Source organism: Roseibium sp. Sym1, from assembly GCF_027359675.1.
Lineage (GTDB): Bacteria > Pseudomonadota > Alphaproteobacteria > Rhizobiales > Stappiaceae > Roseibium.
Genome location: NZ_CP114786.1, coordinates 5364355 through 5422025, shown reverse-complemented (window position 1 = coordinate 5422025; position 57671 = coordinate 5364355). Strand labels below are relative to the sequence as shown.

The 57671-nt window shown below is 59.9% G+C and carries 47 protein-coding genes (2 of these 47 only partly in view); 28 read left to right on the top strand and 19 right to left on the bottom strand.

All coding sequences use genetic code 11. The features are described 5' to 3' along the window. The 5 genes from O6760_RS25165 to O6760_RS25145 form a co-directional block, all read left to right on the top strand. Nucleotides 1–67, top strand: the final stretch of a protein-coding gene (locus tag O6760_RS25165; RefSeq protein ID WP_269582396.1) for a polysaccharide biosynthesis/export family protein. Its footprint begins 1064 nt before the window's first position; only the last 67 of its 1131 coding nucleotides appear in the window; its start codon lies beyond the left edge, outside the window; the stop codon is at nucleotides 65–67. A gap of 76 nt (nucleotides 68–143) precedes the next feature. Further along, nucleotides 144–1493 carry a capsule biosynthesis protein gene (locus O6760_RS25160; protein WP_269582395.1) on the top strand — a complete coding sequence of 450 codons (1350 nt, stop codon included), beginning with the start codon at nucleotides 144–146 and terminating at the stop codon, nucleotides 1491–1493. Continuing rightward, a complete protein-coding gene (locus tag O6760_RS25155; RefSeq protein WP_269582394.1) occupies nucleotides 1477–2799 on the top strand; it encodes a capsule biosynthesis protein in 1323 nt (440 codons plus the stop codon). Before O6760_RS25160 ends, O6760_RS25155 begins: the two co-directional genes overlap by 17 nt. Beyond that, nucleotides 2796–4535 carry a capsular polysaccharide export protein, LipB/KpsS family gene (locus O6760_RS25150; protein ID WP_269582393.1) on the top strand — a complete coding sequence of 580 codons (1740 nt, stop codon included), beginning with the start codon at nucleotides 2796–2798 and terminating at the stop codon, nucleotides 4533–4535. Before O6760_RS25155 ends, O6760_RS25150 begins: the two co-directional genes overlap by 4 nt. A gap of 19 nt (nucleotides 4536–4554) precedes the next feature. Continuing rightward, nucleotides 4555–5379, top strand: a complete 825-nt coding sequence (locus O6760_RS25145; protein ID WP_269582392.1) for an SDR family NAD(P)-dependent oxidoreductase — start codon at nucleotides 4555–4557, stop codon at nucleotides 5377–5379. Between the two features lie 31 nt (nucleotides 5380–5410). On the opposite strand, the gene O6760_RS25140 is transcribed toward O6760_RS25145, so the two are convergent. From O6760_RS25140 to O6760_RS25130, 3 genes are all read right to left on the bottom strand, one after another. Continuing rightward, a complete protein-coding gene (locus O6760_RS25140; RefSeq protein WP_269582391.1) occupies nucleotides 5411–6769 on the bottom strand; it encodes an aminotransferase class I/II-fold pyridoxal phosphate-dependent enzyme in 1359 nt (452 codons plus the stop codon). Between the two features lie 26 nt (nucleotides 6770–6795). Next, nucleotides 6796–14418 (bottom strand): type I polyketide synthase, encoded by a 7623-nt coding sequence (locus tag O6760_RS25135; RefSeq protein ID WP_269582390.1) that lies wholly within the window; start codon nucleotides 14416–14418, stop codon nucleotides 6796–6798. Nucleotides 14419–14778: 360 nt separating this feature from the next. Continuing rightward, nucleotides 14779–16317: a trimethylamine methyltransferase family protein gene (locus tag O6760_RS25130; protein WP_269582389.1), complete on the bottom strand. Its 1539-nt coding sequence runs from the start codon at nucleotides 16315–16317 to the stop codon at nucleotides 14779–14781. A gap of 312 nt (nucleotides 16318–16629) precedes the next feature. Between O6760_RS25130 and bmt the strand changes: the two genes are divergently transcribed. After that, a complete protein-coding gene (gene bmt / locus O6760_RS25125) occupies nucleotides 16630–17688 on the top strand; it encodes a betaine--homocysteine S-methyltransferase (RefSeq protein WP_442969830.1) in 1059 nt (352 codons plus the stop codon). Between the two features lie 46 nt (nucleotides 17689–17734). On the opposite strand, the gene O6760_RS25120 is transcribed toward bmt, so the two are convergent. Further along, a complete protein-coding gene (locus O6760_RS25120; protein ID WP_269582388.1) occupies nucleotides 17735–18235 on the bottom strand; it encodes a hypothetical protein in 501 nt (166 codons plus the stop codon). A 64-nt stretch (nucleotides 18236–18299) separates the two neighbouring features. Continuing rightward, nucleotides 18300–18596 carry a putative quinol monooxygenase gene (locus O6760_RS25115; RefSeq protein ID WP_269582387.1) on the bottom strand — a complete coding sequence of 99 codons (297 nt, stop codon included), beginning with the start codon at nucleotides 18594–18596 and terminating at the stop codon, nucleotides 18300–18302. Between the two features lie 197 nt (nucleotides 18597–18793). Between O6760_RS25115 and O6760_RS25110 the strand changes: the two genes are divergently transcribed. Further along, nucleotides 18794–20122, top strand: coding sequence for a ferredoxin reductase family protein (locus O6760_RS25110; RefSeq protein ID WP_269582386.1), 1329 nt, complete (start codon nucleotides 18794–18796; stop codon nucleotides 20120–20122). 101 nt (nucleotides 20123–20223) lie between these two features. Further along, entirely contained in the window at nucleotides 20224–20664 is a 441-nt protein-coding gene (locus O6760_RS25105; protein ID WP_269582385.1) for a PaaI family thioesterase, read from the top strand. A gap of 140 nt (nucleotides 20665–20804) precedes the next feature. On the opposite strand, the gene O6760_RS25100 is transcribed toward O6760_RS25105, so the two are convergent. After that, nucleotides 20805–22013 carry a GGDEF domain-containing protein gene (locus O6760_RS25100; protein ID WP_269582384.1) on the bottom strand — a complete coding sequence of 403 codons (1209 nt, stop codon included), beginning with the start codon at nucleotides 22011–22013 and terminating at the stop codon, nucleotides 20805–20807. 327 nt (nucleotides 22014–22340) lie between these two features. Between O6760_RS25100 and rplM the strand changes: the two genes are divergently transcribed. The 3 genes from rplM to O6760_RS25085 all read left to right on the top strand — a co-directional run bounded on the left by rplM (nucleotide 22341) and on the right by O6760_RS25085 (nucleotide 24837). Continuing rightward, entirely contained in the window at nucleotides 22341–22808 is a 468-nt protein-coding gene (gene rplM / locus O6760_RS25095; protein WP_269582383.1) for a 50S ribosomal protein L13, read from the top strand. Between the two features lie 2 nt (nucleotides 22809–22810). Continuing rightward, nucleotides 22811–23287, top strand: coding sequence for a 30S ribosomal protein S9 (rpsI, locus tag O6760_RS25090; protein ID WP_269582382.1), 477 nt, complete (start codon nucleotides 22811–22813; stop codon nucleotides 23285–23287). 152 nt (nucleotides 23288–23439) lie between these two features. Continuing rightward, nucleotides 23440–24837 carry an MATE family efflux transporter gene (locus tag O6760_RS25085; protein WP_269582381.1) on the top strand — a complete coding sequence of 466 codons (1398 nt, stop codon included), beginning with the start codon at nucleotides 23440–23442 and terminating at the stop codon, nucleotides 24835–24837. Nucleotides 24838–24850: 13 nt separating this feature from the next. Here O6760_RS25085 and O6760_RS25080 read toward each other — a convergent pair whose 3' ends face one another. The 4 genes from O6760_RS25080 to O6760_RS25065 form a co-directional block, all read right to left on the bottom strand. After that, entirely contained in the window at nucleotides 24851–25765 is a 915-nt protein-coding gene (locus O6760_RS25080) for a hypothetical protein (RefSeq protein WP_269582380.1), read from the bottom strand. Between the two features lie 100 nt (nucleotides 25766–25865). Next, the gene (locus tag O6760_RS25075) at nucleotides 25866–26531 is read right to left on the bottom strand and encodes a hypothetical protein (RefSeq protein ID WP_269582379.1); all 666 of its coding nucleotides are present in this window, start codon (nucleotides 26529–26531) and stop codon (nucleotides 25866–25868) included. Between the two features lie 2 nt (nucleotides 26532–26533). After that, nucleotides 26534–27055: a hypothetical protein gene (locus O6760_RS25070; RefSeq protein ID WP_269582378.1), complete on the bottom strand. Its 522-nt coding sequence runs from the start codon at nucleotides 27053–27055 to the stop codon at nucleotides 26534–26536. Between the two features lie 49 nt (nucleotides 27056–27104). After that, complete coding sequence (locus O6760_RS25065; RefSeq protein ID WP_269582377.1) at nucleotides 27105–27542, bottom strand: helix-turn-helix domain-containing protein; 438 nt, start codon at nucleotides 27540–27542, stop codon at nucleotides 27105–27107. Nucleotides 27543–27610: 68 nt separating this feature from the next. On the opposite strand from O6760_RS25065, the gene O6760_RS25060 reads away from it, so the two are divergent. Together O6760_RS25060 and O6760_RS25055 are read left to right on the top strand one after the other, a co-directional pair. Beyond that, on the top strand, nucleotides 27611–28831 hold the full coding sequence (locus tag O6760_RS25060) for an MFS transporter (RefSeq protein ID WP_269582376.1): 1221 nt from the start codon (nucleotides 27611–27613) through the stop codon (nucleotides 28829–28831). A 171-nt stretch (nucleotides 28832–29002) separates the two neighbouring features. After that, a complete protein-coding gene (locus O6760_RS25055; RefSeq protein ID WP_269582375.1) occupies nucleotides 29003–29458 on the top strand; it encodes a hypothetical protein in 456 nt (151 codons plus the stop codon). 62 nt (nucleotides 29459–29520) lie between these two features. Here O6760_RS25055 and guaD read toward each other — a convergent pair whose 3' ends face one another. The 3 genes from guaD to O6760_RS25040 form a co-directional block, all read right to left on the bottom strand. After that, nucleotides 29521–30828, bottom strand: coding sequence for a guanine deaminase (gene guaD / locus O6760_RS25050; protein ID WP_269582374.1), 1308 nt, complete (start codon nucleotides 30826–30828; stop codon nucleotides 29521–29523). A gap of 169 nt (nucleotides 30829–30997) precedes the next feature. Then, nucleotides 30998–31924 carry a hypothetical protein gene (locus O6760_RS25045; RefSeq protein ID WP_269582373.1) on the bottom strand — a complete coding sequence of 309 codons (927 nt, stop codon included), beginning with the start codon at nucleotides 31922–31924 and terminating at the stop codon, nucleotides 30998–31000. Between the two features lie 124 nt (nucleotides 31925–32048). Continuing rightward, the gene (locus O6760_RS25040) at nucleotides 32049–33008 is read right to left on the bottom strand and encodes a cation diffusion facilitator family transporter (protein ID WP_269582372.1); all 960 of its coding nucleotides are present in this window, start codon (nucleotides 33006–33008) and stop codon (nucleotides 32049–32051) included. Between the two features lie 243 nt (nucleotides 33009–33251). Here O6760_RS25040 and speB point away from each other — a divergent pair, with 243 nt between their 5' ends. Beyond that, nucleotides 33252–34214: an agmatinase gene (gene speB, locus O6760_RS25035; protein ID WP_269582371.1), complete on the top strand. Its 963-nt coding sequence runs from the start codon at nucleotides 33252–33254 to the stop codon at nucleotides 34212–34214. 17 nt (nucleotides 34215–34231) lie between these two features. Continuing rightward, nucleotides 34232–34867, top strand: a complete 636-nt coding sequence (locus O6760_RS25030) for a hypothetical protein (protein ID WP_269582370.1) — start codon at nucleotides 34232–34234, stop codon at nucleotides 34865–34867. 31 nt (nucleotides 34868–34898) lie between these two features. On the opposite strand, the gene O6760_RS25025 is transcribed toward O6760_RS25030, so the two are convergent. Continuing rightward, a complete protein-coding gene (locus O6760_RS25025) occupies nucleotides 34899–35516 on the bottom strand; it encodes a DUF6653 family protein (protein ID WP_269582369.1) in 618 nt (205 codons plus the stop codon). 321 nt (nucleotides 35517–35837) lie between these two features. On the opposite strand from O6760_RS25025, the gene O6760_RS25020 reads away from it, so the two are divergent. Next, complete coding sequence (locus O6760_RS25020; protein ID WP_269582368.1) at nucleotides 35838–38159, top strand: putative bifunctional diguanylate cyclase/phosphodiesterase; 2322 nt, start codon at nucleotides 35838–35840, stop codon at nucleotides 38157–38159. A 73-nt stretch (nucleotides 38160–38232) separates the two neighbouring features. Here O6760_RS25020 and O6760_RS25015 read toward each other — a convergent pair whose 3' ends face one another. Further along, the gene (locus tag O6760_RS25015; protein WP_269582367.1) at nucleotides 38233–40038 is read right to left on the bottom strand and encodes a PHA/PHB synthase family protein; all 1806 of its coding nucleotides are present in this window, start codon (nucleotides 40036–40038) and stop codon (nucleotides 38233–38235) included. 148 nt (nucleotides 40039–40186) lie between these two features. On the opposite strand from O6760_RS25015, the gene O6760_RS25010 reads away from it, so the two are divergent. From O6760_RS25010 to O6760_RS24955, 12 genes are all read left to right on the top strand, one after another. After that, nucleotides 40187–40525, top strand: a complete 339-nt coding sequence (locus O6760_RS25010) for a hypothetical protein (protein WP_269582366.1) — start codon at nucleotides 40187–40189, stop codon at nucleotides 40523–40525. Nucleotides 40526–40684: 159 nt separating this feature from the next. Then, a complete protein-coding gene (locus tag O6760_RS25005) occupies nucleotides 40685–41920 on the top strand; it encodes a GGDEF domain-containing protein (RefSeq protein WP_269582365.1) in 1236 nt (411 codons plus the stop codon). 266 nt (nucleotides 41921–42186) lie between these two features. Further along, the gene (locus tag O6760_RS25000; RefSeq protein ID WP_269582364.1) at nucleotides 42187–43395 is read left to right on the top strand and encodes an LL-diaminopimelate aminotransferase; all 1209 of its coding nucleotides are present in this window, start codon (nucleotides 42187–42189) and stop codon (nucleotides 43393–43395) included. 207 nt (nucleotides 43396–43602) lie between these two features. After that, the gene (locus O6760_RS24995) at nucleotides 43603–44925 is read left to right on the top strand and encodes a homoserine dehydrogenase (protein ID WP_269582363.1); all 1323 of its coding nucleotides are present in this window, start codon (nucleotides 43603–43605) and stop codon (nucleotides 44923–44925) included. 49 nt (nucleotides 44926–44974) lie between these two features. Then, nucleotides 44975–45970: a class II fructose-bisphosphatase gene (glpX, locus tag O6760_RS24990; protein ID WP_269582362.1), complete on the top strand. Its 996-nt coding sequence runs from the start codon at nucleotides 44975–44977 to the stop codon at nucleotides 45968–45970. A gap of 11 nt (nucleotides 45971–45981) precedes the next feature. Continuing rightward, complete coding sequence (recJ, locus tag O6760_RS24985) at nucleotides 45982–47799, top strand: single-stranded-DNA-specific exonuclease RecJ (protein ID WP_269582361.1); 1818 nt, start codon at nucleotides 45982–45984, stop codon at nucleotides 47797–47799. 99 nt (nucleotides 47800–47898) lie between these two features. Then, on the top strand, nucleotides 47899–48090 hold the full coding sequence (locus O6760_RS24980) for a hypothetical protein (protein ID WP_269582360.1): 192 nt from the start codon (nucleotides 47899–47901) through the stop codon (nucleotides 48088–48090). 85 nt (nucleotides 48091–48175) lie between these two features. Next, nucleotides 48176–49066 carry a nitrilase-related carbon-nitrogen hydrolase gene (locus tag O6760_RS24975; RefSeq protein WP_269582359.1) on the top strand — a complete coding sequence of 297 codons (891 nt, stop codon included), beginning with the start codon at nucleotides 48176–48178 and terminating at the stop codon, nucleotides 49064–49066. Between the two features lie 114 nt (nucleotides 49067–49180). Continuing rightward, complete coding sequence (locus O6760_RS24970) at nucleotides 49181–49666, top strand: NUDIX hydrolase (protein ID WP_269582358.1); 486 nt, start codon at nucleotides 49181–49183, stop codon at nucleotides 49664–49666. A gap of 144 nt (nucleotides 49667–49810) precedes the next feature. Then, a complete protein-coding gene (locus O6760_RS24965; protein WP_269582357.1) occupies nucleotides 49811–51319 on the top strand; it encodes an inorganic phosphate transporter in 1509 nt (502 codons plus the stop codon). 186 nt (nucleotides 51320–51505) lie between these two features. Beyond that, on the top strand, nucleotides 51506–51931 hold the full coding sequence (locus O6760_RS24960) for an NUDIX hydrolase (protein WP_269582356.1): 426 nt from the start codon (nucleotides 51506–51508) through the stop codon (nucleotides 51929–51931). Nucleotides 51932–52051: 120 nt separating this feature from the next. Beyond that, a complete protein-coding gene (locus O6760_RS24955) occupies nucleotides 52052–53545 on the top strand; it encodes an inorganic phosphate transporter (protein WP_269582355.1) in 1494 nt (497 codons plus the stop codon). A gap of 10 nt (nucleotides 53546–53555) precedes the next feature. Here the strand turns inward: O6760_RS24955 and O6760_RS24950 are convergent, their stop codons facing one another. From O6760_RS24950 to O6760_RS24935, 4 genes are all read right to left on the bottom strand, one after another. Then, the gene (locus tag O6760_RS24950) at nucleotides 53556–54281 is read right to left on the bottom strand and encodes an endonuclease/exonuclease/phosphatase family protein (protein ID WP_269582354.1); all 726 of its coding nucleotides are present in this window, start codon (nucleotides 54279–54281) and stop codon (nucleotides 53556–53558) included. Between the two features lie 72 nt (nucleotides 54282–54353). Beyond that, nucleotides 54354–55715 (bottom strand): HD-GYP domain-containing protein, encoded by a 1362-nt coding sequence (locus O6760_RS24945; protein ID WP_269582353.1) that lies wholly within the window; start codon nucleotides 55713–55715, stop codon nucleotides 54354–54356. 89 nt (nucleotides 55716–55804) lie between these two features. Beyond that, nucleotides 55805–56380 (bottom strand): sarcosine oxidase subunit gamma, encoded by a 576-nt coding sequence (locus O6760_RS24940; RefSeq protein WP_269582352.1) that lies wholly within the window; start codon nucleotides 56378–56380, stop codon nucleotides 55805–55807. Next, nucleotides 56373–57671, bottom strand: the end of a protein-coding gene (locus O6760_RS24935) for a sarcosine oxidase subunit alpha family protein (RefSeq protein ID WP_269582351.1). Its footprint extends 1704 nt past the window's final position; the window shows 1299 of its 3003 coding nt (coding positions 1705–3003); its start codon lies beyond the right edge, outside the window; it ends in the stop codon at nucleotides 56373–56375. The genes O6760_RS24940 and O6760_RS24935 overlap by 8 nt, the downstream gene beginning before the upstream one ends.

The window sequence follows — 57671 nt, the reverse complement described above, 5'->3', positions numbered from 1 at the left end:
CAAATTCCTGCAGATTATCGCTCCGCTCATCAGCAACTACTCGACTGTTCAAAGAATTACCGATTAATAGTTGATGGATGGAATGCATTGCGCCGAGCCCTGCGAAGGCCTGGGCGCCCAGGCCGACGGATTGGCAATTTGGCATGAGTTCAGTCAGCTCCATGGTGGTGCTCTTTTTACAAGGCCCACCCGGTGTGTTTGCGCGTACAATCGCGGACAGCCTTGAGAAGGCGGGCGCGAAAACCTGTCGTGTGAATCTGTGCGCCGGAGACTGGCTTGGCTGGCACGACCGCCGCTGCACCTCATATCGAGGCAGTCTGGAAGACTGGCCTGACTGGCTTCGCTCCTTTTGTGTGCAACGCAAGGTCACGCATATCGTCTATTATGCGGATCGGGTTCCTTACCACGTTGCCGCTGCTGAAGTCGGCGCGGAGCTGGGGCTGACCTGCCTGACCTACGAAAATGGCTACCTTCGCCCGGACTGGATCACGCTGGAACACTGCGGCATGTCGGCGCATTCGCGCTTTCCGGACGATCCCGACCTGATCCGTCGCCTGGGCAGTGCGCTTCCGGACATCGACCGCCGGCCGCGCTACAGGTACCCGTTCATCAACGAGGCCGTGAACGAAGTCAGCTGGAATGTCGCCAACGTGTTTTTTGCCTTGGCTTATCCGCGATACGTGCGGGACAAGCTCTATCACCCGATCATCGACTATCTGAGCAATATTCCTCGATTTGCCCTGGCCAGGCGCCGCAACCGGCACGCCAATCACGTGATCGACGACATCATTTCGACGGATCTTCCCTACTACGTGTTTCCGCTTCAGCTGCAGAGTGACTATCAGCTGCGGTTCAACTCGCAATATGATCACATCGCCGAGGCTGCCGAAGAGGTGATCCACTCCTTCGCGCAACATGCTCCGAGTGCCGCCCGGCTCGTGTTCAAGATCCATCCGCTGGACAACGGCATGGAACCCTGGGTCCGTATCCTGCGCACGATCGCCAAGAAACACGGCGTAAAGAAACGGGTCCTGCTTGTCGACGGCGGCAAACTCAACCTGTTGTTGGAACATGCCGCCGGGTCCTTGACCATCAACAGCACGACCGGCCTTCACTCTTTGCGCGCCCGGTGCCCAACCAAGGTTCTCGGAATCGCCCTGTACGATCTTCCGGGGTTGACGTGCCAGAAGTCGCTGGACGAGTTCTGGCGCCACGGGTCGGCCCCGGACGCCGAGCTTCTCGATGCGCTTGAACGATTGCTGGCTGCCTCCATTCAAGTGAAAGGCTGCTTCTACACGCGGGAGGGCAGGGAAGCCGCCGCGGACTTGATGGCCGAAAGGATTGTCAATGACACGGTCAACCAGCCCGACGCATTGTGTGACCGGCCACCGCGCCTGGAAAAGGCCGTGTCACGCGGAATTGCCACGACCTTCGCGCAACAGTTGAAGACAAGAGGCAAGACTGAACGGTGGTCTCATGCCTGGCGCCGCTGACCTCAAGGCGTCCACGAACACCGGAAACGAGGCGGGGCGGCGTGTCCTGTTCCTGCAAGGTCCGTTGTCTCCCCTGTTCAGACTGGTCGGAGATCTTTTGAAGACCCGGGGAATGACCGTCTTCCGTATCAATTTCTGCGCCGGCGACTGGCTGCATTGGCATGGCGAGGGATGTGCCAACTTCAAGGAAACCTCTTCGGAATGGCCGGGCTACATCGAGCGTTTCCTGGTCCGGAACAAGATAACCGACCTTGTCCTCCACGGTGACCAGCGGATCTACCATCGCGTGGCCGTCAAAAAGGCGCTTGAGCTCGACATACATGTCGCGGTGACCGAACTCGGTGCGCTGCGGCCCGGCTGGATGACGCTGGAGCGGAATGGCCTGTCCACCCTGAGCCATTTTCCGACCGATCCGGACGCAATCCGGGACATTGCCCGGCGCGCCGGCAATGTCGACTTGAAACCCATGTATCCGTCTTCCTTCTGGCTCCAGACGGCTCCGGATGTCATCTACAACCTCGTCAACGTGTTCCTTTCTCCGCTGTTTCCCGGGTACGAGCGGCACACGATCTATCCGCCGGTGGAAGAATACCTGCGCGGTGCCGTGCGCCTGCTCAAGGAAGGGCAACGCACGCATCTTGCGGAAACGTCCCTCAGGCAGGTGCAGGATTCCGGAAAACCGTATTTTGTTCTGCCGATACAGCTGGAGGGCGACTTCCAGCTTCGACGCCATTCGCCTTACGACAGTTTCGTCGAGGTCCTGCAAACCGTCTTCAGTTCCTTCGCTTCAACGGCGCCGGCTGAAACCCGGTTGATCCTGAAAAGCCACCCGCTGGACGTCGGGTTCGAGAACTGGGCGCAGGTCTCGAAGGAATTGGCGGCCAAATACGATCTGGGCACGAGAGTGCATTATCTGGACGGAGGCGGCCTGGCAAAGCCCTTCGAAAAGGCATCAGGCGTGGTCACGTTGAATTCCACCGCGGGCCTGGAAGCCCTCCAGGCGTGCCTTCCCGTCAAAACCCTGGTGCCGGCGCATTATGATATCGATGGGCTGACGCACCAGGGCAGTCTCGAAACCTTCTGGAGCGAGCCGGAAGGACCCGATCCGGAGCTGTTGACGGCTTATGTCATCGCTCTGGCGGCGAGCACCCAGGTCAGAGGGTCGATTCACAATCGGGAAGGTGTCGTGGTAGCGGCGCGGAACATTGCGGAGCGGATCGAGGCGCATTCGATCAATGCGTTCGGTGCATTCGTGGATCCTCCGCCAAGGCTGGCACGGGCCCGTGCACTCGGGGTGCCGCTATGACGGATCTGGAAAGACTGGGGTCCAGAATTCTGCGGCTTGGAGACCCGGCGCTGAAACCGCTCAGGTCACGTGTTGCCATGGCGCTCGGAACAGGTGTCCTCCCACCGCCGCATACCGGGCGGCGATACCACGCGGTTGGCGAGGACATGATCCTGCGATCCGGATTTGCCGTGAATCCGTCTGCCACAGAAGTGCTGGCGGTTTTGGACGGACCGACCTCACATGAGGCACAGCGTCTCCCGGCCAGCCTTGTGCTGTTGTCGGGCAGCGGTGCTGCGGAGAAAGCCGGGCAGGGACCGCAGAAACTTGCCCATGCGCTGGTGCGCTCGGTCCGTCAGGCACAGCCGGTGAGTGTTTTCAAATTTTCCGATTTCTGGCGCTCGCATGCCTTCAGCTGTGAAGCCGCCGGCGAGCAAGTGAAGGCCGGACGATTGGGCCGAGCTTTGGACCGTTTGCTGCGGCAGGTGGATGAGCGGTACGCGGAAGACCCGCTGGACGCAGGCATCTTGCAGGCTTGCGAGGCTGAAGGCATTGCCCTGAACGAGTTCCTCGATCGCCTTCTGACCTGGCGCACCGTCTGGTTCTCTCCCTATACGGGACGCCCGGTTTTGCCGGAAGTGGCTGCGGAAATCTGCAAGACCATGCACGCGCATTGGCAGGAAAATTCGGTTCCAGGTCATTGTTACGGCGCCCAGTATTGGAACCATCCCTCGATCCGCGCGACTTTTTCCGGAAAGGGGGGAGATGTCAGCTTTCATGAAACCCAGTCCGAAACGGTTGCTGCCGCCCGGGCCAGTGGAGGGCGCATTCTGTCCTGGGCCGGAAGAACGGATCCCGGTTTCGAAGCCGAATGTGCAAGCAGGAACATTCCGCTTCTCCGGATAGAGGACGGCTTTCTGCGCTCGGTCGGCCTTGGGGCGGGCCTCGCGCGCGGAGCGATGCTGGCAGTGGACGATCTCGGTATCTATTACGATCCCTCCCGGCCAAGCCGGCTTGAGGTTCTGCTGCAGAACCACGAATTGTCGGAACAGGAATACCGGCGCGGTGAAACCCTGATTGACCTCATCAGGCAGGCCAGGGTGTCGAAATATAATTTCGGAAGGTCCCGGGCATTCGAATTTCCTGCGGGCAAGACCAGGATACTGGTGCCTGGACAGGTGGCCGATGATGCGGCGATCCGCAAATCCCGGTCCGCGACCATCGATTGCGCCAACACGCCGAACGTGAATGTCGACCTGCTGCGGCTCGCGCGGGCGCGCAATCCGGACGCGTTTCTTGTGTTCAAGCCCCATCCGGACGTGGAGACCGGATTGCGCAAGGGCAAGGTGCCTCCGGATCAGGCGCTGGAATATGCCGACCTGATTGCACGGGACGCCAACATCATCGACCTTATCGAAGCCGTTGACGCGCTGGAGACCTTTTCGTCGCTCTCCGGCTTTGAAGCGCTGTTCCGCGGAAAGAAGGTCGCCGTTCACGGCGCACCCTTTTATGCTGGCTGGGGCCTGTGTGAAGATCTGACGCCGATCGAAGGCAGGACACGGCACCGTAGCCTGCCGGAGCTGGTCTATCTTGCTCTTGTGCAATACGCACGGACGATCGATCCGGTCACCCTGCTGCCGTGCACACCGGAATTTCTGGTATCCAGACTGGCGGCGCAGCGGACGGACCGGAAACATCTATTGATAACCGCCGCGAAGCGGCATGCTTCGTGGCTCGGCCGGAAGCTCGGATTGTGACAGGAACGAGGTAGGGTCAATGTCGGGCAGGCAGGACAGGGTCATCGTATTGACCGGGGCCAGCGGTGGAATCGGCCAGGCGCTTGCGCGGGAATTCGCCGGACCTGGAACATATTTCGCCCTGATTGCGCGTGACGAAAGCCGCTTGCAGCCGCTCCTGGAGGAATTGCGCGCAGCGGGCAGCCAGGGGGAAGTGCGTGCCATCGACATTCGAGACCGGGAGACGCTTCACGCCTACCTGAAGGATCTGGACGGTCGCCGCCCGGTCGACCTCGTGATTGCCAATGCCGGCGTAACCGCGGGGCTCGGACCGAACCGAACGCGTGAGCTGGATGCCGACAGCGACAGGCAGATCGACGTGAATTACCGCGGTGTCGTCAACACGATAACGGGCGCAATCGACGCCATGCAGCAGCGGCGGCGCGGCCAGGTCGTACTGATTTCTTCCCTTGCCGGCATGAGGGCGTTGCCGGACATGCCCAGTTACAGCGCGACCAAGGCCGCGCTGATCAGCTACGGCCACTCCCTGCGCGGCTGGCTGAAGCCGTTCGGTGTCTCCGTAACGATCATTTGTCCGGGTTTCGTCACGTCTCCGATGTCGGCGCGTCACAAGGGGGCAAAACCCTTTGAAATGCCGGCCGACCGGGCAGCCAGGCTGATGCACCGGGCCATCTTGAAGCGGAAAGCCTTCTACGCCTTCCCGTTCCTTCTGGCCTTGGGAATTCGCTTGCAGAACCTGCTGCCACCGAAACTCGGTGATGTCTTCATGGGGGGGTTCGACGTGGAGATCGAGCAGGATCCCAGGTACGACGATCCGGATAGACATCATCGCGACGCCGGCTGAAGAGCCGGCCTTCAGGACATGGGAAAAACCGCTACCGGGCGGCCTTGATCAGCCGATCAACCGCGGTGCCGTCGGCGCGCATGGCCTCAAGTTCCGCCGCCGTTGTCTCGACCGCGCGGGCAATCTGCTCTTCGGTGTGCTCGCTGGTGATGAAGAACCGGATACGCGCGGATTTTTCAGGCACAGCGGGGAAAATGATCGGCAGCGCGTTGATGCCCTTTGCGAGCAACCTGTTGGAAAGCGTTGCCGCACCCGCGGAATCGCCGACAATGACCGGCACGACGGCATAGCCCGCACTTGGTCCCGTGTTCAAACCCGCTTCCCTGGCGAGCTTCAGGAACAGGGCGCCGTTCTTCTGCAGTCGCTCGACACGTTCCGGTTCGTTTTCGAGCATTTCCGCGGACGCGATGGCCGCGCCGGCCAGGGCCGCGGACAGGCCTACGGAAAACACGAAACCGGGCGCTGTCACCTTCAGATAATCGCAAAGGACCTTGGAACCGGCGATGTAGCCGCCGCAGGACGAGAACGTCTTGCTGAGCGTGCCCATCCATATCTCGACTTCGTTCGGGTCGATATCAAAATGCTCCGCAATGCCCTTACCGGTCTTGCCGAGCACACCGATGGAATGGGCCTCGTCGACCATCAGCCAGGCGTCGTAGGCCTGCTTGAGTTTGACGATCCGCCTGAGGTCCGGAAAATCGCCGTCCATTGAATAAAGGCCTTCGACGATGATCAGGACCTTGTCGAACTTGTGCCTGTGATCGGACAGCAACTTTTCCAGGCCGTCCAGGTCGTCATGGGGGAAATTCATCCGGGTCGCGCCGGACAACCTGACACCTTCGGCAATCGAATTGTGCACGAACGCGTCGGTCAGAACCAGGTCGCCCTTGTGCATCAGATGACCGATCGTTGTCACGTTGGTGGCATGACCGGAGACCATGACGATCGACGATTCCACCCCGTGTATCCGCGCCAGCGCTGCTTCCAGCTGCGCATGAAAGGGACGTTCTCCGGCCACGATCCGGCTTGCCGAGACGCTGGTGCCGAAGCGGTCGATATAGGACTTGGCTGCCGCGCTGACACTCGGATGCCCATTCAGTCCCAGATAATTGTAGGACGCGAAATTGTCGTAGTTGCCGCCGTCAATGACACTTGTGCCTGCGGCCAGTCCGTCATGGGCGCGGAAAAAGGGGTTTTCGATGCCCATCATGTCCGCGGCCGCACGATGCATCTGAAGCTGCTTGACCTGCGGCAGCTCCTTGAAATCGTATACCTTGCGCTTCGGTGCAACCGCGGCCGGGCGGTCTCCGGCTGATGTGGTCCGCCCACGGGCGGACCGGCGATTGGCTTTCAAGCTGTCCATCAGCTTGGCGCGATCATCTGCGCCCATTCCCGATATTCCTTAAATGATGCCGGTTACAGGAAGGACCCAAGCTCCCGGCTCTTGTTTTCAACTTCGGCGGCGACGTCGGACAGGTCCTCCGTCTCCGGACGATTGTCATCCATATGCAGGCTGGCAAGCTGCTGCGTCTCGTCGGAAATGCCGGTCGCATTTTCCTCTCCAAGGACGCGATTTGCAACACGCCCGGACAGGTCGATCAGCGTGGCGCCGTTTGCCAGCGACATCAGCGGAATGTCGATCCCCAGCTGACGTTCCGCGCTCATTCGGAGTTCCAGCGCCATCAGGGAATCCATGCCGATGTCGGAAAGCGGTTTGTGCGGATCGATTTCCTCAGGCGATATGCGCAGGATCTTTCCGATTTCCGCAGCCAGAAGCTTGGCGACGGTCTGGGCGGCGGTTACCTGGTCCATGCCTTCCAGCATGGCGGCAAGGTCGATCATGCCGTCCGCGCCGGCGTCGTCTTCGTCGCCGAGCCCGAGCAGGCTGACAAGCGGCGTGCCGACAAGCGCCAGGTCCTTGCGGGCGGCCTGCCAGTCGATCCGTGCATAGCCGAGGGCAGCGCGCTGAACATCGGTGTCGTCCGGCAGCGCCATCAGGGCCATCAGACCGTCCAGGGCTTCCTTGGCGGTCAGGGCATGACGGCCAAGCTTGCGCGAGAGCATCTCGTTGACGTCCTCGTTGCGGGCCAGGTAACCGGCATCGGAAATGGCGCCCCAGGCAACGGCAAGAGCCGGACGGCCGTCGGAGCGGCGTTTGCGCGCTAGCCCTTCGAGGTAGCCGTTCGCGGCGACATAGTTCGCCTGGCCCGGGTTTCCGACAAGAGTGGTCGCGGAGGAATACAAGACGAAGTGATCGAGCGGATCGTCGCCTGTCAGGCGGTCAAGCAGCTCCGCACCGCGGATCTTGGGCGCGAGCACGCTGGTCAGGCCGTCATGATCCATGTTCGCGATCAGAACGTCGTTCAAGACCATGGCGGTATGGAACACACCCTTGAGCGGTTTGCCCTCGGCCCGGATCTCCGCGAGTGCCTTCTTCAGGGCGCTTTCATCTGTGATGTCGCAGGCGTATCCCTTGACCGAGGCGCCGCGTTCGGAAAGCTGCGCGATAACATCCTGTGCATCGGGATTGGCGTCGCCGCGCCGGCTGAGGACTGCGAGCGTTCTGGCGCCATGATCGACGAGCCGATGCAGAAGCGCTGCGCCGAAACCGCCGAAACCGCCCGCAACCAGGTACACCGCGTCACCGTCGAAGGCGACTTCGCGTGCGGCCGGCACGCTTTCGGGAACTTCCGGTGGACGGATGACGATCTTGCCGATATGGCCGGCCTGCTGCATCAGGCGGAAGGCATCGACCACATCCTCCGCCTCGAACACCCGGTGCGGAAGCGCACGCAGCGTGCCATTCTCGAACAGCTCGACCAGTTTGACGAAAAGGTCCTCGGCGAGTTTGGGCTGGCGGGTCAGCAACTGGTCGGCATCGATCCCGAAATAGGTCAGGTTCTGCCGGAAGGGCCGCAGGCCGATGCGCGTGTTGCCGTAGTAGTCCCGTTTTCCGAGCTCCAGAAAACGTCCGAAGGGCTTGAGGACTTCGATACTGCGTTCCATGGCGTCGCCGAACAGCGAATTCAGCACCACGTCGACCCCTTCGCCGCCAGTCTCCGACATGACGGAGTCGACAAAGGCCAGACTTCTTGAATCCAGGACGACATCGGCGCCCAGAAGCTTCAGGGTGTTCCGCTTGTCTTCCGAACCGGCTGTGGCAATGATCCTCGCGCCGCGCCATTTGGCGATCTGGAGCGCGGCAAGCCCGACACCTCCGGCACCGCCGTGGATTAACACGGTCTCGCCTTCAGAGAGTTCCGCGAGATGGACAAGGGCGTAATAGGCGGTCAGGAATGTCACCGGGATTGTCGCGGCTTCCTCTGCCGAGACGGTGCTCGGCATCGGTGCGCAGCCGCTTTCATCGACCGTGACATGCGTGGCGAAACAGGCAGGTGCGAAGGTAATCACCTTGTCGCCGGGACGGAACCGCGTAACGTCCGGCCCGACGGCAACAACGTGTCCGCAGCATTCCATGCCAAGTGTCGGTCCCGCGAAGCCGTCTTCCAGCGCTTCTTCCGGCAAAAGGCCGAGGGCCCACATGACATCCCGGAAATTCAGTCCGCTGGCTTCAACCGCGATCTCGACATCCCGGCCATCCAGTGGTTTGCGCTCGACGGCGCGCCAGACCAGCTGATCGAGAGAGCCCTGCCGTGCAATGTCCAGCCGCATCGCAGGGGTGGCGCCTGCAGGCAATTCCGTTTCGGACAGGACGCCGCCGTTCAGCAGGCGAATTCCCGACCGCGTCTTGCTGTCCAGAACGATCTCCCGCTCGCCATTCGCTGTCAGGATTTCGTCTGCAACGCGGGCGGCGGCTATTCCTGGCTCGAGATCCGGCGAAACATCGATCAGTTTCAGGTGGGCGTCAGGGTATTCGTTCATCACGACCCGGCCAAAGGCCCAGATGCCGGCTTGGTTCGGCGCCGCCGCCTTGCCCCCGGCAATATCCTGGGCACCGGCGGGTGCGAGCAGAGTGACCTGGCCGCTGTCTGGGCCGAGGGCCTTGAGGATCGTCATGAGGCTGAAGGCGCGAGAATCCACGGACGCCAGAGCATCACCGGTTTTGTCATACGCACCGAGAAGATGGACCACCCGGCCGTCGTGGTCGGCCAGGAGTTTGGAGAGGGCTTTGTGATCCTCATCGGCCAACTGGTCAGTGTCCAGAGCGGCACTCCAGATGTTTTCACCCAGTTGTTCGGTCACGTCACCAGGGACCAGCAAGGTCGCCCCATGGCCGGTTCGTTCCAGACACGCCTTGAGACCTTCGGCCAGCCGGTGTGCAGGGCCATCGGAATCCGTCAGCAGAAGATAGGACCGAGGCGCCTGTTCCGGTTGCTCTTCACCTTCCGTTGCCGTCTCTGCCGGGACATCTTCGTCGCCCGGATCGTCGACGGCGCGCGCGCTGATCAGGTCGGCTTCGATCAGGTTGCTGTCGAGCGGCAACGTTTCAACGGAACGCAGGCCGGCGGCCTCGAGTGTCCTGGTCCAGTCGGATTTCTGTCTGGAAACGGGGAATTCAGCGCTGGCGCTTTCGTCCCACCAGTCCGATCCGACGCCCATAATCAGATCCGTCAGGGGATGCGGCAGCGCCTCTGCGCCCAGCAGAACAGCGCCTGGTGCCAGCGAGCGCGAGAAGCGACCAAGAGTATCTGGATCGAACTCTGCAAGAGACGTGTCGAACAGAACAAGGTCGAAATGTGTTTCGAAGGAAAATTCGGTCTCGGTCGGCTCGACGAACTGGGTGGCGGAACTGCCCTGCCACAGGCGTTCGCCGCGGCTGACCGCAGCCGATGTGGCATCGCTCACCACCAGGCCCATGTAGGTGGGATCCAGAGTGGCATCGATCGACGAAGCCAGTCCACTGTTGGCGCCGACCAGAAGGATGCGCAGCGCCTGATCCGCCGGCCAGTCCGCGATGATGCTCTGCACGGCGGTGTTGAGAGCTGCTGACAGTGCCTTTTTGCCCGGGCCGGAGGTCCGGTAGGCGTCGAACAGACTGGAGGCATATTCTTGCCCGGCGGTGTCAAGAAGTCCGTTCCTGAAGATGTCGGACAGCCCCGTCCAAAGCCGTGCGAGCAGGGCAGCCTCGGCAATATGCGCCCCGCCGCCTTCCGTCAGGGCCTGCAGCAACGCAGAAGCGGAGGGAGAGTCGGAAGGATCCGACAGCCGGTAACCTTCATCGCTTTCGTCGCACAAGCCGCTTTCAACAAGCCAGGCAAGCATGCTGGCTGCGAGCGGAACAGACGTGGCGTGCAATTCTCCGGCATCTACCAGATCCTGGAGCGCAAAGTTGCGGCCACCGCAAAGATCATACAGGTTCTGATGAACCACGGCCCGGCCAAGGGCTTCGATCAGCAGGCGGCTGTCTTCCAGTTCCTGGTCTTCCGAGCCAGCAAGCCCGAGTTTTCGAGCAAGCTCACCAAGACCCTGATAGGCGCCAAGCAACGGGGATACCCGGTTGCGTTCAGGCAGAATGGTCGCGATTTGACGGTAGACGAGATCATCCGGGCGCGTGTCCTGGCCGAGCGTGACAGCCTTGAAACGGGATTTGGTCAGCCGTGCGACCACCTGACCGTCATTGTCCAGGAATTCGAAACTTGCCTCGATCGAGCGGGGAGACGCCTTCGTGACGTCGATGCGGACCGTTGCCGGATGGACTTCCGGCGCCAACAGGCGCAGGGCCCCCATGCGGATCGGCAGAAACGAGGTGTTCTGCGGTACGTTTTCGACGCCGTCCAGCAAGGCGAACAGGCCGTGGAAACCGGCATCGACAAGCGTGGGGCAGAGCGCGAAGGCATGCTCTTTCAGGGCCTCGTCCTGGGCCAGAAGCGTGACCGTGGCACTGGTCTGGGAGTGCTTGACCACCTTGTGCGCGCGGCGGAACGCCGGACCGTAATTGAGGCCGAAGCTCCTGGTGAGTTCGTAAAGTCCCTCGTGATCCAGTTCCGCGAGTGTTTCCGTGCCGGCCGCCAGCCAGGGCGACCTTGTCACCGTGGAAGGAGCAAGAAACGTTCCGCGAGCATTCAGCGAAAAGTCATTGTCGGACAGGCGTGGCCGGGACAGAACCTCGACAACGTGGTCGTCCGGTGAAATCCGTACCAGCGTTTCCCAGACTTCGTCGCCTTCGATCACCAGCGGGCGAAGGATGTCGAAATCACGCAGTTCTATCTGGTCGCCGCGCGTCCAGCGCAAGGCGGCGCGCAGACTCATTTCGATGAAGCCGGCCGCGGGGAACACGACACTCTCTTCAACCTTGTGGTCGTTCAGGAAGCCGAGCGAACTGCTGTCGATATGGTTGAACCATTCAGCCGCGTCCTGACGCAGCCTGTATCCCAGCAATGGCCAGGTCTGTCCGAACATGAAATCGACCCGTTCCGGGCTGTTTTCCGGACGGTAGTCTGCATTTTGCCAGGGATAGGAAGGCAACGGCACGAGCCGGTCCGGCCTCGGGCCGACATATTTTTCAAGGTCGGTCCTGCCGCCATTGGCAAGGATCGCAGCGGAAATCCGTTCAAGCGGATTGCCCCGAGCAGCGGGGTCGGCTTTCTTGGACGGTTCCTTGAGTGTTTCGAGAACCTTCGCTTTTTTGCCCTTTGCGCGCAGCACGTCATTGACATAGGTGCCGAGCACCGGCTTCGGACCGATCTCAACGAGAACCGCGAAATCATCCGCCGCCATGTTTTCGATGGCTGCCGCAAATCTCACCGGCCGGCGCACGTTCCGCCACCAATAGTCTGCCGATACACTGATGTCGGTTTCGTCCGGTGTGACCGTCGAATAGAAGGGCAGGGCCGGCTTCGTCGGCTTCAGCCCCTTCAACGCTTCAAGAAGCGGCTTTTCGATCAGGTCCACGAGCGCGCTGTGATAGGGATAGGCCAGATTGAGCCGGCGCAGGGCCCACTTTTTCTTGCGGGCGAACTTGGCAAATGCGTCAAGGCTTTCGCTGTCGCCGGAAATGGTCACGCTGCGCGGACTGTTGTCGGCGGCTAGTTCCAGGCGGGGCAGCCCGCTCTCTTCGATGGCGGCGACCGCCTGGTCCGCAGGCAGCAGCAAGGCTGCCATGGATCCCAGATCGCGGACGACTTCCTGTTCGCTGGAGCGTGCCCGGATCACCCGTACCGCCTGTTCGAGATCAAGGGCACCGGAACACCAGGCCGCAGCGACCTCGCCAACGGAGTGACCCGTGGTCCCGTCCGCTGTGATGCCGCGGCTCCGAAGCGATTCCACGATCGCGACCTGGATGGCAAACAGCAATGGCTGGGCGATCTCTGAGCGCTCCAGATCAAGTTCCAGATCCTCGGCAAACAGCGTTGTGACCAGCGACCAGCCGCTGAGACCCATGAAGATCTTGTCGACCTTGTCGAATGCCTTGCGGAAATCCACGTCGGCCTGGTAGGCCTCCTGGCCCATGCCGGCCCATTGGGACCCGTTGCCGGAAAAGACAAAACCGATCTTGGCGTCGGGCTTGATCACGCTCCCGGAAACCAGATCCGGCAGGTCATCGGCTTCACCTGCGTAAGCACGCAGGGCGGCGCGTTTTTCCTCTCCGGACTTGCCGAACACGACAACACGCTCTGAAAGAAGGTCTCTGGCGTGAGCGCTGGAGGCGATCAGGGCTCCCGACTGCTCGCCGTCGGTGCCTTCAAGCTGATCGGCATAGCGGGAAGCCAGCTCCTTCAGGGCGTCCTTTGACCGGGCGCTGAGCACGAGTGGCGCTTCTTCAGGCGCCGTGGAGGCCTTGATCTTTACCGGGTCGGCATCACCAACAATTGCATGGGCGTTGGTCCCCCCGAAGCCGAAGGAGTTGATGCCTGCAAGACGCCGGCTGCCATTGTGTTCAAGCGCAATGGCCTCGCCGGCAACCTTCAGGTTCAGTTCCTCGAAAGGAATATCCGGATTTGGTGTCCGGAAATGAAGGGATTTCGGCAGGAGATTCTCGCGAAGGGCCATGATCGACTTCAGAAGGCCGACGAGGCCGGATACCGGCTCCAGATGACCAACATTCGTTTTTACAGAACCGATCGGCAGGACATCGCTACGCTTCTGGCCGATGACACGCCCGAGCGCGTCTGCTTCGGCCGGGTCTCCCACGCGGGTTCCGGTTCCATGCGCCTCGACGAAGGCGAGCTCGGACGGATCGATGTCGAGTCCTTCATAGATCTCGCGCAGAAGATCGGCCTGCGCGTAGGGCGAGGGCAGGGACAGGCCCACGGTGCGGCCATCGGCGTTGATGCCTGTTGCAAGCAGCTTGCCGTGGCTTTGCGCTCCTTCCGGCAAGCCGGCACGTGCGGCCCGCAGCACCAGGACAGCTCCCCCCTCGGACCTGACATATCCGTCACCATTGGCGTCGAATGCCTGGCACAGGCCGGTCGGCGACAGCATTGTCGCACGGGAAAATCCGACAAAGGCGAAGGGGCTGAGCAGAAGGCTGACACCACACACGATCGCGGTGTCGATCTGACCGCTTTCGATTGCCGAGACCGCCTCGTGGAGAGCCACGATAGAAGATGAGCAGGCAGTGTCGACGGTAAAGCTCGGACCGCGCAGGTCGTAGATGTAGGAAATCCGGTTGGAGACGATCGACAGGGTATTGCCTGTCATGAACTGCATGTCGGCCATGGCCGGATCAACGAGAAACCGGTGGTGGTAGTCCAGGGAAGACGCGCCGACATAGACACCGGTTGACGATCCGGCCAGATCACTTGGACGGACGTTGGCATGTTCGAGCGCTTCCCAGACGAGCTGCAGCAACAGGCGCTGCTGGGGATCCATCTGGACCGCCTCGCGCGGCGAGATGCCGAAGAAGCCGGGGTCAAAGCCCCAGACGTCGTCAAGTTGTCCGGCCGCCCAGGTATAGGTCTTGCCCGAAGTGCTTTGCGAAGGGTGCTTGAAGCGCGCCAGTGGCCAACGGTCGTTGGAAACGGATGTAACGGCACATTCGCCGTTTTTCAAAAGTGACCAGAACTCGGCGGCATCTCTGGCTCCCGGGAGCCGGGCAGAATAACCAAGAATATCGATATTGGAGGTAAGCGACGCCACAGACTAGCCTGTATTATTTGATGGGATTGGACAAATTATTGAGTGGATTTGGAAAATTAAAGGTCAAGAATGCTCATTTCCATATGCTCCCTCAAAGTCAATTCCCGCTCGGGAAGGTCAATCCCCAATCCGCCATCGACAAGCTTACCCCATGGCTTCGGCCGATTCCAGCAGCATGGCATCGGTGGAGCCCGGCAATGTTTATCCCAAGGCGAATAGCTGGGGAAGGCACTATGCGCAAAAACGCAGTTCCTCCACGCGTTATCACTAACCGCTTAATAGACAGATCGAAATGAGAGATGCAACGAATAAAAATACACGCCCCGCCGGAAGGCGGGACGTGTTGCCATTGCGGCAGCCTTAGACATTGCTGTCAGGGAAGGAGGCCTTGCGTTCAATCATGAAGGCCTGAAGCGCCTCATCTATCCCGGGATCGAGCTCCGGTCCGGTATAGGCCCTGAGCTGCTCCTTCCAGCGTGCGTTGGCGCGTCGCGCCGCATCCAGCTCCCCATCCGCCAGCCATTGTTCGTAGGAATTGTTGTCGGCGATCGACGACCGGTAGAAGGCGGCTTCAAAATTACGCTGGGTGTGGGCGGCGCCAAGGAAGTGTCCCCCAGGGCCGACTTCCTGCAGGGCGTCCATCGCAAGCGCCTCATCGGAGATTTCGATTCCCTTGGCAAGCACATGCATCATGCCGAGTTGGTCGGCATCCATCACGAATTTTTCGTAGGACGAGCACAGTCCGCCCTCGAGCCAGCCGGCGGAGTGCAGGCAGAAATTCACGCCGGACTGGACGGTTGCCAGAATGGTCTGCGCCGATTCCTGCGCCGACTGGGCGTCCGGCACCTTGGATGCCGTGAATGACCCGCCCGAGCGGAACGGCAGGTTGAGCCGGCGGGCGAGCTTGGCAGCACCGTTCAGAAGCAGGGATCCTTCCGGGCTGCCGAATGTCGGTGCTCCGGACTGCATTGAGATGGAGCTGACAAAGGCGCCGAAAACAACCGGGGCACCCGGTCGAATGAGCTGCGTCAGGGCACATCCGGCCAGCGCTTCGGCCAGGACCTGGGACAACGTGCCTGCCACTGTCACCGGGCTCATCGCGCCGGCGAGAATGAACGGCGACACGATGCAGGCCTGGTTGTGGCGGGCATAGACCTTGAGCGCGCCGAGCATGGTGGAATCGAAGACCAGCGGCGAATTCGCGTTGATCAGCTGTATCATGACGCAGTTCTGATCGACAAAGTCCTCGCCGAAGGTGATCTGCGCCATCTTCACCGAATCCTCCGCCCGTTCGGGAGCGGTGACCGAGCCCATGAACGGCTTGTCGGAATATTTGATATGGGAATAGACCATATCGAAATGGCGTTTGTTGACCGGCAGGTCGACGGGCTCACAGACCGTGCCACCGGAATGGTGCAGCCAGGGCGACATGTAGGCCAGTTTCACGAAATTGCGGAAGTCCTCGATCGTGCCATAGCGGCGACCCTGATCGAGATCGGTAACGAAAGGCGGGCCGTAGACCGGCGCCAGCACCAGATTGTTGCCACCGATTTCGACATTGCGCGCCGGGTTGCGGGCATGCTGGGTGAATTGCGACGGCGCGGTCTTGACGATTTCGCGCAGCATGCCTTTTTCAAATCGGACTCGTTCGCCGTCGACCTGCGCACCGGCCTTTTTCCAAATGTCGAGGACTTCCGGGTCTTCACGGAATTCCAGGCCGATTTCCGCGAGGATACGGTCGGCATTTGCCTCGATCCGTTCAGCGCCTTCGTCGCTCAGGATCTCGAAATTCGGAATGTTGCGCGAAATATAGGGAACGGCCTGACCGGCAGGACCGGCTTGCCGGCGCTCGCGGCGGGCGTTTCTTCCTCGACGGCCAGATGGGGCGGCGTCAGACATTGTTTTTGGCTCCCGAAAAGATGCGAATTTGTTGCGCGTAGTCTTGATCAGGTAACCTTGCAAACCGGCTCCAGATACGTCGCGCAATACCGTAAATGCGTCATGTCGCTTTGTTGCTCCATTTTGCCCCGAAAGTCCATTGACTTCGTTACATCGATCGCCGTAGAGCCGCGCAGAAATTCATGTGGCGCAGGCCTTGCAGGCTGCCCGTGAGAACCGAAACGGATTGCCGGGCAGATCTCTTGAAAAACAAAAGCGCCGCGTGGCTTTTCGCACCGGGTCTGTTATTGCAATTTGACACCCGGAAACGGGATGATTGTGCACACCAAGACGAAAGACAACCGCATGTCCAAGCTGGAAGAACTTCTGGCCACGAAAGGGGCGCTCCTTGCCGATGGCGCAACCGGTACCAACCTCTTTGAAATGGGCCTTGTGTCCGGGGATGCTCCGGAACTCTGGAACACCGATGAGCCGGACAAGATCCGGGCGTTGCACCGGTCCTTTGTCGACGCCGGCTCGGACATCATTCTGACCAACACCTTTGGCTGCAACCGGCACCGTTTGAAGCTTCACAATGCAGAAGGCCGGGTCAAGGAACTGAACATGGCCGGCGTTGCGCTGGCACGGGAGGTGGCTGGTGAGGTTGACAGGGACGTGCTGATCGGTGGGTCCATCGGACCGACCGGGGAACTGTTTCAACCGCTTGGCGCGCTTAGCTACGAAGACGGCGTTGCGGCTTTCAGGGAACAGATGGAAGGCCTCGTCGAAGGAGGCGCCGACGTTCTGTGGGTCGAAACCATGTCGGCTGTCGAGGAAATGAAGGCGGCCGCGGAAGCCGCCCAGGACTTTGATGTTCCCCTTGTCATCACCGCGAGTTTCGACACGGCCGGCAAGACCATGATGGGATTGTCACCGACAGGCCTCGGTGAGCTGCGGGCGCAATTCGCCTGCACGCCCGTTGCCATCGGATCCAATTGCGGCGTCGGCGCGTCGGACCTGCTGGCCGCCATCATGGATATCACCCAGGCGTTTCCGGACGCCATCGTGGTGGCCAAGGCCAATTGCGGCATTCCGCAGATCAGGGGAGATGAAGTCGTCTATACCGGCACGCCGGAGCTGATGGCCAAATACGTCCACAAGGCTCTGGACGCAGGCGCCCGCATCATCGGCGGCTGCTGCGGTACGTCTCCGGTGCATCTTGCCGCCATGCGCAGCGCGCTGGACACCCACAAGGCCGGTCGCCGTCCGACGCTCGACGAAGTGATTGAGGAGATTGGTCCGCTGGTCTCTCCACCCAACCGGGAAGCCGATGCCGCCCGGGCGGAAGGCGGCGAAGGCGGTGGCCGCCGACGCGGGCGCCGGCGGAGCTGACAGAACCGGGAACGATTGGGCTCGCGGAATTCGCGGGCCCTTTTTCTCAGCAGGGCCCCGGCGTTGCTGCGTCAAAGGTCCCTGCTGTTTCCTTCAGCGTCGCGGACACGATGCCCATCGGTTGATAGGGCGGATCGCTCTGCATGCCCGGATTGGCCATGTGGATCTTGTAGCAGCCGGTAAAGACCTGCTTCGTCCCGTCCGTCTTCTCTGCCGAGACCGCGACCGGAAGGGCCCAGTAGATCCGTCCGGCCCCGGGATCCGGCGCGGTTGGGCCGAATTTGACCTTGACGGATGACGTATCCGAATAGCCGTTCACCCAGCTGTCGAAATCGGCGGGTGCGGCGTTTTCGCTGAAATAGCCATAGGCTTGTGCGTAATACCGGTTGCTGATGGCAAAGTAGTAGCTTTCCACCAGCTTCTGGGGCGTGGAGCGATCGTCCAGGTAGGTCCAGTCATTCGCCAAAACATGTGCCGGGTCCATGGTCACTAAAACCACGGCCAGGTGCAGCAGGCGAGGGCGCTTCCATGCGTGCGTGCGTCTCATGACGACCTCCAGAAACAGGCACGCGCATCCTGCTGTACGGCAGCCGTGTTGTGATGCGGTGCGTTTATATGATGTCGACTGAGTCCGGCGAAATGATTTCGACGGACTGATCGACAATGAGCGGTCCCGCAGCGTCCTTCAAGACGGAAATATGCGGTGACTTGAAATGAGCTTCCAATGCTTCACGATCCTGCCAGCGTTCCACGAAGACGAACGTGTCCGGGTTGGTGATGCTGGCATGCAGATCATAGGACAGGCAGCCGGGCTCCTTCAGTGTTTCCGCGATGCAGGACCTGCAAGCCTCCAGGAAAGCGCTTCTGTCCTTCCTCGTGGTCTTCAACGTGGCAATCACGAAAATCATCGAAAGCTCCTTGATTCCATTCGGCAACGGCAGTCTTTCAGAAACGGGGAAGATTTCGCAATCTGCTCGATGAAACTTTCATGAAACAAGCGAAAGTTTATTGCTCTTGGAATCGGGCATGCTAGGCAGGCGCCAAAATGACCCCGGGATCGAGCGGGGCTGGCTGCACGGGGGTAAGCGTCTTGCGGATAATCGGTTTGGTCTTGATCGCGCTGGCCAGCCTGGCGCCGATTGTCTGGTTTGCACCGCTGGCAGCTTCCAGGGACCCGATCGCGCTCTTCAGTCAGTATCTCGGCTCGGCAGCGCTGATCCTCATGGGGATCAACCAGTTCCTGGCGACCCGGGTACCGGGTATCGAAACGGTCTTCGGTCCGCTGGACCGGATTTACGTGCTGCACAAGTGGATTGGCGTCATCGCCATGGTTTGCCTGGGCCTCCACGACATTGTCGACGCGGAAATGAACGGGCTTCGTGGCGGGCCACTCGCCGGTATTGCGGAAGATGTCGGCGAGGTCAGCCTCTATGGCCTGCTTATCCTGGTGCTCGCCTCCGTGATCACCTTCATCCCTTACCATCTTTGGAAGTGGAGCCACAGGCTCATCGGAGTCTTCTTCTTAATGGGGGCGTTTCATTTCTTCTTTATCGAGAAGCCGTTTTCCAGTTTTGATGCGCTTGGACTCTACATTTCCGCCTTTTGTATCCTCGGGATTGTCAGCTATCTGTGGATGTCTCTTCTGCGACCGATGGCCCCGCGCGGCCATGGCTACAAGGTTGACAGGGTCCGCCATATTGGCGGCCTGACCGAAGTGGTCCTCAAGCCGAAGGCGCGAGGCCTGCGTCACAAGCCCGGCCAGTTCGCCTTTCTGGCGATCAGCGGCAGCGGCCTTACCGAGGAGCACCCTTTCACCTTGAGCGGGGCACCGCGCGAAGACAGGTCCTTGCGGTTTTCGATCAAGGATCTGGGCGACTACACGCGCCGCCTTCGGCGCGAGTTGAAGGAAGGCATGGATGCGACGGTCTCCGGTCCGTTTGGCCATTTTTCAATGCCTGCAGGGCGCGATCCTCAGGTGTGGATCGGTGCCGGGGTCGGAATCACGCCTTTTCTGGCTTTCGCCGAAAGCCTCAAATCCAGGGAGACCGGTCCGGTCAAGCTTTATTACTGCGTCAGGGATCGCGACGACATTCCCTATGCGGTCGATCTTGAAAAGATCGCGGAGACGGCGGACAACCTGGAACTTGTGATCTTCAACTCCAACGAGGGCGCGCGTCTGACGCCGGAGCGTATCGCGGCGGATCTCGGCGGCTCCCTGTCGCAAGCTCATGTCTTCTTCTGCGGTCCGGTGTCCATGCGCAGAGCACTGAAAAGCGGTCTGGTGCTGAAGGGACTGCGCGCCAGCCGTTTTCATTTCGAACAATTCGAGATGCGCACCGGCATCGGTCTCAACACCCTGGCAAACTGGCTGTGGGACCGGGGTGTCTACGCTATCGAAAAACGCCGGGCGTCAGGAACGCTGCCGGCGGAATAAGCTCATTTCAACATCGCTGCCCTTGCATTCCGGGCGGTTTGACCTTTACGTAAAAGCGAGCCGTGAAAATGGCAGGTTTTTAATGACGTAGGGGGCCGCCGATGCAGCCGGTGATGACAGGCGACGAGATCATGGACATGCTGGACGAGGTGTTCCCGCAGATCCATGCCGGCGGACGGGTCTATGCCATCGACAGCGTGACGCCCGGCGAAGCTGCTGTCCGCCTCAGTGCCAACGAGCTTCATCTGAGGCCCGGCGGCACCGTTTCCGGCCCGTCCATGATGGCACTTGCGGATCTGGCTGCCTATGTGGTGATCCTGGCTCATATCGGCCCGGAAGCGCTTGCGGTGACCACCAATCTCAACATCAACTTCCTGCGCAAGCCGGAGCCGGGCGACCTGATCGCCACCTGCCGCCTGCTCAAGCTCGGCAAGCGTCTGGCCGTGGTCGATTGCGGGATTGCGGGGGAGGGACAGGAAGACCTCGTCGCGCATGCAACGGCGACTTACTCGGTGCCGCCACGCCAGGTGACGGACTCATAAATGAAGATGAAACGGCTTCACTTCGCGTCGTCAGCGCGCTTGACCGGGCAAAAAGCCCGCTCCACGCACCCTTCCTGGCGGTGTTTCGCCGTTTTCCATGCCATTCCGTCTTCATTAATGGGGCCGTCACCTGAGGACAGTCAGGCGGTCTGCCGGACCGCATCCTGCTTGAACAGGCCTTCCAGCTCTTCCGAAAATTCCGCGACCTGTCCGCGGCCGCGCCGCTTTGCGGCATAAACGGCGAGATCCGCCCGGTGAAGGGCCGCTTTTTCGGTATCTCCCTCCCTGGTGAGGTAGGCACCGACACTCAGGCTGGGTGTGTAGCTCTTGTCTTCGTGACTGCAGGGTGTCTTGGCGCCTTCCATGACGCGGCCATACAGCTTGCGAAACTCGTCCCTCGAGATGCCTGGGGCAAGGACAACAAATTCGTCCCCACCGAACCGGCCGACGATATCGGTGCCTCTCCGGGTGCTGTCGCACAGAATGTCTGCAATGTGCTTCAGAAGCCGGTCGCCGCAGGCGTGGCCATACTGGTCGTTGACCTGCTTGAAATAATCAACATCGACGAAAAGCACGCCAAGTCCCCTGGCGCCGGCCTGTTCCTTGAAAAGCCGGGCGAGGATTTCCGACACCGAATTGCGGTTGAGGATGCCGGTCAGCTGGTCGTAGCGTGTGAGTTCAAGAAGTTTCTGGTCCTGTTTGCGCAGCTGTTTGGTCCGGTGCACATAGGCCCCTGCGGGAATCGCGAGAACGATTGCCGTGCCGATGATCAGAAGCCAGCTGATCTGCTGGAAGGCGGATTCCAGGGCGTCTTCCAACGGACTGACATCCACATAGAGTTCGATTGTGCCGACGCGCTGGCCGGAAGGCGCGATGGCCGGCACGTAAGCCTCGACGAACGTATCCGGTCCCCGGGCTTCCTCCGCCTCCTCGTCATGAACCACAATGAGCTTGGGCTTGCCCGTCTGGAAGGCATTAAGGGCGTTCTGGTTGATGACTTCGCCGTGGTCAACATTCAAGTCGCCGACCATGAATGTCCGGTGTCCATGTACATCGAACAGCTCGAACCGCACGATGTCGGTCATTGCGAAGGAATCGACCAGGCGCAGGATGTCGTCATCCGCGACGGCGCCTTCTTCGAACATCTTCTCCGCGTTGGGAACATTTTCGAACAGACGGGCTGACCATGTCAGCGCCCTGACTTCCGCGTTCTGTCGGATCGAATTGAGAACCTGCCAGTCGAGAAGCGTGTGAACGGCGCCCGCAACACCTGCCAGCAAAAAAACGCCCGCAACAACCGCGAGAACGGTCGGCTTTCTGAGCCAGGATTTCTTTTCTGACAATGGCATGAGCGTCCCGGTGACACGCGTCGTTACTGCAATCAGTGCACCAGGGGTCTTAAGGTGGCGTAAAATCGGTTGTCACATTTGCCGCAATCGCAGTATTGCGCGACGGCCTGCCGCGTGAAAACAGCGCAGATTTTTATGGTATTATAATACCGTTTTTATAAGACGTTGATAGATATGAAGAAAATAGATTAAGTTCATGAAAAACGGGATTGACGACTAATTCGTGTCGGCGTATAAGCTGCGTCGAACGAATTCAAGGTCCGTTCGCTGTCTTCCTGGAGAAGCTGCGCGGGCCTTTTCTTTAACCGCTCAGTACGGATCAAACTCATGAAGACCTTCTCTGCCAAGACGGCTGAGGTCGAGAAAAAGTGGATCTTGATCGACGCAGAAGGAATGGTTGTCGGCCGTCTCGCCGCTTTCATCGCCAATCACCTGCGTGGCAAGCATCTGCCGACCTATACGCCTCACATTGATACCGGCGACAATGTCATCGTCATCAATGCGGACAAAGTCGTGTTCACCGGCCGCAAGTACGATAACAAGAAGTACTACTGGCACACCGGTCACCCGGGTGGCATCAAGGAGCGCACCGCGCGTGCCATCCTGGAAGGCCGTTTCCCGGAACGCGTGCTGGAAAAAGCCGTGCAGCGCATGATGCCGGGCGGTCCTCTGTCCAACAAGCAGCTGAAAAACCTCAAGGTTTACGCTGGTCCGACCCACCCGCATGAAGCTCAGTCGCCGGAAATCGTCGACGTCAAGGGCCTGAATGCAAAGAATGACGGCAAGAGGGCTTAACGATGGCTGAGCTGCAATCCCTGGAAGAACTGGGCGGCGCGGTCGAAACCGCTGCCCCCGAAGCTCCGGTCCATGTCCAGAAGCTGGACGCTCAGGGCCGCGCCTATGCAACAGGCAAGCGTAAGGACGCGATTGCGCGCGTCTGGATCAAGCCGGGCACCGGCAAGATCATGATCAACAAGAAGGACTTCACCGAGTATTTCGCTCGTCCGGTTCTTCAGATGATCCTTCAGCAGCCGATCATGGTGGCCGACCGTGCGGGTCAGTACGACGTTGTCGCCACCGTCTCCGGTGGTGGCCTGTCCGGTCAGGCCGGCGCCGTGCGTCATGGCCTCTCCAAGGCCCTGACACACTACGAACCGGAACTGCGCAGCGTTCTGAAGAAGAACGGTTTCCTGACCCGCGACAGCCGTGTTGTCGAACGCAAGAAGTTCGGCCGTGCAAAGGCCCGCAAGAGCTTCCAGTTCTCCAAGCGTTAATCGCTGGACCGACTGGTTCTACAAGTTCGGAAAACCCGCCGGAGCGATCCGGCGGGTTTTTTGCTGGCCGCGAATGCTTTAAGGGAAAAGCGATCGCGAATCCCGGCACTCCGGCAGGAACCGGTTTGCTTTCCCGCCAAAAGATGACGTTCATGACCCAGGCCAAATTCCTCACCGGCAGCCTGTTCCGGCATGTCACCGTGATGTCGCTGACATCCTCGGTCGGCCTCATGGCGATCTTTGCGGTCGACTTTGTCGACATGATCTTCATTTCCATGCTCGGCAAGGCGGAGCTGGCGGCCGCAGTCGGTTATGCCGGCGCGATCCTGTTCTTCACCACGTCCTTCAACATCGGAGTGGCCATTGCCGCCGGTGCGCTGGTGGCGCGGGCGCTTGGCGCCGGCGACAGGGAAGACGCAAGGGAACAGGCCTCGAACGCGCTCGTGGCGGGTGTCGTGTTCAGTGGTGTCTTTGCCTTTGGCGTCTGGCTGCTTCTGGATGAGCTGGTGACGCTGATCGGCGCGAAAGGCGACACGCATTACCTGGCGGTTCACTACCTTTCGATCATCGTGCCGACACTGCCGCTGCTGCTCCTGGGAATGGCCGGCGGTGCGGTGCTCAGGGCCCATGGGGATGCCCGGCGGGCAATGACCGCGACGATTGCCGCGGGTGTGGTCAATGCCGTCCTGGATCCGATCCTGATCTTCGGCCTGGACCTGGAACTCGCCGGCGCGGCCCTTGCCAGCGCGGCTTCGCGTGTGGCGATGGCCTTCTTTGCGCTCGCTCCGATCGTGCGTTTCCATGGCGGGCTCAGCCTCCCGCGGCCGCTTGCACTTCTGAGGGACCTGCCACCGATTGCAGCGATTGCCTGCCCGGCGATCCTGACCCAGTTGGCGACACCGGTCGGCCAGGCCTGGGTCACCCGCTCGATGGCGGAGTTCGGCGAGGAGGCGGTTGCCGGCATGGCGGTCGTGGCGCGCATGACACCGCTCGCCTTTGCCACGATCTTCGCCCTGTCCGGCGCGGTCGGGCCGATTGTCGGCCAGAACTATGGCGCCGGCCAATATGACCGGGTACGAGGCACCTTGCGCGAGGCGCTGCTGTTCACGGCGCTGGTTGTCGGCCTGGCCGCGCTGGCCCTGTTCGTCCTTAGAACGCCGATCGCCCGGCTGTTCGACGCGGACGGTCTCGCGCTGACCCTGATCTACCTTTTCTGCGGCCCACTGGCGCTGGCCTTTTTCTTCAACGGCGTTCTGTTCGTGGCCAATGCCTTTTTCAACAATCTGGGCCGCCCGTTCTATTCCACCTGGATGAACTGGGGCCGGCACACGCTCGGCACGATCCCCTTTGTCTGGGCCGGTGGTGCGCTGTTCGGGGCACCGGGCGTTCTGATCGGACAGGCGGCCGGTGGCGTCGTTTTCGGCCTTGCCGCAATTCTGGTCGTGCGCCTCGTCATCCGCGACGTGGAGCGGCTGAACGAGGCACCGAAAGGCCCGGGCCTGTTCCAGCGCCAGGCGCGTCAGGTCATTCTTTTCTTTTCAAGAAGGTGACCGAAGCTGGCTGTTATTCAAAGAATTCCGGACGGTCTGGAAAAAGCTTTTTGACGACGGCATGGCGCATCTGGATCGCCAGTGGATCATGAAATATTTCCAGCGCAGTTTTTTGCTGTTTACCCGATAGCCAACCACTCGAAAATCGCCAGCTTCGGAAGAACAACCAGTCCAATTCGTCAGTCAGTTGCGCAAGCAAACGCTCCCGCAGGTACTGTATTTCCTGCGAAGGACTGTCGAACGTCTGCTCGCCAGATTTGCGGTGCAAAGCCCTGCGGTCCTTCCTCGCCTGGATCAGTTTGCGCAACGGGCGTTCGATTGAAGTCAGGTCATCCAGCTTCAAGCGAACGTTATCGGGCATCTGTTCGACAGCTCTTTGGACGGCAATCTGGAACCTGTCGTCACTTGTTATATTCAAGTTCCAGGCATTCGGCTGTTCACGCCAGAGTATTTCGGTGGCTTTCTCCGTCCACCTGCGGTTTTTGAGCAGACCCAGTTTTTGCAGAACAGGAAGAACAGTTGGATGTGCCAGCGCAGGCCCCAAATCTTCGGTCGCTTCGATGTTCGGCGCCACTGAAAAGTCGTGCGGAACGTCGAATGCACCTAATTTGTCTGTGTAGAGTTTCTGTAGCGAAGAAGAGTTTTCTTGACGTAAAAATGTCAGTTTGTCCGTTTGGATCGCCAAGCTGATTATTACCACACAAATGTCGTCCCATCGTGGGAGCGTGGGAGGCAACGCAGGAGGGTGAAGCGCGATTGCGCCCCAACTGGTTGGCTCGGCTTGTCCGAGGGCAACGAGCGCGTCACAGCCCAATTGGTAAGCGCTCATGAACGAATGATCCCAGCTTTCGAGGTTCCCATCGCGTTGCAGGTTGTCTGTAAGGAACGCAATTACTTCAGAGACCCAATCAGTGCTTTCAGCGTTCATCCAGGGTTCTTCTTTGCTTGGAAAGGATATGGAGCGCGAAAGTTCCCAAAACTTGCAAGCGCATCGAATGTTTTTTCATAATGACAGATTGTCTAAGTTGTCAGGTGATCCTGTTCTTTTCAAGAAGATGACCGGTCCTGGCCATCTGTGCGGCAACTTTTTTCAGACTTCTGAGAGCCTTCTGCGCCGCCTTGTCGGACATCGGATTCGCATCATGGAAGGTGATATCTTCCAAAAAATAGGACCAGGCAAACAGTACAGGGTTGGTAAAACTCAACCAGCTTGGTTTTTGCGTTACCCTCTTTTCTGCCAGGACTTGACCGCTGTCTATATCAACGAGGTAACCGTAGAGAGTGATCGAGGGACGTAAAACCAGCGGGATCCAGGTATTGTTTGCGTTGATTGATGTAAAGAACCCGTAACGAAGGTCGGTGATGGCAAGGTGGACCAGCTGATCTCCCGGCCTGATGTCTTGGTCCGGTCCGTAAAGAGGGAGGTCCAGCGCCCGCGCAAAATAGCCTCGCAATTTGTCTGGTTCGGGTTCTGCTTGAACGGGTGCCCCGAAATAGTGGCAGAAGGAACTGACCATGTTCCAGTCGAGATGCATCTGGACGTCGCCGAGAAAAATGGCCGGCGGTGCCTTGCGACGAAAAATCCAGTTCAACAAAGACATTTTCTTTAACGGTGTCTGCTTGGTCGGGTTGGTCTGAAGGCAGTGTCTCATCGCCAACGTACAGGCAAAAGGGCCTTCCTTGGAAACCTGCATGTTCAAAGACAAGCTTCCTGTTGCAGGGACGTCAACAACCTGACCGCGGCAACTTCTAGCATCGGCAGGCTTGGAACGCGCCGTCCGAAAAACGAACGCCTTACGTTGACGGATTCGGTGACCCGTTTTTCTGCAAGGACGGTTCCTGTTGAAGCCCTTATCAATTGCCCTTTCAGCGAAACAGAGACTGATTGAGCGTCAAACAAATACTGAACCAAACCGAAAGCTGCACCTATGTCGGAGCCGTATAACAAATCGATGCCTGTTTCGTTATTGATACTCGTGATAGTGAAACTGAAGACTACAATGCCGGAATGAGGTTCGTCTTCGGTGACGTCGAATTTAGGGAGGCCGAAGAATTTCGAGAAATACTCGGTCATCTTTTCCTGATTGCTGTGCTCCCGATACTTCGTTCGGAATAATCCCAAGAAGTTTTCGTGCAAGTCAGAGCTTAATTTCGCATCGACAAGACCGATCTGAATGTCCGGAAGTCCCGGACAAGGTTTTATCGAAGGAATTTTCACGATCGCTCCTGTTTCAATGCATCCAAGATGTAGGTACTTCTCTCGAGCCTTAAAGAGTATCCATACCTGAAATGCCTTTGCCGGTTTTTGTCTTCCGTCTTTTTCCGCTGATGCGGATCAGTTGCTGGAACTTCGCACAATCCATGTGGTTCTGTTCCGGGCAGTCGGCGACGTGGCGGATCATGTCGCGCAGGGACGCAAGTTGGTCGATCTGCCTGTCCATTTCCGCCACGCGTGCATGGAGCTTTTCCCGGGAAAGGGCAGGGCGGCCATCGGGGCCGAACATGGACCTGATCTCATCCAGCGAAAACCCGCCCGCCTTGCCGAGCGTGATCAGCGCCAGCTGGTCGATGACCTCCGGTGCGAACAGGCGTTTGAGGCCACGCCGCCCGAGCGAAGAGATCAGTCCCTTTTCCTCGTAGTGGCGGATGGCCGAGGCGGCGACGCCTGACTGTTTCGAAACCTCGGAAATATCCAGCAATTTCATCTCTTGACCTCAAGTCGACTTGAATTTGTAGGCTGGCCGCATGGTGTCAAAAAGGCAAGGAAAATCAGATGTCATTTCCGTTGAAATCCCCGGAGCGGCCTCTCTGGCTGGAAACCGCAGCCATCGCGCTGTTGATGACCGCTACCCTCAAGATCATGGCAAACGCGACCATCAGTCCGGCTTTGCCGGGGCTGGCGCAAGCCTTTGACGGAGAGCCGCATGCGGCCTACCTGACGCGGTTTCTTGTGGCCGCGCCTTCACTCTCCGTGGTCGTGGTAGCTCCCTTTGCGGGGATCGCGGCAGACCGGTTTGGACGGGTGCCTCTGTTGCTGGCAGGCGTGTTGCTATTCGCCTTGAGCGGCAGCGCGGGGGCCTACCTGCCTGACTTGACCGCTATTCTCGCAAGCCGTCTGCTTCTGGGTGTGGCGGTCGCCCTGGCCATGACGGCGCAGGTTGCCCTGGTCGGTGACCTTTTCGCCGGTGCGCGCCGCAGCGCGTTCATGGGCCTGCAGACCGCGGCGATCAACTTCAGCGGCTTTCTCTACATCGGTCTCGCAGGTTGGCTCGCGGCTTATTCACCCCGGCTGCCGTTCCTGGTGTATGCCTTGCCCATCCTGCTGTTGCCTGTGTTGCTGCCGTTGCTGCGCAGGGAACGGCGGCCTCGAGCCGGGCGACAGCCATCCGGGCCTGCGCAGGCCGGCCTTGCCGGAAAAGCCTGGCTGATCCCCGCATTGCTGGTTGCGCTCCTGACGATGATGACCGTCATGCTGTTCTTTCTCATGCCCAGTCAGTTGCCGTTCTATCTGGAGGACAACGGTCTTGACGGAGCGTCCGGAACCGCCTTCGGCCTCGGTGCCCTGACGCTCGCAGGCGGTGGTGTCGCCATGATGTTCAAGCGCATCAGCCTTTGGCTGGGGCTGACAGCGACGTTCGGGGCGGGGGCCGTCCTGATGGCCGCGGGCTTTGCTGTCCTGGCGGTGGATGCTGCCTGGCTCTTCCTTCTTGTGGGGGCGGCACTGGTCGGGACCGGTTACGGTCTGGTACAACCGACTTTCCTGATGCTGGCCTTGCAAGTCGCGCCTGAGCATCGCAGAGGCAGCGTTTCCGGCATGGTTACGACGGCCATGTTTCTGGGGCAGGTTGTATCGCCTCTGGCCTTGACACATTTCATTCAGGAGCTGGGTTTCATACCGGTTTTCCAGGCCGCGGCGGGGGTCTTTCTTGCCTTTGCAATCGGTGCATTATGGCTGTTTTCAGCCAGGTTGTTCCGAGCAAGGCAACCCGGTTAGCTGCGTCGCGGACTGCCGGACCGCTTGGTAAATTTCTACATTGCCGCTTCCGGAAAATATAGGTAAAACTCGCAGCGAAAATAAACCTGTGGTTGGTGATTCCGTTTGGTCGCGATGCCCATTTGACATTGCATCGACAATGCTACCACAGGTGGAGATGTGGAGCTCGGGATGCGCGCAAGACTGAAGGTGATAGCAATTGGCGTTGCCGCGATCCTCATCGCCGGTGCGGGATATCTGATGGCGCAGGCGTACCAGCTGAAGAAGAACTACACCCTGGTGAAAGCGGAGATCATGTCGGTCGTGACCGAGTGCTTCATCGAGGCCGGCAGGGAAAGGGTCGTCAGGAACGGTACGGACGAACTTGCCTATATGGATTGCAGGCTGGCGCCGCTCGTTGCCAAACAGCGCGGTTTCAGGGCCGGTTCCGTCCAGAAGCGGAACAAGGTCACCTACGTCTATCGGTCACCGGCGGATGGCAGGTTCTACTCGGGCGAATACACAAGAGCCGGCGACCTTGTCGGCATCGAAAAAGGCAGAAAGATCCAGGTGCATGCCCACAAGACCGATCCCATGGAGACCCGCGAAGTCACGACTTACCTGTTTTTCCGCGACATCGGCGCCTGAAACGGGGCAAAGCGGAGAGGCGGCATGACCCTGACCCGAACGATGGGGCTTGCTGCCTCAGGTCAGGTCTTCAGGGGCCTACCCGCGGCATAGGTTTCAACCACGGCCCGGTCGTCACCAAGTGTCTGCAGCACGAACAGCTCTTCGGAGAGGGTTTCGACGGTTTCCATGCGCAACGCCATCGGCCCGGTCGCCCTTGCGTTGAGAACCACAAGGTCCGCGTCGGTGCCCTTGTCGAGAGTGCCGATCCTGCCTGCCAGCGAAAGCGCTTCGGCATTGCCTCGGGTTGCCCAGTAAAAGCTGGCGAGAGGGTGCAGGCGCTGGCGCTGAAGCTGCAGGATCTTGTAGCCCTCGTCCAGCGTCCGCAACATGGAATAGCTCGTGCCGCCACCGACATCGGTCGCAATGGCGGTGCGGATCCCGGCACTTTCCAGTCCTGCCTTGTCGAACAGGCCGCTGCCCAGAAACAGGTTCGAGGTCGGGCAGAACACCGCGACGGAGCCCGTCTCCCGCATGATCTGCATCTCGCTGCCCGTCATGTGAATGCAATGACCAAGCAATGTCTTCGACCCGAGAAGGCCAAAGCTTTCGTAGACCCCGAGATAATGGGCAGCGTCGGGATAGAGTTCCCGTGTCAGGGCGATTTCATTGTGGTTTTCATTGATATGGGTCTGCAGGTGGCAGTCCGGATGCTCCTTCAGGAGCGTTCCGGCGGCCTCGAGCTGCTGTGGGGTGGAGGTGATGGCGAAACGTGGCGTGATGACGTAATGCGCCCGGCCCCGACCGTGCCAGGCGTCAATCAGAGCCTTGCTGTCGTCATAGGAGCTCTGGGCCGTGTCGCACAGGGGCGCCGGCGCATTCCGGTCCATCATGGTCTTGCCGCCGAGCATCAGCATGCCGCGCCGTTGGGCCTCCTCGAAATAGGCGTCGACGGACGCCGGGTGGCTGGAACAATAGGCGACAGCCGTTGTCGTGCCGTGCGCAACGAGCGCATCGAAGAACTCCAGTGCGATCCGGTCGCCATGCGCCTTGTCGGCAAAGCGCATCTCAGCGGGGAAGGTGTAATCATTCAGCCAGTCGAGCAACTGGTCGGCCCAGGACGCGATCACCTGTGCCTGCGGGAAGTGGATATGCGTGTCGATGAAACCGGGCAGGATCAGGTGCGGCCGGTGATCGACAATCCGTGCCGTGCTGTCCGGGAACTGGTTGAGAAGGTCTTCATATTGGCCTTGCGCGGCGATCTTGCCGTTCTGCATCAGGACGGCGCCGTCCTCCACATACGTAAAGGCTTCCGTGTCGTCGGGTCCGCCTGGTGCTGATTTGAAACTCAGCAGTCTGCCGCGCAGGAGCGTCGGGGTCTGGTCTGCCACGGCAGTCTTCCTTGCTTCGTCAAAGCCGTTGTTGAATCATTGCCAAGTCATAATCCAGTGCGGACGGTGGAACAACGGCCCGCACCGCACAAGCTGGACGATCATGATTGTTTCAAGCAAGTGGTAAGCACGCCATGGGCCGGCGGTGACTTTGTGCTTCCGTCCGGCACTACCACTTTCTGGGGGTCAGAAGCCGCTGTTGAAGGTCGTTGATGAAACCGGTCGGCTTGTTGTAGATCGCCCGGACTTCCGCGTCGTTGGCGGGACGGGGAGACGTGCCGGTCCTTTCGGAAAAGGCATTGAGCGCTTCCGGGTTGATTTGCGCCTGAGCGAAGGACGGGACCGTTTTCGTGAGCGACAGGGGGGCGCTGTGGTAAGGGGCCGCGCCGGTCGCGGCAACATAGGAGGAGCGCTCGCCGGCAATCTCCAGGAAAAGTTCGGCGTTGATGTTGCCGTTCTGCGCCTTGGCTGCGAATTCGAACGTCCTGGTCGCGCCCGCGGCAATGGCTTGCACCTGTTCATAGGCCTGACGGCTGTTGCGATCGTAAAACGAAACCTTGACCTCCACGGGGATGGCCAGGTCGTTGGTCACGGGTATGACCGCCATGTCGACGATGTTGGCTGCCAGCAGAATGTGCCCAGGTTTCGAACTTGCCATCTGCACTTTCCCGGAGCCGGGTGAGAACCAGGTGGTTTCGCCTGTTTCGGAGGGCTGGCCGGTCTGCAGCGGCTGATAGGGCGTCACCGTCATGATGGAGGCAATCACCCCGGCGCCGACGGCGAAACCTGCCCTTCGGTTTCCGGGCTGAAAGACGAAACACAGAAGCACGCCCAGAAGCACAACGATCAGGAAGACGTAGAGCGGGGGAACGGCCAGATCGAGATGGCGCGCCGAAATCGTGGTCATTTTCAGGACCGCGGACGCCTTTTCCTTCTGCACGAGATCGGCAATCGCAGCAATGGTTCCGCCGATCGCCGCGCACACATAGATGGTGAGAATTGTCACCCGGCTGCGAGGCGATGCGGTTTCCCTGGACTTGCCGGCGCCGCCCTGAGCGGCATGGCTGCTTGCCGCGTTTTGTTGAGCTTCAGGCATCCCGCTCCCTCCATTGAGGATGTCGGATAACCTAGCGTAAACCGAGGGAAAATACAATCAGGGGAGGGGTGGGTTTTCAAACTCTAGCAAAGGTTGTGAAGCCCGTTGTGCCGTCCCGATCCCTTTATCGGGAAGGACCCGAAAAGGAGCCGATTTCAATGGTGACATGACCGATGCCGTGCGCATCCCGCATGCGTTGACGCATCCGTTCCAGAACCAGGTCGGGGGCTCCCTCCGACGCGACAACGGCGTGCATGGTCGCATTGACCTTGCCTTCCGCAAGAGACCACAAGTGTATGTGGTAAATATCCGACAGGTCGGGCACCTCCGCCAGAAGGTCGGCCTTCAGCGTGTCGCGATCAATGCCGACGGGTGCCCCCTCAAGGAGAATATGAGCGGATTGGCGGAGGACCGAAATCGCGGAGCGAACGATCAAAAGGGCGACAAAAACCGACAGGATAGGGTCGATCGGATACCAGCCGGTCAGGTAAATCACGACTGCGGCCATGATCGCGGCAACCGAACCGAGCAGATCCCCGAGGACATGTAGAATGGCGGATCGCATGTTGAGCGAGCCGTCGCCCCCGCGCTGCAGGACGAAAAAGGCCGCGATATTCACCAGAAGCCCCAGTACCGCGATTACGAACATCGGTCCGGCAAGAACAGTTTCCGGTTCGATGAACCGGCCGACGGCTTCCACGCATATCCAGGCTGTGACGACCAGCAGAAAAATCGCGTTGGCAAAGGCAATCAGAACCGGAAGACGATCCCTGCCGTAGGTGAGGCGGTTGTCCGCCGGCTTTTTCGATTGCTGGAAGGCCCACCAGGCAAGCCCGAGCGAAGCGGCGTCGGTGACCATGTGGACCGCGTCCGCCATCAGTGCCAGCGATCCTGACAGCCAGCCGCCGATGAGTTCGGCAAACATGAAACCGGCAATCAGAAGACCTGCCCACGCAACAGCGCGGGCGTTCCGGTCCGTCACTTCGGGGGCATGATCGTGCCCGTGGCCATGATCGTGCCCATGATCGTGCCCATGATCGTGCCCGTGTCCGGAACCGTGGTCGTGATGGGCGTGGTCTTGCATGGACTGGTTCCTGCCGGTCGAACGGTGTGTGCGGGATAATGCCGGATTCTTGGCAAGCGTAGCAAGCGACAGGAGGATCCGGCGATCCGATTGCAAACGAACAGGGCCCAGACGTTCTTCGGAATTTGACTTCCCGACCTGGAAGTTGAGAGACGGCGGTTCGTTCCCAAAATAGCCAGCGACAATTCCTGCGGGCATGATATTCGTCAGTCTTGAAGCCCATACGAGTTGAGGGACAGAGCCATGTCATCCGAATTGCCGCGCCCGACCGACAACGCCTTTCTGGGACAGGATATCAAGGGGGGCTCGCACGAACCCACATACGCGGGAGCGCTGTCCTTCATGCGCCGCCGCTACAGCCGCAACCTGTCCGGAGTTGATCTGGCGGTTCTGGGCATTCCTTTCGATGCCTCGGTGTCGAACCGGCCCGGAGCACGCTTCGGCCCACAGGGAGTGCGCAGGGCGTCAGCCATTTTCGATGGCGATCCCCAATATCCCTTTCACATGGATCCGTTCGAAACGCTGGCCTGTGTCGACTACGGCGATTGTGTCTTCGATTACGGCCGCAACGCGGATATTCCAGGTCACATCGAGGCGCAGGCTGCAGAGATTCTGGATGCGGACACGCATCTCTTTTCCATCGGCGGCGATCATTTCGTCACATATCCGTTGCTCAAGGCACATGTCGCCAAATACGGGCCACTCGGTCTTGTCCAGTTCGATGCGCATCAGGACACTTGGCCGGACGAGGGAGACCGGATCGACCATGGCACGTTTACCGGACGGGCGGTTCGTGAAGGATTGATCGATCCCGAAAGGTCGATTCAGATTGGTATACGAACACATGCTCCGGAAACATGCGGCGTTGAAATCGTCTTCGGCCACGAGATGGACGAACTCGGAATTGGGGGGACGATCGAGCGGATCAAGGCGCGGGTAGGTGCCGGCCGCGCCTATATGACATTTGATATCGACTGTCTGGATCCGGCCTTCGCGCCAGGCACCGGCACACCGGTCTCCGGAGGCCTGTCGTCGCGCGAGGCCCTGTCCATATTGCGCGGTCTCGGGTCGATCGATTTTGTCGGCGGCGATGTGGTCGAAGTGGCGCCGGCCTACGATCATGCCGACATCACGTCGATAGCCGGGGCAAGTGTCGCGTTGACCTATATCGGACTGCTCGCGGAAAGGCGGAGCCAGACGGTTTGACCGGTGGAGAACCGGACATGAGCGCTCCATTCAGTCTTCGATTTGCCAGGACACCGGGCAGCATGCCGCTGCAAGATGGCGTGAGCCGGCAATTCAGACTGTTCCCCGATGGGGCGCCGTCCGGAGAGGACCCTGAAGCGACCTTCGATCTTGATCAGCCGCAAATTCGCGGCGTCACGCGGGTCCGATGCCGGTCAGGTGAACTCCTGGAACTTATCTGCCGGAAGAAAACCGGGGCAGGTCGCTGGGAGCTCCTGACGGATGCAGGGTTCAGCCTGGCAGAGGTGACGGGTCATGGTGCCCTGTCACAGGGATGGAGACTTTCAATCACCGGATCAGCGGGAACGTTCGAACTCGTAAATCCCGAGAGTTTCGGCCAGCAAGTGATCCGGACCATGTTGGACGGCCAGACAGAGGGACTTGTCCTGACACAAAAAGGAGAGGCCGTCGGAAGTCTGGTCAAGCGGTACCGCTCTTCCGGCGGAGGTCTCCTCTCTGGCCTGAAGCGCTTTGTTCAGGGCAGGGATTGGGTGCTCGACATGCGTCAAGTGTCTGAAGTCCCGGAGAGCATGGCCGGTCCGCGTGGCCGCGTCATTCTGGCCGCATTCGCTCTTGTCGCTTTGGTAAATCTCGATTTGAGCGCACCGGACTGACTTGGCCTCGTTCGCGCGACGGGCAGCCGGTTTAGGCAGACTTCTTGTTCGTGTGCGTTGGATGTGTCGCCGCCGCGGAGTTGTCGTTGACCGCTGCCTTCGACCAGAACCGGTAAAGCGGATACTTGTCCTTCATCACCCGGTACAGGTGGATCAGTTTGACGAAACAGGCAAATTGCGCGCTGTACGCGACCGCAAGCCCGGTTGCCGACAGCAAAGGCAGGGTGGCCAGCCCACCCCACAGGGCCACCAGAACGCCCGACCAGAACACCATGTAAAGGGTGGTCAAACGGTAGTTCAGTCCCTGTGGCACGGGGATGACCATCCGGTTCAGCCAGATCTTTTCACCGAAGCCCACCTGACGTGCCCAGTTGAACCGCACAATATTCATGCCGGGGAACTTCGGGGCCAGAACCAGCAAGATCAGGGCGACCAGGCAAAGGAGCCCGGCGAATGCGCCCCCCAACCAGACTTTCGACCACAAACCGAGCGACAAAACCGCGGGCGCGAGCACTTTGGACAGGACGGCCGTTGCCGATGCCGGTTTGCCGGTTTGGGCGTATTTCAACAGGGACGGCGTTTGCGCGCCGGACGCGGCATGATTGCCTGTCCTTGAGATCTGCAGTCTGTGAGGTTGTGAACTTTGCATATGTCAGGGCCGGATTTCCGTCGTTTCCCGATCATACCCGGTCAGCAGGACCCTTGGCAATCAGCTTTCTATGGAGTGATTGGTCGAGAATCGATATTAGTGACAGTAATTTCGGCGGAATATGAAAGTAAAATATTGTAAAAAATAACTATAGGAAATTATTGCATCGGAGTTGCCAATAATCGATATCACGTTGTTCGGGGGCAGGCATGTTCGAATGGATTTATTTTGTCTTCGAAGGGTGAATTCATTGTTTCTTTAATGAAAATCGGTGAAAATCATTACATGCCTGACTGAGGTGATGTCAAAATGGGCTGAAGAATGGTCGCGAAAAAAAGCCAGGATTACGAAGATGTCAGTGGCAACAACGAATTCGCGTTCCTGGCGGCGGAACTCGACCGGCTGAATCGCCTTGAAACGCTTTCGGAGACTGTGCAGCTCAATTTGAACGGCGAATGGCTTCGCAAACTGCTCAATGAGGTTTCCGATTATATCTATGTGAAGGACCGCAGCTCCCGGTTTGTAATGGCGAACCGTCAGGTGGCCATCGATATTGGACTCGACGACGCCTCGGAGCTGATCGGCAAGACGGATCTCGAATTGCATCCCCGTGAAACGGCCGAAAAATTCTTCGCCGCTGAACAGGAGATCATGGCTTCGAACATTCCGCGGATCGACTTCGAGGAGCCATCCATTCTGGCGAACGGCAAACGCAAGTGGTTTGCGTCCTCCAAGTTTCCCGTCAGCAACAATGCGGGCGAAGTGGTCGGGATTGTCGGTCTGTCGCGCGACATAACCGATCGCAAGCGTGGCGATCTGTTGCAGCAGGGGCAAAACAAGGTGCTCCAGCAGATCGCCACCGGCCGTCCACTTGACCAGGTTCTCGAAACCCTTGTTGTAACGATCGAAAACCAGCTCGACGGCGTGTTCGGTTCGGTGATGTTTGTCGACGACAGCGGGACCAAGCTCCTGGCCGGGGCCGCGCCGAATTTGCACGAGGATTATGTGGCCTTGACCGACGGCATAGACATCGGTCCAAAAAGCGGGTCTTGCGGCACCGCCATTTACAGGCGTGAAAGTGTCATTGTCGAAGATATCATGAAGGATCCGCTGTGGGAGGATTATCGCGACCTCATTGAGCCCTTCGGATTGCGGTCCTGCTGGTCCGTTCCCTTCTTCGGAAAGGGCAGTGAAATTCTCGGCACGTTCGGTCTTTATACAAAGAAGATGCGCAGCCCGACAGATCATGAGCTGAAACTCGCCCTGGAGGCGGCGCGTCTGGCAGCCGTTGCGGTCGAACGGGACAGGGACGAACGCAAGATCCGCTATCTTGCCAATCATGACGTCCTGACCGGTCTTCCAAACCGGCAGGAATTCAAAGCAAAACTCGAGGAAAAGGTCGCGGAGTGCCGGAACTCCGGCAAAACGGTCGCGGTTGTCTTTGTCGATCTCGACAATTTCAAGTTCGTCAATGACAGTTTCGGTCATGCCATCGGCGACCAGGTGCTGATGATTGTTGCGGAGCGGATCAAGGAGGTGCATGACGGCGCACACCAGGCCATCCGGTTCGGCGGTGACGAATTTGTCCTGATCGTCGAAGGCGCTGCCGCCCAGAAGCCTGAGCTCAAGGGTTTCATGAACCGGCTGAAGGAAGAAGTCACCAAAACCATCCAGATCGGTGACCTGTCCTTTCACGTCACGTGCAGCATCGGCGCTGCCTGTTTCCCGAGCGATGCGGAAAATGCGGCCCAGTTGCTCAGAAATGCCGACAAGGCCATGTTCGCTGCCAAGGCGTCCGGCAGAAACGGCTTTCAAATCTATGAGCCGACCCGTCCCGAACGCTCCATCAACAAGTTGACCCTCCTGGAGGAAATGCGGACCGGCATCGAAAACAACGACTTCTTCCTGGAATACCAGCCGCAATACAATCTCGTCAGCGGCCGCATCATTGGCGCCGAAGCCCTGGTAAGATGGCAACATCCGGTGTTGGGCAGGTTGATGCCGGGTGAATTCATTGGACTGGCTGAGGAAAGCGGCCTGATCGTGCCCCTGGGCCGCTGGGTCATGAAAGAAGCGTGCCGTCAGAACAGGGAATGGCAGAACGCGGGACTGATGCCGATCACAGTCGGGGTCAATGTTTCCGCCCGCCAGTTCAGCGACGCCGGTCTGGTGACCGATGTGCGCGCCGCGCTCGAGGAAAGCGGTTTGCCGGCGAGCTATCTGGAGCTGGAACTCACAGAAAGTCTTCTGATCCAGAATGCCGATCAGGCGGTTGAGCTGATGGACGATTTCCGGCGCATCGGGCTGAAACTGGCCATAGACGATTTCGGCATCGGTTATTCAAGCCTCGTGGCGCTGAAGAGTTTTCCTCTGACCAGGCTGAAAATCGACCGGAGCTTCATACGCGATCTCGACTATGACGAGAACGACCGCAGCATTGCCAGGGCGATCGTCTCGCTGGGGCGGGAACTCGGGCTATGTGTCGTTGCCGAAGGTGTCGAGACCGCCAAGCAGCAGGCCTTCCTGGCCAGTTGCCGCTGTGAGGTGGTTCAGGGATACCATTTTGGCCGCCCCATGAGCGCCGGCAAGTTCGGCAGGCTGCTCGGCATGACACTGACACCTCTGGACGCGCATTTCGGCTGAGCAGCAGCTTCCGGCGCGGCGAGATGGAGTGCCTCGGGCCGGATCGTCTCCGCAAGGCAGGCGTGTCCTGTCGTTACACCTTCGTCATGACATAGGATCCCGGTGCATCCTCCAGGATTTTCATCCGGTTGGCTCCCGGTTTGCGCGCCTTGGCAGTGGTGGCGTCGTGGGAACGGATCCACTCATCCCAGTAGGGCCACCAGGACCCCGGGTGCTCCTCGGCGTTCTTGAGCCAGTTTTCCAGAAGGCCCTTGGGCTCCGGACCGGTCCAGTACTGGTACTTGTTCTTCGCCGGTGGATTGACGACACCGGCAATGTGGCCGGACCCTGCAAGAACATAGTCGACCGGTCCGCCAAAGCACCCCGAGCCGAGGAAGACCGATTTCGGAGGTGCAATATGGTCCTCGCGCGTGGCCAGGTTGAAGATCGGGATCGTGACCTTGGACAGGTCCAGCCGCTCACCGGCAATTTCCATTTCGCCCTTGGACAGCTTGTTGTCCAGGTAGCAGTTGCGCAGATAGAAGGAATGGTTGGCCGCCGGCATGCGCGTGGAATCGGAATTCCAGTAGAGCAGGTCGAACGGGAACGGTTCCTGGCCTTTCAGGTAATTGTTGACCACATAGGACCAGATCAGGTCATTGGAGCGCAGCATGTTGAAGGCAGACGACATTTTCGAGCCGTCCAGGTAGCCCTGCTCGGCCATGCGCTTTTCCAGGAGTGAAATCTGTTCCTCGTCGACGAACACCTTCAGGTCGCCGGCGAAGGTGAAGTCCACCTGCGTGGTGAAGAAGGTCGCCGTCTTGATCCGCTCGTCACCGATTTTTGCCATATAGGCGAGGGTGACGGCCAGGAGCGTGCCACCGACGCAATAGCCGATGGCATTCACCTCGGACTGGCGCGTGGCCTTCTTGATGACGTCAAGCGTATGGAGGATGCCTTCCTTCATATAGTGTTCGAAGCTCTTCTGGGCCTGGCGCTCGTCCGGATTGACCCAGGAGATGACGAACACGGTATGTCCCTGATCGACGGCCCACTTGATGTAGGATTTGTCCGGGTTCAGGTCCAAGATGTAGAACTTGTTGATCCAGGGCGGCACGATCAACAGCGGGCGTTTCAGCACCTCTTCCGTCGTGGGTGAATACTGGATGACCTGGCAGACGTCATTTTGGGCGATCACCTTGCCGGGCGTGTTGCCGAGATTTTCACCAAGCTTGAATTTCGATGGGTCCGTCTGCCGGATCTTCAGGTCGCCCTTGCCCGATTTCAGGTCCTCCACAAGGTGCTGCATGCCTTTGACGAGGTTTTCACCGTTGCTTTCCATCGTCAGGCGAAGAAGTTCCGGATTGGTCAACACGAAATTGGAGGGCGACACCGCGTTGGCGATCTGGGTAACGTAAAATTCGGCCTTGTGGCGCGTATGTTCATCAAGCCCCTGGGCGTCATGGACCATATCCTCGGCCCATTTGCTGGTGATCAGATAGAGCTGCTTGATAAAATCGAAGAACTGGTTGTCTTCCCAGTCCGGGTCGGCAAACCGGCGGTCTTTCGGCGGTGTCTCCACTGCCGGTTCCGACGGCTCGCCCATCATTCGTTTCAGGGACGAATTCCACAGGTCGATATATCCGTTCCAAAGCCGTGACTGAGCCTCGATGGCACGTTGCGGATCGGATGTCCAATATTCGCCGACCTGCGCCAGCGTCTTGACCACACCCGTCAATTCATCCGTTGAATCCGTCTTGATCTTGCCCTGCTCGCGCGGCTCGATATAGGCGGCCATCGCCTTGCCGGCCTGCTCGATCGTCTTGGCCAGATTCTGGGCAAAGGCTTCGGGATTGTTGATAATGTACTGCAACATGGGATGCTGGCGGTCATCAGCCATAGGCAGGGGTTCCCTCCGGTTTATTGCTGACCCGTTCGGCCCTTTGAAGGCCAGAGAGCCTTTGTCCATTCAATCGCGTATCTTGTTATATTTTCGCTGATATTGTGAACTATCAGCTATTTATGACACAAGGTTCGGGATCCGTCGATTGGATTTCGGTGCATGTTCGGCTCACTGGCTAGAGTACGTTTGTGACAAAGAGATGGACGCCGGGGAGGTGGTTGAGGAGGAGTTTGTGACGAAAAATCAGAAGGCCGGGACTGTCATGGCCTTGGGCGCATTGCTGCTGTTCGCGACCGGCTGCGCCGTGGGGCCGGGGACCCCGCTCATCGATGCCTTGAAGACCAATCCGGGGCAGGGCAGCACAAATGTTCCACCGCCAAAAGGATATGGCCCTCCCGTCGGTGTCGGCCAGTCTTCGGGGCTGATCAACCCGAATGATCGGGAAGCCACGGAGGCGTATCTGGAATCACTGGCGGCGCGGTGAAACGTGCATTTCCGGAGATTCGTGAACGGAGAATCGCGGTCACGAATCTCCGGTCGCAAGCTATTCCGGTGCATGCGCATTTTTACGAAGTGGTCAAATAAGCATTCTTTTACGACTGCAGGCTAGGCTAGCGGCGATAATCCAAGGCTTTTCCTTAAGATGAAGCTCGACACGCCGACATTGTTCACCTGCCTGATGATTGCCGAATTCGCCGGCAGCGTGATCCTGTTTCTGTTCTATCTGTTCTGGCCATCAAGGAATGCGGACAGCCGGCGCAGTCTGGCCATGTGGTCCCTGGGCATGTTCCTGGCGGCCTGCGGAACGGTGCTGATTGCCATGCGCGGGACCATCCCGGATGCCTTCAGCATCATTGCAGCCAATTTTCTGATTCTCCTGGGGACGGGGTTGCGCCGAAGCGGGTTCGCTGTCTTCCTGGGTTTGCGCGGCCATTTCTGGATCTTTGCGTTTGTCGCGACCGGTTGGCTCGCCATGTGTCTGTTTCCCGCCTTCATGGACAGTTTCCTGATGCGCACCAACTATGTGCAAGGCACGCTGATCGTCAGCGGCCTGTGGGTGGTCGGCATGGCGTTCCTGGAAAACAGGGACAGGCTGTATTCGGTTCGCCTGCTGGGTCTGACAACCTTGCTCGAATGCGCGGGCTTCATCTGGTTTACCCTGAACCAGAACATTCTGCTCTTTCCCTCGTTCCTGTCGGCCTTCCCGGAAGGATTCACGATCGTTTTCCTGGTCACCTTGCTGTTCTCGATGATCATGACCATCGTTCTGCCGGCCTCCATGGTCATAGAGCGTTCCATGTTGCGGTTCCGGGAAAAGGCGTCGCTGGATGACCTGACCGGACTGTCCAACAGGCGGGCATTCCTGAATGCGGCCGAGGACTGGGGTGCGCAGAACCGGGAGGACAGCTCGACCTGCAGCCTGCTCCTGTTCGACATGGACGAGTTCAAGGAAGTCAACGAAAAGTACAGCCAGGAGATGGGAGACGTGCTCCTGCAACTGTTTGCCCGTATCCTGAAGGACACGCTCGCCGAAACCGCGATCTGCGGACATGTCGGCGGTACCAAATTTGCCGTGTTCCTGCCTGAAACGGACAAGGAGCTTGCACTCCTGACGGCCCAGCGTCTTTGCCGCCGGTTTGCGCTTGGCTGCCATGAAGCTTCCGCGGGCAAGCTCGTGGTCACCATCAGCGTGGGTGTCGTCACCGCCGGTGTTGCGACCCGCCTGACCAAGATCATGGAAACCGCCGAGCGCGCTTTGGAAAAGGCCAAGAAACAGGGCAGGGCGCAAATCGTCACACTGGACCTCTCGGCCAGCGGCTCCATCAAGAAAAGTTCGAGCCCGTCCGCGTTTTCGACACTGCGCAAAAACGCCGCCTGAGACAGATCCGTCTCTACCCTTCAGCGATGCGAACAGATGTTTGCAACCGGCCGGCCCGGCAGGCCGTTCCGAACGGAGCCGAAGGCATGGATGATCGGAACCCGTGCCCGGGAGAACACCGTTCCAAAAATAGTGACAAATTTAGGCGGCATGGGCTGCAAAGACGGGTGAACATTTTTTTCCGGGCTGCTAAAAGGGCCCCGCCGCGCCGCCGTCGTCCCGATGATCGGTGCAGGTCTGATTGTTAACTCGCAAGGATTCGCGCCATGGAGGAATTCCACAAGATCAAGCGGCTGCCGCCGTATGTGTTCGAACAGGTCAACCGCTTGAAGGCGAAGGCGCGAGCGGACGGAGCGGACATCATCGATCTTGGAATGGGCAATCCCGACCTGCCGACCCCGCAGCACATCGTCAACAAGCTGACCGAGGTGGTTCAGGACCCGCGCACCCACCGCTACTCGGCTTCCAAGGGGATCCAGGGACTGCGCAAGGCACAGGCCGCCTATTATGGCCGGCGCTTCGGCGTCAAGCTCGACCCCGACAGCCAGGTGATCGCGACGCTGGGTTCCAAGGAAGGCTTTGCCAATATGGCGCAGGCAATTTCCGCCCCAGGTGACGTGATCTTGAGCCCGAACCCGAGCTATCCGATCCACACGTTCGGGTTCCTGATGGCCGGCGCCTCGATACGCAACATTCCGGCCGAGCCGGGACCGTCCTTTTTCGATGCGCTGGAGCGGGCCGTCATCCACTCGGTGCCCAAACCCATTGCCATCATCCTGTGTTACCCGGCGAACCCGACCGCCTATTGCGCGGATCTCGACTTCTACAAGGATGTCGTGGCGTTTGCGCGCAAGCACAACATTTTCATACTGTCCGACCTTGCCTATTCGGAAATCTACTTTGACGAAGCCGCGCCACCGCCTTCGGTACTGCAGGTTCCGGGCGCCATGGACGTCACGGTTGAATTCACCTCGTTGTCCAAGACCTTTTCCATGCCCGGCTGGCGCATGGGCTTCGCCGTTGGCAACGAGCGGCTGATCAGTGCCCTGGCACGGGTCAAATCCTATCTGGACTACGGTGCTTTCACCCCCATACAGGTCGCGGCGGCCGCTGCGCTCAATGGGCCTGAAGACTGTATCCGCGAGACCCGCGAAACCTACAAGCGGCGGCGGGATGTCGTGGTCGAGAGCTTCGGCCGCGCGGGCTGGCATATTCCGGCGCCCCAGGCCAGCATGTTCTGCTGGGCTCCGATCCCGGAAAAATTCCGTTCTCTCGGCAGTCTGGAATATTCCAAGCTGCTTCTCGAGCGCGCGGAAGTGGCGGTCGCGCCCGGCATCGGTTTCGGTGAACATGGCGATGAATACGTGCGTATCGGACTGGTCGAAAACGAGCAGCGGCTCCGCCAGGCGGCGAGAAATATCCGCCGCTTCCTTGAAACCGCGGATCAAAAGCTGCACAACGTCATCCCGCTCTAAGGTTTTTGGGGACTTCGGACTTGCCATTGTCTGGTTGGAATGCACTCCCGTTCAGGAAGAGAGCGTGCCGGAGGAGGAAGGCCCTTTCTCCGGTCGCTGTCTTGCCAGGGAGACGTTTCGCCATGGCAGCCAGGTCAGTGCACCACCGGGTCCTGATGCCTTTGCACACCTCGATCTCTTGTTGATTAGAACTGGACTTTTTTCCGCATGGCTGAAGCACTGAAAGTAGGCGTCGCCGGTCTTGGCACCGTGGGGGCCGCCGTTGTACAGCTCCTGTCCAAACATGGTGGGCAGATTGCCCGCAAATCCGGCCGGGCCGTGGCGGTTACTGCGGTGAGTGCAAGAGACAGGACCAGGGACCGGGGCATCGATGTGTCGGGTTTCGACTGGTTCACCGATCCCGTCGAAATGGCGGAAAAGGCCGATATCGATATATTCGTCGAACTGATTGGCGGCGACAACGGTCCCGCCGAGGACAGCGTGCGCGCTGCACTCAAGCGCGGCGTGCACGTCGTGACCGCGAACAAGGCGCTCTTGGCCAGGCACGGCGTGGATCTGGCGGGCCTTGCCGAAGCCAACAGTGCCTGTCTGAACTACGAGGCGGCCGTTGCCGGTGGTATTCCGATCGTCAAGACGCTGCGCGAATCCATGGCAGGCAATGACATCAGCCGCGTCTATGGCATCCTGAACGGCACCTGCAACTACATCCTGACGCGCATGGAGGCCGACGGCATCAGCTTTAAGGACTGTCTCGCCGATGCTCAGCGCCTCGGATATGCCGAAGCAGATCCGACCTTCGACATCGAAGGCAACGATACCGCTCACAAGCTTGCCATCCTGACCAGTCTGGCGTTCGGCACGAAGATCGCCGACGACGATATCTACATGGAAGGGATCACGTCGATCACGACCGCCGACATCCAGGCAGCGGACGATCTCGGATTTCGTATCAAGCTTCTGGGAGTTGCGCAGCGCACGGAAACCGGCATCGAACAAAGGGTTCATCCGACGATGGTGCCCAAGACGTCGGCAATCGCCCGTATTGATGGTGTGCTGAATGCCGTCGCGGTCGATGGTGATTATGTCGGAGAAATCGTTCTGGTGGGACCGGGGGCCGGCGGAAACGCGACGGCGTCTTCGGTCGTCGCGGACATTGCCGATATAGCGCGCGGGGATGAAACCCCGGTGCTGGGCATGCCGGCTGCGGACCTGAAGGACTACAATCGCGCGCGGATGCGCATGCATGAAGGTGGTTATTACATCCGGCTGTCGGTCTATGACCGGCCGGGTGCGTTTGCCGAGATCGCCCGGTGCATGGGGGAAGCCGGAATCTCGCTCGAGTCGATCGTCCAGAAACGGCACGCCAGGGACGACATGCCGGCGAGTTTTGATGCGGACATGCCTCAGCCTGTCATCTTGATCACGTATGAAACGACCGAAGTCGCGATCAAGGAGGCTCTGGACGTCGTCATGTCCAAGGGTGTACTGGCGGAGCAGCCGCAGATGATCCGGATCGAAAAACTGAATTGACAAGTAAGGGCCCGACCAGGCGTCTTGCGGGGAGAGACTGGAGATGTTGATGTCCAATACTGAAAATCAGCCGTCGAGCGGACTGGACCGTATTCTGACACTTGAGCTGGCCCGTGTCAGCGAAAGGGCAGCCGTATCGGCGGCCCGTCTGCGGGGCCATGGCGATGAGATGGCTGCTGACCAGGCAGCGGTGGACGCGATGCGGCGGGAGCTGAACCGGCTGCCGATCGACGGCACGGTCGTTATCGGCGAGGGGGAACGTGACGAGGCTCCGATGTTGTACATCGGCGAGAATGTCGGCACCAAAAAAGGGCCGAAGGTGGACATCGCTCTCGACCCGCTGGAAGGAACCACCATCTGCGCCAAGAACCTGCCGAACTCCCTGGCCGTGATCGCGCTCGCACCCGAAGGGGATTTGCTGAACGCGCCGGACAGCTACATGGACAAGATCGCGATTGGCCCGGGCTATCCTGCCGGCCTGATCGATCTGGATGCCCCGATCGCCGACAATATCGCGGCTGTGGCCAAGGAAAAGGGCGTCAGGGTGGATGAAGTGACCGCCTGTGTCCTGGACCGTCCGCGCCACGCCCGTCTGATCGAGGATATCCGTGCAACGGGTGCAGCAATACGCCTGATCGGCGACGGCGATGTCGCGGGCGTCATTCACACCACGGATTCGGACGAAACCGGCATCGATATCTATGCAGGTATCGGCGGTGCGCCGGAAGGGGTTCTGGCGGCGGCGGCGCTGCGCTGCATCGGCGGCCAGATGCAGTCCCGGCTGGTGATCACCCGCGACGAACAGGTTGAACGCGCTCACCGAATGGGCATCGACGACATCAAGAAGAAATACACGCTTGAGGACATGGCAGGCCCGGACGTGCTGTTCGCCGCCACGGGCGTCACCGACGGCAACTTCCTGCAAGGGGTCCGTTTCGGACGCCACCACATCACCACGCACACGGTGGTCATGCGATCCTCCACCGGTACGGTGCGTTACATCAAGGCCCAGCACACGGATCTTGAGAAATTTCATCTGGATTGAGCCGGGACGGAATGCTGGGAAATTCCGAGGAGGAAGACCGGCGGCTCGTTCTCGGAGTCGCCCGGTCGGCAAATGACAACGCCTGGCGCGAGCGCCTGACAGCCGCTGATGCGCGCGCTGCCATGGCGATTTCCCAGACCCATGGTCTGCCCGACGTGCTCGCACGGGTCATGGCGGCGCGCGGCGTTCTGCCGGAGCTGGCGCCAGCCTTTCTGGAGCCGTCTCTCAAGGCGCTGATGCCCGATCCGTCCACGCTGGTTGACATGGATGCTGCGGTTGAACGCGTTGCCGACGCGGTTGAGGCGCGCAAGAAGATCGCGATCTTCGGTGACTATGACGTCGACGGTGCGACCTCTTCGGCAATCCTTGCCAAGTACCTGCAGTGGCTGGGTCTCGATCCGGTGATCCATATCCCCGACCGGATCATCGAAGGCTATGGCCCCAACGGACCGGCCATAGAAGCCCTGCAGCAGGAAGGTGCCGAACTTCTGGTGACGCTGGATTGCGGCAGCACCTCCTTCGAAGCCTTTGAAACCGCGCAGCGCCTGTCACTTGACGTTGTGGTTATTGACCATCACCAGGTCGGGGAAACCGTTCCGGAGGTCGTGGCATTGGTCAACCCGAACCGGCAGGATGACCTGTCCGGCCAGGGACACCTGGCCGCGGTCGGCGTCACCTTCCTGTTTCTGGTCGGTTTGAACCGTGAATTGCGCCGGCGCGGGGCCTTTCAGTCCGGTCAGCAACCGGACCTGATGGCGCTGCTCGACCTCGTTGCGCTTGGCACGGTCTGCGACGTCGTTCCGCTTCGGGGACTGAACAGGGCCTATGTCACGCGTGGCCTGTCGGTGATGCACCAGCGCCGCAATTATGGATTGACCGCCCTGGCGGATGCGGCTCGCGTCAGCGGAAAACCTGCGCCCTATCACCTTGGTTTTCTCGTCGGGCCCAGGATCAATGCCGGCGGCCGCATCGGGGATGCGGCGCTCGGCGCGCGCCTTTTGACCACCGAAGATCCGCACGAGGCGCGGGGCATTGCGGAGCGCCTCGACCAGCTCAACAGTGAACGCCAAGCCATGGAAGCAGTCATGCTGGAAGAGGCCGGCGCCGAGGCGGTCCTGGCAATAGAGGCCAGGGACCCGGCGGTTCTCCTGACCGGGTCTGAAGACTGGCACCCGGGCATCGTCGGACTGATTGCCTCCCGGCTGAAGGACGCGCATCGCCGGCCGGCCTTCGCGATCGCCTTTGACGCGTCAGGAAAGGGAACAGGGTCCGGACGCTCCATCCCGGGGGTGGATCTTGGCCGGGTCGTCCGCAAGGCGGTGGACGAAGGGCTTCTCGAAAAAGGCGGCGGGCATGCCATGGCTGCCGGCCTGACCGTTCGCCGGGAAAAGAGCGCGGATCTGGAGGCGTTTTTCAACGACGAACTGAAAGAGGACGTTGCGACGGCCTCCGCCCATCGGGAACTCAAGATTGACGCTGCATTGACCGCGACCGGAGCAACCCTCGATCTTTTGGAGCTGCTGGAAAAAGCCGGTCCGTATGGGGCCGGGCACGCCGAGCCGGTCTTTGCCTTTCCGGCCCACCGGATCTCCTTCGCCGACGTGGTCGGCAAGGGGCATGTGCGCGCGACCATCGCCGCCGGTGACGGAACCGGCCTGAAAGGCATCTGTTTCAAGGCGGATGACAAGCCGCACGGAAAAATGCTGCTGGAGGGGCGAGGACGCAACCTCCATGTCGCCGGGTCGCTGTCGATCGATACCTGGCAGGGGACACCCAAGGTGCAATTGCGTATTCTCGATGTCGCCGATCCTCAGAAAACCCGCCTGTGATGCGTGCCTGTGATGCGTGTTTGGTAAACGGGCCGTTAACCCTCCGCTAAGGGTCTATGCCTATGGTCAGGTTCCGCGAAGGAATCGTGAGGAACAGGCATGCACGCTCAGAACGAGCTCTCGCCCTATTTTGCCGAGATCGACCGGCGTACCGACAGGGCACTGAAAGGTATCCGTGAAGTGAGGCGATCCGCCAAGCTCAAGGCGTTGCCAAGGGAACCCAGGGCTGCGTTCGTGGGAACCGGCTTTCTGGTCGCGCTCGCTGCTTTTGTCGGCCTGTTTCTGGATTGATCTCCGATATCGAATTTGTGGCTTGAACTGATCAGAGCCCGGCCGTTATGTCTTGCGCCTCACTTTCCGGGAGGCGCAGGAATTCATGACCGACTACCCACTCGCACTCTGGTCCTTCAATCTTGGCCGCGCGCCCGGATCTGTTGCCGAATTTGCTGCTCAGATCGAGGAGGGCGTGTGCCGTGCCCGCGACGCCGGAGCCAAGCTTCTTCTGCTTCCGGAATACCTCATCGAGTGCTGCCTGGCGTTCAAGCCGGAAGGGTTGCGACCGGACCAGGAGATGTCGTTTCTTGCGGATGTGGGTACCTCGCTGATTCCGTTGCTGGCGTCTTTGCCGGAAAAACACGGTGTATCGCTGCTCGTGGGTACCATGCCGGTAAAGACGGCAAAGGGCATTACCAATACCGCGGTTCTGCTGACACGTGACGGGCGGGAGATCCGTCAGGACAAGCTCAGCCTGACCCCGTTCGAACAGGACCCGGATGTCTGGCACCTGACCCCCGGTGACGCGCTCAATGTATTCGAACTCGACGGGCTGAAAATGTCGGTCCTGATCTGCCTGGACGTGGAAATGCCCGCGCTCAGCAGCCTGCTGGCGCGCCGGGAAATCGATCTTCTTCTGGTGCCTTCGATGACGGAAAAACTGTCCGGATATCACCGGGTGTTCGGTTGCGCCAAGGCACGGGCGGTGGAGCTCATGTGCGCCGTTGCCGTCTGCGGTGTCGTTGGAACATCCAAGGGCACCACGCAAAACGATTCGAATGTTTCGGGCGCGGCTCTTTACCTGCCTTGCGAGGAGGAGTTCGGGTTTGTCGGCATTGCGGGAGAGATTGCGCCGACGGATGGGACGAATGGTGAGGAACCGTTCTTGCTTGCTTCCGTGCCTTTCCGCCAACTAGCTGATCTTAAATCAGGAAAAGCCGAGGTCTGGCCAGGAGCCTGGACCGCGGATCATGTCAGGGTCGTTGCCGGATAGCGAAGGCCAGGGAGAAAGTTAGGCGGACAGCAATGCGCACAGTGTGCACATTTTGCTTTACGGCACTACAAGAACCCTCTATACAGCGCTCATCCGAAAACAGGTGGTCTGGAGATGAGTGTCGCTAAGGCAATAGCAACGCAGGAAGCATCGTGGCTGCACGGGTTGAGTGGCTTGTTCGTCAAGCCTGCCCGTCTGCAGATCGCGGCGCTGTGCTTTCGCTCCGGCGACAGCGAACCTGAGGTGCTCCTTGTCTCGACGCGCGAATCCGGGCGAATGATCCTGCCCAAAGGCTGGCCTGAAAAGGACAGGCCTGCCTGTGAGACAGCGATCATCGAAGCCTGTGAGGAGGCCGGGGTCACCGGCAAGGTTGATCCCCGTCCCATCGGAAGTTTCAGATCCTTCAAGGGGTTGTCCGACGGACTTCGGATCAGGACAAAGGTACTTGTCTTCAAGATACGATTTGAAAAGCAGCTGAAGGATTTCCCCGAGAAGGGCCAGCGGGATCTCGTTTGGCTGCCGCTCTCGGAAGCGATCGACGCCGTTGACGAACCGTCCTTGAGGCGGTTCCTGCGCAAGCACCGGTCCAGCATCACCTGAGTATCCGGGAAAGACCGGGAAGGAAATTCATCGGTGACGCACCGGTGTCTCCTTTCCATGTGATCATGGGTAATGCGATGAACCGCGCGCCCGGAACGAAATGCTTGTGTGCATCGAAGAGGCGATAGAGTTGAGGTTGACCGCTTGCTGACGAACAGGGACCTGAAGCCGAAGGCCCTCGACAAGGATCTCGACAAGTTCGGGTTTTTGGGTGATGCCGCAGAGGCCATGGGGCGCCGCCTGACCGGCGTGGGCCTTGCCGTGATTTTCCTGGGCCTGTGTGTGACCGTCGCAGCGTTGCAGGTTGTCTCCACCGACCATACGGACGTGTTCGTTCTGGTGGCCGCCAGTGCGATCGGCGGCTACATGGCCCTGAATATCGGCGCAAACGATGTTGCCAACAATGTCAGTCCCGCGGTCGGCGCCAGGGTGATCAGCCTGACAGGCGCGCTCATCCTGGCCGCGATCTGCGAGAGCGCGGGGGCTCTGCTGGCCGGCGGAAGCGTCGTGACAACGGTGTCCAGCCAGATCCTCAGTCCCTCGGATGTCGAGCACAATTTCGTCTTCATCCAGGCCATGCTGACGGCCATGGCCGCGGCCGCGCTCTGGATCAATTTCGCGACCGTTATCGGCGCGCCTGTATCGACGACCCATTCGATCATCGGCGGCGTTGTGGGAGCGGGCATTGCGGCAAGCGGGTTCGCGGCGATCAACTGGACCACCGTTTCGGCCATTGCGGCGTCCTGGGTGTTTTCCCCGGTCCTTGGCGGTCTGATCGGGGCAGCGCTGATGGCATTCATCAATGCACGTGTCGTCTATTCGGGAAACCGGATCAAGGCGGCGCGTTTCTGGCTGCCGGTGCTGCTCGGGCTCATGGGAGCGATCTTCACGGCATTCATGCTCCTGAAAACCTCCAATCGCCTTTTCACCGTGCCTGACTGGCTGTCGCCCGCACTTTCCGCGCTCGTCGGCATCCTGATCTGGTCGGTCTACCGCCGGATCGTACACGTCCAGAGCGACAGGATGGAGGACAGTGCACGCGCCTTGAGAAACCTGTTTGCAGTGCCGTTGATGGTGACGGCAGGACTTTTGTCCTTTGCCCATGGCGCCAACGACGTCGCCAATGCCATTGGACCTCTGGCTGCGATCGTTCTCAGCCTTTCAAACGACTTTCCAGACCTGATCTTCTGGTATCTCGGTGCTCTCAATCCCGAGGTTCCATTGTGGGTGAGCGCCGTTGGCGCCTTTGGCATATCGGCCGGCCTGCTGTTGTTCGGACGACGGTTGATCACGGTGGTCGGCAAGAAAATCACCAAGCTGAACCCGGTCCGTGCCTTTTGCATCACGCTTGCGACCGCGGCCACAGTCCTGGCTGCCTCCGCCTTCGGCTTGCCCGTCTCCTCGACGCATATCGCGGTTGGAGCCCTGTTCGGGGTCGGGTTTTACCGGGAGTGGTACCGAAACCGCTACGTTGCGGAGGATGGTGTTGTCAAACCGCGCAAGATGCTCAAGAACAGGGAAGAGCGCAGGCGCCGACTCCTCGTGCGTCGCGCCAACCTGTTGACGATTGTTGCCGCCTGGGCAGTCACCGTTCCGGCAGCCGCCCTTCTCGCCGCAGGGCTTTTTCACCTTCTCGACCTGCTGATTTCATGATCCGCGTTGCCGGATGGCGAGCGTGAGGCCTTGCGCCGGCAAACGGAGAGCACTAAGTGCACTTCTATCGCCATGTGTCAGCTGCTATCATTGGCAATTGAATCGAACGACCGCAGAAAGAACTTAATGACGTATACGTATCCAGGTTCCGACTTCAGACCGACGTTCCTCCAAAGCGTTGTTGCGATGTTTCGCAGGCCCGCGAGGCTGCAGATCGCTGCTCTTTGCCACCGGAGGCGTCACGGCAAGCTGGAAGTCCTCCTGGTCACGTCCAAGTCGACCCAAAGGTGGATCCTGCCGAAAGGGTGGCCGATCCTGTCCCACAGGGCACATCGTACGGCGGCCATAGAGGCCTACGAGGAGGCGGGAGTGGTCGGCAAGGCCCACAAGAAGCCTTTTGCCAGCTTTTCTTCCCACAAGGGCGGGGAGGCCGGTTTGAAAATACGAACGGAAAACCTCGTATTCCTTGTCGAGGTTGAAGACACCCTGAAGGATTTCCCTGATTCTGGGGAACGGGACGTCCGGTGGGTTTCCATCAAGGAAGCTGTCAGAATTTCGAATGACGACGGCCTTGTGGACGTGTTGCGCAAGCTGGAAACCTTGCACGGCTAAGAAAAATCCGCGTTCTTGCGTGGTTTTGGTTGACCTTTTCCAACGATTGTTTAAGGCAGGCGCCGTACGAGACCGCCTGGGCTGCCGACGGGCCGCCGGGAAGCCGCGAACTGGATTGTCATGCCCAACTTGAAAAAGCCGACACTCGACAAGGATCTGGACAAGTTCAGCTATATGGAGGAGGCGGCGGGGTCTCTCGGGCGCGGTCTGATCGCGCCGGGCATAGCGCTTGTCTTCATTGTCCTATGCGCTCTGGCCGCTGGGGCTTCCATGTCGGGGGCGCCGGGCGCGGTCGTCATCGTCGCGGCGGCTGCGATCGGGGCCTACATGGCGCTGAATATCGGCGCCAACGATGTTGCCAACAATGTCGGGCCGGCTGTCGGATCGCGCGCCATGACGCTGCTGACGGCGCTGATCATTGCCGCCGTCTTCGAAAGTGCAGGGGCACTGATCGCAGGCGGTGATGTTGTCGGCACGATATCCAAGGGGATCATCAGCCCGGATTCCATCTCCAGTTCGTCTGTCTTCATGGCGGCCATGATGGCAGCCCTGGTCTCTTCCGCGCTGTGGATCAACCTGGCAACCTGGATCGGGGCACCGGTCTCCACAACCCACTCCATCGTCGGTGGCGTCATGGGGGCGGGCATTGCCGCGGCGGGATTCACCGCGGTCAACTGGGTGACCATGGGCAGCATTGCCGCGAGCTGGGTCATTTCGCCCTTTCTCGGCGGTCTGATCGCGGCTGCCTTCCTCGCCTTCATCAAGTCCTTCATCATTTACCAGGACGACAAGATTGCGGCGGCACGCAAGTGGGTTCCGGTTCTTATCGGTGTCATGGCCGGCGCCTTCGCCAGCTATCTCGCGCTGAAAGGTCTCAAGAAGATCATCAAGATCGACTTGCCGCTCTCGCTGCTCCTTGGCAGTCTCGTTGGCTTGGCCGTCTGGCTCCTGGTGCGGCCCCTCATTCGCCGGCAGGCTGAAGGGCTTGAAAACCGGAACCAGTCACTTCGCACCCTGTTTTCCGTTCCACTGGTGTGTTCAGCGGCCCTGTTGTCCTTTGCCCATGGCGCGAATGACGTGGCCAATGCCGTGGGGCCGCTCGCCGCCATTGTGCATACCGCGGAACTGGGAGAGGTGGCCGCCAAGGTCAGCATTCCGCTTTGGGTCATGGCGGTCGGCGCATTCGGCATTTCGTTCGGGCTGTTGCTGTTCGGCCCCAAGCTTATCAACATGGTTGGCCAGCAGATCACCAAGCTGAACCCGATGCGCGCCTATTGCGTGTCCCTGTCCGCGGCCATCACGGTCATCATTGCGTCCGGTTTGGGACTGCCCGTCAGTTCCACCCATATTGCGGTCGGTGCGGTGTTCGGTGTGGGGTTCTTCAGGGAGTGGTACACGGAGCGTTCCAAGCGCCGTCTTGACTACGTCAACAAGCACCAGAGCGCGGGCAATCAGCAGGTTCGGCCCGTCCGCAACCGGGAAGAACAGGCACGCAGGCACCTTGTGCGCCGGGCGCATTTCATGACCATCATCGCGGCCTGGATCATAACGGTTCCGGCAGCGGCACTGCTCTCGGGCGCGCTCTATTTCGTGATGATCAAGCTGATCGGCTGACCGGACCCGGTCAATCGTGCCGGGCCGCCAGGTGTCCGGCGGGTTCCAGTGTCAGATGCGCCCAGACCGGCAGATGGTCCGAAGCGACACGCGCGGTCTTGGATTTGTGGACACCGGCCTGTTCCACGGTGAATTCCGGGCTGGTGATGATGCGGTCAAGGCTGCCGACAGGCAGGGGGCTTGGAAAGCTCCGTCCCGGCGTGGTGACTTCGTAGCGCTGTTCAAACAGCTTGATGCTGCCGGCCGTGTCACGCCATTCGTTGAGATCGCCGATCAGGACGGTGGGCAGGTAGTCGAGATGCTCGTGCAACTGGTGCATCAGCGACGTGATCTGCTTCTTGCGGAAATGGCTGACCAGGCTGAGATGCATCGCGGCAACCCGGATTTTCTCCCCACCGACCTTCAGGTCCGCGGCGACCGCGCCACGCGGTTCGAGCTTCGGCAGGTCGATCCGGCGATGGTCGAGGATCTCGATGGCGCTGCGCACCAGAATGGCGTTGCCGTGCCAGCCGAGGCTTCTTTCGCTGGTGCCGAAGGGCACCGGACGGTAGTCGGTCTCGGCCAGGATGCTGTCGGGGTCCAGCGTGCTTTCGCGCGGTCCGAAACGCTTGTCTGCTTCCTGAAGGGCCAGGATATCGCAGTCGAGTTCCCGGATGACCTTGAGGGTCCTGTCCGGACGGCGGCGTGCATCGACGCCGATTGCCTTTTGTATGTTGTAGGATCCGATTTTGAGCATGGAAGATAATTGGCGTGCGAACGGTACTGGATGCAAGAAGAACCGGGTTTGAAAACCCGAAATGCGGCCTATTTAGGCAGCCTTGATCTGGTCCATGCGCTCGGTTGCGCGTTTCAGGGCTTCAAAACACGTCTTGTCGAGCGCCGGTCCGACGTCTCCCTCCATGATCCCGAGGGCCTTTTGCAGCGGCATCGGCCCGCGATAGGGGCGTTCCGCGGTCAGGGCGTCGAAAATGTCCGCTGTCGTCACGATCCTGGTTTCCATCGAGATCCGGCTGGCCGTCAGTCCGTCCGGATAGCCGCGGCCATCGAGTTTTTCATGATGACCGCGGGCGATCGGTGACAGGTCCTTGAAGGTTTCTATCCGGGACAGGATTTCGTCCGAATAGACCGGGTGCATGCGGATCTGTTCCCATTCCTGATCGTCCAGCTTTCCCGGCTTGTCCAGGACCGAATTGCTGACACCGAGCTTGCCGATGTCATGCAGCAGCGCAGCGCGTTTCAGAAGCTGGCGGTCGCGGGCGCCGTAGCCCAGTTCCTCTGCGATCATATCCGTATAAAGGGTGACCCTTTCACTGTGTCCGGCGGTGAAAGGGCTCTTGCTGTCGATCACGAGCGCAAATCCGTGCGCGATGTCGTCCAGCTGGTCCTCGCCTGCAAAGCGGACATTCTGGGCCGGTTCGAGGCCATAGACGATCGAGTCGATCCCGTCCGATTTCAGGGTGGCCCAGAAGCCCGGGTCGCGGGCAACGCTTTCAGCTGCGTCCACAAGAACGGGATCGAACCAGCCACCGGCGCGTTCACGCAGCTCGCGCAGGGCGCTTTCCGGTCCCGAATTGATCTGGAAGACATCCATGACCTGGGCGAGCAGGGCGATCTGGGAGAACAGCGGGATGCTCTTGCCAACAAGTCCGTGCGGGCGCCCCTGGCCGTCCCAGTGTTCATCCAGGCTGTAGATGCCGTCGATGACGAGATCGGAGAAATGCATCTGCCGTGCGATGTCGGCACCGCGCTGGCACCTCGTCTCGATCATCTCGCTGGCGATGTCGCCGCCATTCTGCAGGATATTGACAATGGCGCGAACACGTTCCGCAAAGCCGTGTTTCAGGCCGGTATGGCCAAGCACGAAACGCAGTGCAGCCGGCAGGCTGTCGCTGATGGTCTTGTAGTCGTGCTTGAAGGTCAGATCGTCGGTCAGGTAGAGCTCGCAGATCCGGGCGGCATTGCTGGAGCAGCCCAGGTCTTTCAGAAGCAGCGTGTAGTAGAGGTCGCTCAGCTGGGCCTCGGTAAGACCGACCTGGCGGCCGACATGTATGCCGATCCAGCAGCTGCGCACACAATGGCCGCGCGGTTGGCCCTCGGTGATGTCGAGCGCGTGGCTGAGAGCGCCGAGAAGTTCCGCCAACCGAAGCTGTTTCGCGACGTGACCGGACATGAAGCAATCCTTGCAGAGCAAAATGGTCCGCAAGGATTGCAGGGCTTCGTTAAGATCGTGTGTTCCCGATCGGGGTATCGGTCAAGACGTCAGGCGGCGGCCAGTTCCTGGCCGGCCTGAACCAGGAGACCCGCGACATAGTCCATGAAGGACACCCAGGCTTCGACCACGAAGGTGTCCGGCCCGGTCCGCCACACCATCACGGGCGCCTTGTGAAAGATCGTGCGGGTGACGGTTCCAACCGGAAAGGCTTCCAGCGACAGGTCGATGAAAATACCGGTGTTCAGCAGCCATTCGGCCTTGCTGCCGCTCACGATGACCGCCTGGGAGCGGTGGGAGATATCGACAAGGGCATGCGGCGTGTCGGCAAGCTTGCCTTCAATCGCCTCGAAGACCTGTGTCAGCTCTTCTTCGGGTGCCAGCAGCGTCCATTCGTCCGGCCCCATCCAGAGTGAAGCCCGTTTCGCAGCAGTCGCGCTGCCGAGCGGCGTGACGGGCAGGGGCGTGCCGAAGGCCTCTCCCGCGGCCTTGAGCGAGGCTTCGCGGCCCCGGTAGGACAGGCGCGTGATCGGCACGGCTTGCAGGATAGAGACGTCAGGCTGGCTCAGAAGCGGTGTTTCGCCTGCGTCCGGCGTGATCAGGTCGTTTGCCAGAAGTTCAGACATTGAGCCGTGCTCCTTCCTTGTCATAGAACACCGGTCCGGTCACTTCGACCGGAATGCTGCCATCGGGCATCGGCACGTAAAGCGTTTGGCCTTCGATTGCGTGACCGTTCTTTACGATCGCCAGTGCAATGTTTCGTTCCAGCGCCGGGCTGTAATAGGACGAGGTCACGTGACCTTCAGCCGGCGTGCCGGTGGCGGGGTTTTCAGACATGGTGATCTGAGCGCCTTCTTCCAGCTTCACCTTCGGGTCCTTGGTCAGCAGGCCGACGAACTGCTTGCGGTTTTCCGCCACCAGGTCCGGCCGTTCCAGGCCGCGCTTGCCAACGAAGTCCAGCTTCTTCTTGCCAATGGCCCAGCTCATTCCGGCATCCTGCGGGGTGACGGTACCGTCCGTGTCCTGGCCGACGATGATGTAACCCTTTTCGGCGCGCAGCACGTGCATGGTCTCGGTGCCGTAGACGGTGCCGCTGTGCTTCTCGATTTCCTTGGCCAATGTTTCCCACATCATCTTGCCGTGGCGGCGCGGCACGTTGATCTCGAAGCCGAGTTCGCCGGTGAAGGAGATGCGGAACAGGCGGCAGGGGACACCGCAGAAGGTGGCTTCCTTGACGCTCATGTGCGGGAAGGCTTCCGCGGAGAGATCGACACCCTCGATGAAGGGCGCGATGACCTCCCGTGCCTTGGGCCCCTGGACCGCGGCCACGGCGAACTGCTCGGTGGTCGAGGTGATCCAGACGTCGAGATCCGGCCATTCGGTCTGCAGGTAGTCTTCCATGGTCGCGAACACGCTCGGCGCACCGCCGGTCGTGGTGGTCACGTGGAAACGGTCCTCTGCCAGGCGGCCGATGACGCCGTCGTCGACGATGAAACCGGCGTCGTTCAGGAGAAGGCCGTAGCGGCAACGTCCCGGAGCGAGTTTCTTCCACGGGTTGGTGTACATCCGTTCCAGGAATTCGGCGGCATCCGGTCCGACCACCTCGATCTTGCCGAGCGTGGAGGCATCGAACAGGCCGACGCTCTCGCGGGCTGTCTTGCATTCCCGGGCGACTGCCGTGTGCATGTCCTCGCCGTTTTTCGGGAAGTACCAGGTCCGTTTCCACTGGCCGACATCCTCGTAGACACCGCCGTTTTCAACCACCCAGTCATGGGACGGTGTCTTGCGGACCGGGTCAAAGAAGTCGCCGCGCGACACACCTGCGAACAGGCCGAACGTGGTTGGCGTGAACGGCAGGCGGAAGGTGGTCAGGCCGACATCCGTGACCGGCCGATCGAGGGCACCCGAGGCGATCTG

Coding starts and splice junctions, on each gene's coding strand:
- O6760_RS25160 (WP_269582395.1), top strand. CDS start 144: ATGAGTTCAGTCAGCTCCATGGTGGTGCTCTTTTTACAAGGCCCACCC.
- O6760_RS25155 (WP_269582394.1), top strand. CDS start 1,477: ATGCCTGGCGCCGCTGACCTCAAGGCGTCCACGAACACCGGAAACGAG.
- O6760_RS25150 (WP_269582393.1), top strand. CDS start 2,796: ATGACGGATCTGGAAAGACTGGGGTCCAGAATTCTGCGGCTTGGAGAC.
- O6760_RS25145 (WP_269582392.1), top strand. CDS start 4,555: ATGTCGGGCAGGCAGGACAGGGTCATCGTATTGACCGGGGCCAGCGGT.
- O6760_RS25140 (WP_269582391.1), bottom strand. CDS start 6,769: ATGGGCGCAGATGATCGCGCCAAGCTGATGGACAGCTTGAAAGCCAAT.
- O6760_RS25130 (WP_269582389.1), bottom strand. CDS start 16,317: ATGTCTGACGCCGCCCCATCTGGCCGTCGAGGAAGAAACGCCCGCCGC.
- bmt (WP_442969830.1), top strand. CDS start 16,630: ATGATTGTGCACACCAAGACGAAAGACAACCGCATGTCCAAGCTGGAA.
- O6760_RS25120 (WP_269582388.1), bottom strand. CDS start 18,235: ATGAGACGCACGCACGCATGGAAGCGCCCTCGCCTGCTGCACCTGGCC.
- O6760_RS25115 (WP_269582387.1), bottom strand. CDS start 18,596: ATGATTTTCGTGATTGCCACGTTGAAGACCACGAGGAAGGACAGAAGC.
- O6760_RS25105 (WP_269582385.1), top strand. CDS start 20,224: ATGCAGCCGGTGATGACAGGCGACGAGATCATGGACATGCTGGACGAG.
- O6760_RS25100 (WP_269582384.1), bottom strand. CDS start 22,013: ATGCCATTGTCAGAAAAGAAATCCTGGCTCAGAAAGCCGACCGTTCTC.
- rplM (WP_269582383.1), top strand. CDS start 22,341: ATGAAGACCTTCTCTGCCAAGACGGCTGAGGTCGAGAAAAAGTGGATC.
- rpsI (WP_269582382.1), top strand. CDS start 22,811: ATGGCTGAGCTGCAATCCCTGGAAGAACTGGGCGGCGCGGTCGAAACC.
- O6760_RS25085 (WP_269582381.1), top strand. CDS start 23,440: ATGACCCAGGCCAAATTCCTCACCGGCAGCCTGTTCCGGCATGTCACC.
- O6760_RS25080 (WP_269582380.1), bottom strand. CDS start 25,765: ATGAACGCTGAAAGCACTGATTGGGTCTCTGAAGTAATTGCGTTCCTT.
- O6760_RS25075 (WP_269582379.1), bottom strand. CDS start 26,531: ATGCAGGTTTCCAAGGAAGGCCCTTTTGCCTGTACGTTGGCGATGAGA.
- O6760_RS25065 (WP_269582377.1), bottom strand. CDS start 27,542: ATGAAATTGCTGGATATTTCCGAGGTTTCGAAACAGTCAGGCGTCGCC.
- O6760_RS25060 (WP_269582376.1), top strand. CDS start 27,611: ATGTCATTTCCGTTGAAATCCCCGGAGCGGCCTCTCTGGCTGGAAACC.
- O6760_RS25055 (WP_269582375.1), top strand. CDS start 29,003: ATGCGCGCAAGACTGAAGGTGATAGCAATTGGCGTTGCCGCGATCCTC.
- O6760_RS25045 (WP_269582373.1), bottom strand. CDS start 31,924: ATGCCTGAAGCTCAACAAAACGCGGCAAGCAGCCATGCCGCTCAGGGC.
- O6760_RS25040 (WP_269582372.1), bottom strand. CDS start 33,008: ATGCAAGACCACGCCCATCACGACCACGGTTCCGGACACGGGCACGAT.
- speB (WP_269582371.1), top strand. CDS start 33,252: ATGTCATCCGAATTGCCGCGCCCGACCGACAACGCCTTTCTGGGACAG.
- O6760_RS25030 (WP_269582370.1), top strand. CDS start 34,232: ATGAGCGCTCCATTCAGTCTTCGATTTGCCAGGACACCGGGCAGCATG.
- O6760_RS25025 (WP_269582369.1), bottom strand. CDS start 35,516: ATGCAAAGTTCACAACCTCACAGACTGCAGATCTCAAGGACAGGCAAT.
- O6760_RS25020 (WP_269582368.1), top strand. CDS start 35,838: ATGGTCGCGAAAAAAAGCCAGGATTACGAAGATGTCAGTGGCAACAAC.
- O6760_RS25015 (WP_269582367.1), bottom strand. CDS start 40,038: ATGGCTGATGACCGCCAGCATCCCATGTTGCAGTACATTATCAACAAT.
- O6760_RS25005 (WP_269582365.1), top strand. CDS start 40,685: ATGAAGCTCGACACGCCGACATTGTTCACCTGCCTGATGATTGCCGAA.
- O6760_RS25000 (WP_269582364.1), top strand. CDS start 42,187: ATGGAGGAATTCCACAAGATCAAGCGGCTGCCGCCGTATGTGTTCGAA.
- O6760_RS24995 (WP_269582363.1), top strand. CDS start 43,603: ATGGCTGAAGCACTGAAAGTAGGCGTCGCCGGTCTTGGCACCGTGGGG.
- glpX (WP_269582362.1), top strand. CDS start 44,975: ATGTCCAATACTGAAAATCAGCCGTCGAGCGGACTGGACCGTATTCTG.
- recJ (WP_269582361.1), top strand. CDS start 45,982: ATGCTGGGAAATTCCGAGGAGGAAGACCGGCGGCTCGTTCTCGGAGTC.
- O6760_RS24980 (WP_269582360.1), top strand. CDS start 47,899: ATGCACGCTCAGAACGAGCTCTCGCCCTATTTTGCCGAGATCGACCGG.
- O6760_RS24975 (WP_269582359.1), top strand. CDS start 48,176: ATGACCGACTACCCACTCGCACTCTGGTCCTTCAATCTTGGCCGCGCG.
- O6760_RS24970 (WP_269582358.1), top strand. CDS start 49,181: ATGAGTGTCGCTAAGGCAATAGCAACGCAGGAAGCATCGTGGCTGCAC.
- O6760_RS24960 (WP_269582356.1), top strand. CDS start 51,506: ATGTTTCGCAGGCCCGCGAGGCTGCAGATCGCTGCTCTTTGCCACCGG.
- O6760_RS24955 (WP_269582355.1), top strand. CDS start 52,052: ATGCCCAACTTGAAAAAGCCGACACTCGACAAGGATCTGGACAAGTTC.
- O6760_RS24950 (WP_269582354.1), bottom strand. CDS start 54,281: ATGCTCAAAATCGGATCCTACAACATACAAAAGGCAATCGGCGTCGAT.
- O6760_RS24945 (WP_269582353.1), bottom strand. CDS start 55,715: ATGTCCGGTCACGTCGCGAAACAGCTTCGGTTGGCGGAACTTCTCGGC.
- O6760_RS24940 (WP_269582352.1), bottom strand. CDS start 56,380: ATGTCTGAACTTCTGGCAAACGACCTGATCACGCCGGACGCAGGCGAA.